This is a genomic window from Gemmatimonadota bacterium (assembly GCA_016704275.1).
In the GTDB taxonomy this organism is placed as follows: domain Bacteria; phylum Gemmatimonadota; class Gemmatimonadetes; order Gemmatimonadales; family GWC2-71-9; genus Palsa-1233.
Genome location: JADJAK010000011.1, coordinates 1 through 49,688, shown reverse-complemented (window position 1 = coordinate 49,688; position 49,688 = coordinate 1). Strand labels below are relative to the sequence as shown.

Annotated in this window: 45 protein-coding genes and 1 tRNA gene; 31 read left to right on the top strand and 15 right to left on the bottom strand. The window is 66.0% G+C overall.

Annotated features, from left to right (window positions below; translation table 11 throughout):
- Positions 1 to 29: 29 nt before the first annotated feature.
- The 18 genes from IPG05_16010 to IPG05_15925 all read left to right on the top strand — a co-directional run bounded on the left by IPG05_16010 (position 30) and on the right by IPG05_15925 (position 14,895).
- Positions 30 to 431, top strand: coding sequence for a hypothetical protein (locus IPG05_16010; GenBank protein ID MBK6496579.1), 402 nt, complete (start codon positions 30 to 32; stop codon positions 429 to 431).
- Positions 432 to 502: 71 nt separating this feature from the next.
- Positions 503 to 946, top strand: a complete 444-nt coding sequence (locus tag IPG05_16005) for a hypothetical protein (protein MBK6496578.1) — start codon at positions 503 to 505, stop codon at positions 944 to 946.
- A gap of 618 nt (positions 947 to 1,564) precedes the next feature.
- A complete protein-coding gene (locus IPG05_16000; GenBank protein ID MBK6496577.1) occupies positions 1,565 to 2,068 on the top strand; it encodes a hypothetical protein in 504 nt (167 codons plus the stop codon).
- A gap of 35 nt (positions 2,069 to 2,103) precedes the next feature.
- Complete coding sequence (locus tag IPG05_15995) at positions 2,104 to 2,811, top strand: hypothetical protein (protein MBK6496576.1); 708 nt, start codon at positions 2,104 to 2,106, stop codon at positions 2,809 to 2,811.
- Between the two features lie 94 nt (positions 2,812 to 2,905).
- The gene (locus IPG05_15990; GenBank protein ID MBK6496575.1) at positions 2,906 to 3,352 is read left to right on the top strand and encodes a hypothetical protein; all 447 of its coding nucleotides are present in this window, start codon (positions 2,906 to 2,908) and stop codon (positions 3,350 to 3,352) included.
- 12 nt (positions 3,353 to 3,364) lie between these two features.
- Positions 3,365 to 3,907 carry a hypothetical protein gene (locus IPG05_15985; protein ID MBK6496574.1) on the top strand — a complete coding sequence of 181 codons (543 nt, stop codon included), beginning with the start codon at positions 3,365 to 3,367 and terminating at the stop codon, positions 3,905 to 3,907.
- 778 nt (positions 3,908 to 4,685) lie between these two features.
- On the top strand, positions 4,686 to 5,084 hold the full coding sequence (locus IPG05_15980) for a Gmad2 immunoglobulin-like domain-containing protein (GenBank protein MBK6496573.1): 399 nt from the start codon (positions 4,686 to 4,688) through the stop codon (positions 5,082 to 5,084).
- Between the two features lie 73 nt (positions 5,085 to 5,157).
- Positions 5,158 to 6,159: a hypothetical protein gene (locus IPG05_15975; GenBank protein ID MBK6496572.1), complete on the top strand. Its 1,002-nt coding sequence runs from the start codon at positions 5,158 to 5,160 to the stop codon at positions 6,157 to 6,159.
- A gap of 44 nt (positions 6,160 to 6,203) precedes the next feature.
- A complete protein-coding gene (locus IPG05_15970) occupies positions 6,204 to 7,448 on the top strand; it encodes a hypothetical protein (GenBank protein MBK6496571.1) in 1,245 nt (414 codons plus the stop codon).
- 37 nt (positions 7,449 to 7,485) lie between these two features.
- Positions 7,486 to 8,025, top strand: a complete 540-nt coding sequence (locus IPG05_15965; protein ID MBK6496570.1) for a TonB family protein — start codon at positions 7,486 to 7,488, stop codon at positions 8,023 to 8,025.
- Between the two features lie 34 nt (positions 8,026 to 8,059).
- Positions 8,060 to 9,229 (top strand): hypothetical protein, encoded by a 1,170-nt coding sequence (locus tag IPG05_15960; protein ID MBK6496569.1) that lies wholly within the window; start codon positions 8,060 to 8,062, stop codon positions 9,227 to 9,229.
- A gap of 82 nt (positions 9,230 to 9,311) precedes the next feature.
- Positions 9,312 to 9,863: a GNAT family N-acetyltransferase gene (locus tag IPG05_15955; GenBank protein MBK6496568.1), complete on the top strand. Its 552-nt coding sequence runs from the start codon at positions 9,312 to 9,314 to the stop codon at positions 9,861 to 9,863.
- Between the two features lie 70 nt (positions 9,864 to 9,933).
- Positions 9,934 to 11,112 carry a hypothetical protein gene (locus IPG05_15950; protein MBK6496567.1) on the top strand — a complete coding sequence of 393 codons (1,179 nt, stop codon included), beginning with the start codon at positions 9,934 to 9,936 and terminating at the stop codon, positions 11,110 to 11,112.
- An 87-nt stretch (positions 11,113 to 11,199) separates the two neighbouring features.
- The gene (locus IPG05_15945) at positions 11,200 to 11,949 is read left to right on the top strand and encodes a hypothetical protein (protein MBK6496566.1); all 750 of its coding nucleotides are present in this window, start codon (positions 11,200 to 11,202) and stop codon (positions 11,947 to 11,949) included.
- Between the two features lie 143 nt (positions 11,950 to 12,092).
- Entirely contained in the window at positions 12,093 to 12,848 is a 756-nt protein-coding gene (locus IPG05_15940; protein MBK6496565.1) for a hypothetical protein, read from the top strand.
- Positions 12,849 to 12,921: 73 nt separating this feature from the next.
- Entirely contained in the window at positions 12,922 to 14,115 is a 1,194-nt protein-coding gene (locus tag IPG05_15935; protein ID MBK6496564.1) for a beta-lactamase family protein, read from the top strand.
- Between the two features lie 135 nt (positions 14,116 to 14,250).
- Positions 14,251 to 14,538: a nucleotidyltransferase family protein gene (locus IPG05_15930; GenBank protein MBK6496563.1), complete on the top strand. Its 288-nt coding sequence runs from the start codon at positions 14,251 to 14,253 to the stop codon at positions 14,536 to 14,538.
- Positions 14,539 to 14,589: 51 nt separating this feature from the next.
- Positions 14,590 to 14,895, top strand: a complete 306-nt coding sequence (locus IPG05_15925; protein ID MBK6496562.1) for a DUF86 domain-containing protein — start codon at positions 14,590 to 14,592, stop codon at positions 14,893 to 14,895.
- Positions 14,896 to 14,941: 46 nt separating this feature from the next.
- Here IPG05_15925 and IPG05_15920 read toward each other — a convergent pair whose 3' ends face one another.
- Positions 14,942 to 15,121 (bottom strand): hypothetical protein, encoded by a 180-nt coding sequence (locus IPG05_15920; protein MBK6496561.1) that lies wholly within the window; start codon positions 15,119 to 15,121, stop codon positions 14,942 to 14,944.
- Positions 15,118 to 15,924, bottom strand: coding sequence for a phosphotransferase (locus IPG05_15915; protein MBK6496560.1), 807 nt, complete (start codon positions 15,922 to 15,924; stop codon positions 15,118 to 15,120). The genes IPG05_15920 and IPG05_15915 overlap by 4 nt, the downstream gene beginning before the upstream one ends.
- Positions 15,925 to 16,104: 180 nt before the next feature.
- Here IPG05_15915 and IPG05_15910 point away from each other — a divergent pair, with 180 nt between their 5' ends.
- Together IPG05_15910 and IPG05_15905 are read left to right on the top strand one after the other, a co-directional pair.
- Entirely contained in the window at positions 16,105 to 17,805 is a 1,701-nt protein-coding gene (locus tag IPG05_15910) for a beta-lactamase family protein (GenBank protein ID MBK6496559.1), read from the top strand.
- A gap of 51 nt (positions 17,806 to 17,856) precedes the next feature.
- Entirely contained in the window at positions 17,857 to 19,701 is a 1,845-nt protein-coding gene (locus tag IPG05_15905) for a hypothetical protein (protein MBK6496558.1), read from the top strand.
- Positions 19,702 to 19,746: 45 nt separating this feature from the next.
- On the opposite strand, the gene IPG05_15900 is transcribed toward IPG05_15905, so the two are convergent.
- Positions 19,747 to 20,760, bottom strand: a complete 1,014-nt coding sequence (locus tag IPG05_15900; GenBank protein MBK6496557.1) for a hypothetical protein — start codon at positions 20,758 to 20,760, stop codon at positions 19,747 to 19,749.
- Between the two features lie 310 nt (positions 20,761 to 21,070).
- Here IPG05_15900 and IPG05_15895 point away from each other — a divergent pair, with 310 nt between their 5' ends.
- Positions 21,071 to 21,796: an SDR family oxidoreductase gene (locus IPG05_15895; protein MBK6496556.1), complete on the top strand. Its 726-nt coding sequence runs from the start codon at positions 21,071 to 21,073 to the stop codon at positions 21,794 to 21,796.
- Between the two features lie 57 nt (positions 21,797 to 21,853).
- Positions 21,854 to 21,927, top strand: a tRNA-Pro gene (locus IPG05_15890).
- Positions 21,928 to 21,996: 69 nt separating this feature from the next.
- Here IPG05_15890 and IPG05_15885 read toward each other — a convergent pair.
- Both IPG05_15885 and IPG05_15880 read right to left on the bottom strand, forming a co-directional pair.
- Entirely contained in the window at positions 21,997 to 22,761 is a 765-nt protein-coding gene (locus IPG05_15885; GenBank protein ID MBK6496555.1) for a hypothetical protein, read from the bottom strand.
- Between the two features lie 73 nt (positions 22,762 to 22,834).
- Positions 22,835 to 23,587: a hypothetical protein gene (locus tag IPG05_15880; protein ID MBK6496554.1), complete on the bottom strand. Its 753-nt coding sequence runs from the start codon at positions 23,585 to 23,587 to the stop codon at positions 22,835 to 22,837.
- A gap of 162 nt (positions 23,588 to 23,749) precedes the next feature.
- Between IPG05_15880 and mscL the strand changes: the two genes are divergently transcribed.
- The 4 genes from mscL (at position 23,750) to IPG05_15860 (ending at position 29,924) form a co-directional block, all read left to right on the top strand.
- Entirely contained in the window at positions 23,750 to 24,178 is a 429-nt protein-coding gene (gene mscL, locus IPG05_15875) for a large conductance mechanosensitive channel protein MscL (protein MBK6496553.1), read from the top strand.
- Between the two features lie 631 nt (positions 24,179 to 24,809).
- Positions 24,810 to 25,619, top strand: a complete 810-nt coding sequence (locus IPG05_15870) for an ERF family protein (GenBank protein ID MBK6496552.1) — start codon at positions 24,810 to 24,812, stop codon at positions 25,617 to 25,619.
- A gap of 1,438 nt (positions 25,620 to 27,057) precedes the next feature.
- Positions 27,058 to 27,543: a hypothetical protein gene (locus IPG05_15865; protein MBK6496551.1), complete on the top strand. Its 486-nt coding sequence runs from the start codon at positions 27,058 to 27,060 to the stop codon at positions 27,541 to 27,543.
- A 1,721-nt stretch (positions 27,544 to 29,264) separates the two neighbouring features.
- Positions 29,265 to 29,924: a hypothetical protein gene (locus tag IPG05_15860; protein MBK6496550.1), complete on the top strand. Its 660-nt coding sequence runs from the start codon at positions 29,265 to 29,267 to the stop codon at positions 29,922 to 29,924.
- 1,102 nt (positions 29,925 to 31,026) lie between these two features.
- On the opposite strand, the gene IPG05_15855 is transcribed toward IPG05_15860, so the two are convergent.
- From IPG05_15855 to IPG05_15835, 5 genes are all read right to left on the bottom strand, one after another.
- A complete protein-coding gene (locus IPG05_15855; GenBank protein MBK6496549.1) occupies positions 31,027 to 31,605 on the bottom strand; it encodes a hypothetical protein in 579 nt (192 codons plus the stop codon).
- Between the two features lie 92 nt (positions 31,606 to 31,697).
- On the bottom strand, positions 31,698 to 31,865 hold the full coding sequence (locus IPG05_15850; GenBank protein MBK6496548.1) for a hypothetical protein: 168 nt from the start codon (positions 31,863 to 31,865) through the stop codon (positions 31,698 to 31,700).
- 481 nt (positions 31,866 to 32,346) lie between these two features.
- Positions 32,347 to 32,502, bottom strand: coding sequence for a hypothetical protein (locus tag IPG05_15845; protein ID MBK6496547.1), 156 nt, complete (start codon positions 32,500 to 32,502; stop codon positions 32,347 to 32,349).
- A 70-nt stretch (positions 32,503 to 32,572) separates the two neighbouring features.
- Positions 32,573 to 33,040, bottom strand: a complete 468-nt coding sequence (locus tag IPG05_15840; protein ID MBK6496546.1) for a hypothetical protein — start codon at positions 33,038 to 33,040, stop codon at positions 32,573 to 32,575.
- Between the two features lie 44 nt (positions 33,041 to 33,084).
- Positions 33,085 to 33,333, bottom strand: coding sequence for a hypothetical protein (locus IPG05_15835; protein MBK6496545.1), 249 nt, complete (start codon positions 33,331 to 33,333; stop codon positions 33,085 to 33,087).
- Positions 33,334 to 33,471: 138 nt separating this feature from the next.
- On the opposite strand from IPG05_15835, the gene IPG05_15830 reads away from it, so the two are divergent.
- Positions 33,472 to 34,323, top strand: coding sequence for a hypothetical protein (locus IPG05_15830; GenBank protein MBK6496544.1), 852 nt, complete (start codon positions 33,472 to 33,474; stop codon positions 34,321 to 34,323).
- A gap of 541 nt (positions 34,324 to 34,864) precedes the next feature.
- On the opposite strand, the gene IPG05_15825 is transcribed toward IPG05_15830, so the two are convergent.
- Complete coding sequence (locus IPG05_15825) at positions 34,865 to 36,235, bottom strand: copper resistance protein CopC/CopD (GenBank protein MBK6496543.1); 1,371 nt, start codon at positions 36,233 to 36,235, stop codon at positions 34,865 to 34,867.
- A gap of 295 nt (positions 36,236 to 36,530) precedes the next feature.
- On the opposite strand from IPG05_15825, the gene IPG05_15820 reads away from it, so the two are divergent.
- Both IPG05_15820 and IPG05_15815 read left to right on the top strand, forming a co-directional pair.
- Positions 36,531 to 37,208 carry a response regulator transcription factor gene (locus IPG05_15820; GenBank protein MBK6496542.1) on the top strand — a complete coding sequence of 226 codons (678 nt, stop codon included), beginning with the start codon at positions 36,531 to 36,533 and terminating at the stop codon, positions 37,206 to 37,208.
- On the top strand, positions 37,144 to 38,628 hold the full coding sequence (locus tag IPG05_15815) for a HAMP domain-containing protein (protein ID MBK6496541.1): 1,485 nt from the start codon (positions 37,144 to 37,146) through the stop codon (positions 38,626 to 38,628). Before IPG05_15820 ends, IPG05_15815 begins: the two co-directional genes overlap by 65 nt.
- 473 nt (positions 38,629 to 39,101) lie before the next feature.
- Here the strand turns inward: IPG05_15815 and IPG05_15810 are convergent, their stop codons facing one another.
- The 4 genes from IPG05_15810 to IPG05_15795 form a co-directional block, all read right to left on the bottom strand.
- Complete coding sequence (locus tag IPG05_15810; GenBank protein MBK6496540.1) at positions 39,102 to 42,371, bottom strand: efflux RND transporter permease subunit; 3,270 nt, start codon at positions 42,369 to 42,371, stop codon at positions 39,102 to 39,104.
- 6 nt (positions 42,372 to 42,377) lie between these two features.
- Positions 42,378 to 43,820, bottom strand: a complete 1,443-nt coding sequence (locus IPG05_15805; protein MBK6496539.1) for an efflux RND transporter periplasmic adaptor subunit — start codon at positions 43,818 to 43,820, stop codon at positions 42,378 to 42,380.
- Complete coding sequence (locus IPG05_15800) at positions 43,821 to 45,146, bottom strand: TolC family protein (GenBank protein MBK6496538.1); 1,326 nt, start codon at positions 45,144 to 45,146, stop codon at positions 43,821 to 43,823.
- A 314-nt stretch (positions 45,147 to 45,460) separates the two neighbouring features.
- Positions 45,461 to 45,649, bottom strand: a complete 189-nt coding sequence (locus IPG05_15795; GenBank protein ID MBK6496537.1) for a hypothetical protein — start codon at positions 45,647 to 45,649, stop codon at positions 45,461 to 45,463.
- 9 nt (positions 45,650 to 45,658) lie between these two features.
- Between IPG05_15795 and IPG05_15790 the strand changes: the two genes are divergently transcribed.
- Both IPG05_15790 and IPG05_15785 read left to right on the top strand, forming a co-directional pair.
- Entirely contained in the window at positions 45,659 to 47,608 is a 1,950-nt protein-coding gene (locus IPG05_15790) for a copper-translocating P-type ATPase (protein MBK6496536.1), read from the top strand.
- Complete coding sequence (locus IPG05_15785; GenBank protein ID MBK6496535.1) at positions 47,605 to 48,630, top strand: type II glyceraldehyde-3-phosphate dehydrogenase; 1,026 nt, start codon at positions 47,605 to 47,607, stop codon at positions 48,628 to 48,630. The genes IPG05_15790 and IPG05_15785 overlap by 4 nt, the downstream gene beginning before the upstream one ends.
- Positions 48,631 to 49,688 lie beyond the last annotated feature (1,058 nt).

Genomic DNA, 49,688 nt, shown 5'->3' with positions numbered 1-49,688 from the left:
GGGATGGCAAGATCCAGGATGGTTGGGAAATGATCGGTGACGCCCGTGCAGATGGTGCGTTCTATTTCGGCTTCTCGACGACCGCTCGCGTTCCTACGAAGGGGAATGACTCGCTCATCGTGACCCTCAAGGCTCCGAAGGACCTGCGCGGACAGGGACCATTCAGCGAGGGCCTGCTGTCGGCTGGTGTCTGGCAGATGAGCGGAACCTATTCTGCGCTGTACGGCGGGAGGTGGAACCCGCTCGACTATTTCGTGCTGCTTGGCGACCCACCCGTCGCCTTCATGGAATGCTGGGCAGGTGTGTGGCCCATCACGATCACGAAACAGGCAGGCTGGAAGGGCACGCCGCAACCGGACAAGCTTGGCTTTCTCCAGAGGCTGACCAAAGAGCGGGGAACCAACGGTCGTCTCTGCCGCTCCCACATATAGCTCGCACCTTCGCACTGCGTAAACTGAAGCCGTCGGACGATCACCACGGAGGTCCATCGATGAAGGGAGTCATGCTGCTGCTCGCGCTCGTCGGGTTCGGCACCGGGGCGCCGATGAAGGCGCACACCTCCGTCCCGGCGTATGCCGCCCCTCGGATCATCGTGTTCTACGGAGGGGTCCTGAAAGAACCCGTCTACCTCACGGACTGGTGGGAGAACCTCGATTTCATGCTGGCGGTATCCGAACCTGCAGTCGGGCCCTTGGCCGTGCAGTCGGATAGCACGCCGCACATCGAGGTCGCGATGTACTGGAATGGACCGACCTGGGAACCGTACGTCAAAGACACGATGAAGCTTCGCACGCTCGATCCGAAAGATGCGCAGCGGAGCCGGCTCTATCTTGGTCGCGCGGACCGTCAGCCGTTCCTCGCCTATCAGGGTGCGCTGGTCGTGCGTGGCATTGCGGCCAAGGGAGTGAAGATCCTTGCGAAGTATCATGTGCCCATCACGTCGTGACGCACGGTGGCAGTTGGGCAGGCCCGGCTCCCCCCCCCCCCCCCCCCCGGCCCCCCGGCCCCCCCCCGGGCCCCCGCCCCCCCCCCCCCCCGCCCCCGCGCCGCCGGCCCCGCCCGCCCGGGCCCCCCCCCGCCCCGCGGCGGCGCCGCGCGCGCGGCCCCGCCGCGGCCGGCCGGGCGGCGATCCGGGCGCGGCCGGCATGGCAAGGGTTGAGCCCCCCCCCCCCGGCCCCCCGCCCACCCGCCCCCCCCCCCCCCCCCCCCCCCCCCCCCCCCCCCCCCGGCCCGGGCGGGGGGGGACCGCCCCCCGCGGGGGGGGCTAGCGACGTGATCAATGTCGGGGAGGGGACGTGCTCAACCAGCTGAGGTCGGGGCGGTGCTCACGGGGATGGCAGCGCGGGCCGGGGTGAACGTGGAGGGGGGGCGGGGTGCGGCCTGGTGACGCGCGAGGCGGCAGAATACAAAGGCGGCATAGGGAACAACGCTCGCGTGGGGCCGGGGGCGAGGCGGACGGACGCTAAGGGGCGAGCGAGCTGGTATCCAGATGGCGGCGACTGCCCGGCCTAGGCACTGGGACGACGTCTCACGCACCACCCTCCTCGGAGCTGCGGAGCCTGCAATGCGCGCATTTGGCCTGATGCTCACCCTCGCCTTCCTTGCCGCCCCGGCGCACGCACAACGGGCCGAGCCCACGCTTCAGCCTCAGATGCGGTCGACATCGTTCCTGGCCGGCTTCGGCAACTCCATGGGGTGGTTGGGGGTGCAAGGCGAGAAGTACCTCGGCAGTGGCCGAGTGTCTCTCTTCGGGGGCCTCGGGTACACACCATCGGTCCTTGAGGGCGATGCCACGGGCGTCACGGTCGCGGGCGGTGTGCGTGGCTATACCGCCGGTGTCCGGCACCGTGGCTTCCTCGAGCTCAGCGTCGCGCAGATCGAGGTCGAGCTGAGCTGCTTTGCACACTGTCGCCGTCCCTACGGACCGGGCCTCCAGGCCGGCTACCAGTATGTCGCCAACGGGGGCTTCACTGCGTCGCTCTCCGGTGGGGTGGGATATGCGCCGAACGGATCCGGCACCGCGGCAGCGCTGATGGGCCTCGGCTTCGGATACACGTGGCGTCGGTGAGCTGCCGCCCCATCGGCAAAGGCCAATCGACATGGGTGGCACTGTTCGTGGCGGGCGCGCTGCTGGCCTTGACCTCGCCAGCGGCCGCAAAGCAAGCCGACCGGCTTGGTGCCGTGCTGCTCCCGAAGCGAACCCTCGCGGGTGGCGTGACGACTTTCGTTCACGATCGGGCGGCGCTGGCTCGTGCAACTCCTTTCGTCCTCGACGCGGCTCCTGAAACGATCGTCGGTGGCCCGGATGCAGATCCGGCCTATGATCTCACCAGTCTGCTAGATGTGGCGCTGCTTTCAGGCGGACGCCTGGCGTGCTTCGTCCAGGGGCATCGGGTCCTGCTTTTCAATCGCGACGGCACGCCGTGGCGCACCATCGGTCGGCACGGTGCAGGCCCGGGTGAGTTCATGGGCGGCCGCGAAATGCTCGGACTGCGTGCGGACACCCTGCTGTTGCTGGACATGAACAATCGTCGCCTGAACTGGATCGTGCCGAGCGCTGGGGTAGTCCGTTCGGAGCCGGTGCAGGACCGCATCCCCGGCGTGTACGCCACGCCGGTCGGCGTATTGCCGGGCGGTCGCGTGATCCTGACCAATGCGGGGCAATATCGAGAGATGGGCGGCGCGCGCGAGGACTTCCGCTCCGTCGCATCCATCTTCCTGCTGCCGCCCCGCGGCGCTGCGACCACCATTGCTACCATGCCAGACCTGCTGCTTCGGCGAATGCGCAATTCCATCGAGCCGGGGCCCTGACCTCACCGACTTCATCCGCTTTGGGCCGAACGCCCGATCGACTGTCTGGGACACTCTGATCGCGAGCACGACCGGCACATCATATGAGCTTGTGTTGCGGAACAGCCGGGGAGTCGTCATTCAGAAGATCGTGCTGCCGGCCACGCCACGACGCCCGGTCACCGCGAAGATGCGGCAGGAGAATATCTCGGTGACCATGTCGGCGTGGTACAGTCAACCGCGCGACGTCACCTCACCCGACTCGGCGCGTGTCGAGGCATTCCTGCGGGCCGCTCCCTTCGCCGATTCGCTCCCTGTCACGGCGGAGCTCTTTGTGACGCCGGATCGCACGCTGTGGGTCCTCGATGGACATACGCCAGGGGAATCCAGCTGGAGCGCAACGGGCTTCCGGACCGACGGGGCGATCGTGGGCCGACTGCGAGCTGATCGGGGCGGGCTGCCCGTGGCGTTCGGGAATGACCGCGTGGTCCTGAAATCGACCGACAAGGACGGCGTCGTCAAGCTCGCTACCTACAGGTTTCGAATTGCCGGAAAGCAGTAGGGGAGGTCCCTCATGATACGGCGATTCGTGGTGAGCGTCTGTGCCACCATCGCAATACCGGGGAGTGTCCTGGCCGCTCAAGGAGCGGGCAGTCCCCCCACGTCGCAGGTCGGTGCCAACGAACTCCGCATCGTGCTCACGGCGGTCATTCGGCAGGTTGGGGAGGAGGTGGCGAACGGAGCATTGTCGACGACCGCTCGACCATGGGCCATTCAAGTGCCGGACACCTCGAATGCCCTGTGGCGAACGGTCCGGAGTGGGTTGTATGGTGCGCTGCATGGGCGTCCCGTGACGCCCGCGGATTCGTCTTACACCGCCTTGGAGCTCGGTCCGGTCACCGTCAGAGGCGATACGCTCACGGCGTCCCTCAGCATCACCGAGTTCCTCTATTGCCAGCCCAGTCCAAACCTGGTCATCGGCTCGCCGGGCCGGAGTGAAGGCACCAGCAGTTTCGTGAAGTTCACTTCGATCCGGGAAGGCCGATATTGGCTTCCGTCCAAGGTCGTCGACGCCTCGCTCGTCCACGGGGTCTGCATGTACAAGGGCAAGCCGTAGCGGTTGCCACCGCAGTACCCGACAGTCGTCGCACCCGAACCCGGCCCCCCCCCCAAAAAAAAACCCGCCCGGGGCCCCCCTGGGGGGGCGCCCGGGCGAAGAGGGGCACGGGGGTCCCCCCCCCCCCCCGGGGGGGGGCGGCGGCTTTGTTCCGGCCCCTTTTTTCCTTTCCTCTTTTTCTGGGTCTGGAGTCACCATGCGTAAAGGCCTCGTACTCCTTGCCCTCCTCGCCGCCATGCCGAATGCGCTGGCCCCACTATTTCGGCACAGGCCGCGGACTCGAGCTATCTGAGCCTCGTCCGGCGACTGGTGAGCGATTCGTTGCGAGGCGCAGGCCGCAGGGAAGGGGAACGGTTCTTCGCCAGCGATTCCGCCACGCGTGCGCTCCTGAAGGCGAGCGGCGTCATCGGCGCGAGCATGGAGCCGCCCCCTCCCGTGCTGAACTGTCCCGACATTCGCCTCACCGGCGCCGAAGCGTCGCCGGTCGGATACACGGTCGACGTGCGGGAGTCCCCCGGTGCCGATTCATCCCGGAAATGGGTAGAGGTCAGGGTGAGCTGCACCTACCCGCAACGCGCGCCGCTCGGCACACTGTGGGGGTTCGGCCAGTCGTGCGTGTGGGAGCTGCGGCGGACGCCCGGTGGATGGACGATCGTCGGGAGGGAGTCCTGCAGAATCACCTGAGCGCTCGGCACCAAACGCGCACGGGCCTCGGCAGGCCCCGCCACAGTAGGTGCCAGAGAGTCTTGCGGGCCCAAGTGCTGGAGATCTGTCTCTGATGAACAGAATACCCCTGCTCCTGGCGCTTCTCATTCTGGGTTGCAACCGCGAAGCCGCCCGCGAGCCCGCCGCGATACCGGACCTCATCGAGCTCCGGACGCCGCTGCCCAATGCGATTGTCCAGAGCCCCCTCACGCTTGAGGGCAGGGCCAGGGGGCCTTGGTTTTTCGAGGCGTCATTTCCCGTCTACCTCACCAATGCGGACGGGGACACCATCGCGGTGGTACCCGCACAGGCCGACGGGGAATGGATGACCAAAGCATTCGTGCCGTTCAAGGTCACCCTCACCTTCACACCGCCCGCTTCGCAAACGGGAACCCTGATCCTGGCCAAGGACAACCCGTCGGGCCTTCCTGAGCATGCGGCCGAACTCCGGGTTCCGATCCGGTTTCGCTGACCGTACCGACTCGAGGCGTCGCGGGAACGTGCGACGCTAGTCCATTTTCCATGACCTCCCGGAACTCCGCTGAATGCTCCCACTCCTCCTGACTCTCCTCGCTGCGTCGCCGCCCTCCTGCGGCACGCCCGACCGGCAGCGAGACGTCCGCCCGCACAACTACATCTTCTTCGGGCAGGAGCGCGAACGCATCGCCGACACCGCCTTCCTGGCGCATCCCAGCATCGTCGGCGCCCAACTCAAGTACACCTGGCGCGAACTCGAGCCCGCGCAGGGTCGCTATGACTTCCGCGCCATCCGCCGCGACCTCGCGTTCCTCAAACGCCACGACAAGCGGCTCTTCCTGCAACTGCAGGACGTCTCGTTCAGCAAGACGCCGGTGACCCCCGACTACCTCCGCACCGACCCCGCCTATCACGGCGGCGTCGCCGGGAAGTACGAGGCCGACGCCGACGGTCGGACAGAATTCGCCGGCTGGGTCGCCCGACGATGGGACCCCGCCGTGCGCGAGCGCTTCGCGCGCCTCCTCACGGCACTGGCCAAGGAGTTCGACGGTTCCGTCGAGGGGATCGTCATCCCCGAGACCGCCGTCGGCTTCGACGACCCTGCTCGGCAACCCTCCGGCTACTCCCCCGCGTCCTACGCTGCAGGCATCCTCGAAATGCTCTCGTCGGCGCGCGGTGCCTTCCAGAAATCCTGCGTCATCATCTACGCCAACTTCATGCCCGGTGACTCGCTCTCAAACGACGGTCGCGACTTCCTCCGAAGCGTGCACGCGCACGCGGCCACGATCGGCGCCGGAGTCGGCGGGCCGGACATCATGCCCTACCGCCCCTGGCAGCGGGCCAACAGCCTCGGCCTGATCGAGAAGCGCCCGCCAGGGGTGATCGCCGCGATGGCGGTGCAGGATGGCAACCTCGCCGACCGGAACCGCGACACCGGGCAACAGATCACCGTCCCCGAACTTTACGCCTACGCCTCGACACGCCTCCGCCTCAACTACATCTTCTGGGGCACCGAAGAGCCATACTTCACCTCGGCCGTCCTCCCGTTCCTTCGCAGTGTCAGCCAGTAGCCTCCAGCAGTCGCGCTCCGCCAACAGCCCCCTCGGGAGATCAGATGTCGCAGCCGGTGAGGTACCTGCTTCTCACGTTGGGGATCGTGGGCTGTTCGGACGGAGGCGGCGCGGGCCGAGTGGGTGCGGTCTCTCGCGACAGCGGCGACATCCGGATCGTCGAGAACGCCTTCGATAGTGGTACCGGCAGGATCACCGTCGACACCACCCCGGCCTTCCGGATTGGCAGCGGGGCCGACGCCGAGGCGCCACTCTTCGGGCATGTGACGGCGGTGCACGTCCTCGCGAGCGGCACGATCGCCATTCTCGACCTCACGGCGCCCAACCTGCTCTTTGTCGACACCACGGGGACGGTGCTGGGCCGGGCTGGCGGGAAGGGAAGCGGGCCTGGGGAATTCCCCGGAAGCCAAGGCGGAATGGTCCAGACTTTTGCCGGCCTCGGCGATTCGATCTATGCCGTGATCAATCGCGCCGACGTGGCCGTCTTCGTCCCGGGCCGTTTTGTCCGCGCGTTCAAGCTGACTGCGCTCCCGGACGGAGGCTTTCCGATGACGGTGGCGGTGGTCGGGTCGAGCCTCGTCGCCTCCAAGCGGCTGCCGCAATCGCAGCGCGCTCCAGGGATGTACCGCGACTCGGTCACGCTCCAACGCTATGCCCTCGACGGGACGCTCGGGGAAGCGCTCGACGGGGTGCCCAACGTGGAGACGCGGCAGCACCCGATGGGGTCGTACCCGGCGCCGTTCGGGAAGCGGCTCCAGGTGGCAAGCAAGCAGGGCTGGATGGTGACCGGATTCCCGGAGCACTTCGAGATCGCCTCGCGGAACCCAGAGGGTAGGGTCGCCAGGATTGTCCGGCTGTCGAAGCCGGACGTCCCGATGACCGCGGCGGTGGTGGATGGGCACAAGGCACGACTCTTCGACAACTTCGGTGGCAGCCCCGAAGAGCGGAGCGCCATGGAGGCTGACCTCTCCCTCGATCAGCTCCCGAAGACCCTGCCAGCGTACTCGGCCGTGAAGGTTGACGGGATGGGGCGTGTCTGGGTGCGAGAGTACATCGAGCTCGACGGCATGGGGCCGATGAACGCCGACATGGGGAAGGGCCCGCGCTGGCGCCCCGATGTTCCTGCCCGGTGGTATGTGTTCAGCAACGACGGCGAGTTCCTGGGGACCGTGCGGTTGCCGCTGGGCTTCGTGGTGCATGACATCGGCAAGGATCACATCGTCGGCGTCATCCGCGATGCGGACGATGTCGAGTATGTCGTGGGATATCCGTTTCGGGAGAAGCGGTAGCCCGCGGCCGCGCATGCCTCTCACTAAGGAGCTGCATATGTCTCGTCAAGCAATCGTATCGGCCCTGGTGTCGAGTGTCGTGCTGCTGACGCCTGGAACGGCGCCCGCTCAGGACTACCTCGGGGGAGACTGGGCGACGATCATCCGCAGCAGGCGGTGCCCGGTCGCAAAGGACTGCCCAGCGCGGGTTGGGCTCGTGTGGGACTCGACCAACGCGCTGCCAACCTATCCCCCGGCCTTCAGGGGTGCTGGGATAGGCGGCGACGCCGTGGTGTCCTTCGGGGTCGGTGCGGACGGGGCCGTCGACTCGAGCTCGGTCACGGTGGTGCGCGCGAGTAACACCGCCTTTAAGGCAACCGCGATCAGCGCGGTCCGCAGGTGGCGCTTCGGCTTCGAGACGGAGGGCCGCCCAGCAGCGGCGGGGCCTGTTCAGGTCCATTTCGTGTTCGCCCATCAGGGCGATTGCAAGGGGACTCCACGCGAGCGGTGGTCGGCCTGGGCTGCCCCGAACCAGGTCGTCATTGGCGCGTGTATGACCGTGATTCCCCGGAGCCAGCTGCGGCAACCGCCGAAGTAGTCTGGTGCTTCCACTCTCAGCGGTAACCACGGAGATGACTTTGACGTTTGCGCGGCATTCCAGCACCGGGCCTGCACGGCGAAAGGGAAGTCTCCTCCTCGCTGTATTCCTCGCCTTGCTCTCGCTCCCCGCCACCCTCCCGGCGCAATCCGGCGTGCCCACGCTCACCCTCGGCCCACAGCGCTTCACCACCGGTGACCTTGAGCTCGATCAGGTGCGTGGGGCCGGCGTGCTGCCCGATGGGCGGATCGCGATCGCCAATGCCGGCACGTCGAATGTGCTCATCGTGAATCGGCGCGGGACCGTCGACAAGCGCTTCGGTCGCCAGGGCGAAGGACCGGGTGACTTCGGCGGCCTCAACCGGATCGCCACCTTCGGAGACACCATCGTCACCTACGATGGGCTCCTGAGTCGGGTCACGCTCTGGCGAACCGCGGGGACCGTCATCCGCTCTTTCATCGCGGAAGCGCCTCCCGGCCAGAAGGGGCTGGTCCAGCTCGAGGCGATCGCCTCCCCATCGAGCTATCTCGCGACCGTCAGGGTCTACTCGGAGCAGCCGCGGAACGGCCTCTACCAGAATCTCTTCGCGCTCTTCGGGGTGCGTGGCACCGAGCGGGTCACCCTTGGGACGCACCCCTGGTCGCACAGCTACTTCTACGCCGAGACCGACGCGGAAGGCGGGCATGGCAGCGCCTCGTATGGCACACCCTTTCTCGGAGAGTCGCTGGTCGCCTCCGCTGCCGGAAAGACACTGCTCCTCGTGATTGGCGAATCACGCGTCACGATTCGCCGCGCCGACGGAACCCAGGGCGGCGTCGCACTCCCGATCGTGCCAATCTCCGGACGCGAGCGCGCCAAGGCATACGCCGATGCGATGATCGCCTCGGTCAAGGACCCTGATCCCGGCTGGGTGCGGAAGTTCCGGCTCATCTTCGGCGCGAACTTCCCCGTGGTCGAGCGTCAGGCCATCGCCCAGCGTGCGGTCACCGTCGGAGGTACCGTCTGGTTCCAGGAGTTTCGGAAGCCGAAGGACGCTGTGGCGACCTGGTGGATCGTCGACGCGCGGCGCGAGGCGCTCGTCGGGCGCCTCACCCTGGCGGCAACCTCGACCATACTCGGCGGCAATGACCAGCAGCTGCTGGTACTGCAGACCGATGCGGACGGCGTCCAGAGTGTCGTTGTGTTCGATAGGCCGAAGTATTGATGCTGGGGAGCCAGCGTTTCCGGCGGTCGGGGCTGGGGCCTCGGCGCAGACACGCACCCCGTCCTGACGCGAAGGAGCGATTGTGGTAGCGTTGATCCCACCCGAGACCTTCGACACCGAACGGCTCGTGCTGCGCCGCCCAGAGCTGCGCGATGCACCGGCCATGTTCGACGGTTGGGCTCAGGACATCGAGGCCCTGCGGTTCCTGTCGTGGCAGCCGCACGGAAGCGTGACCCAGGCCGAAGCGCACGTCGCCCGGTGCGAGGCCGCGTGGCTCGACGGGAGTGCCTTTATCCACTTCCTGGTGGAACGCGCCACCGATCGCGTGGTCGGTTCTCTGGCAAGCCGAGTGGATGAGCATGGGGTCAACTTTGGCTACGTGCTGCGGCGGGATGGCTGGGGGCGCGGGTTCATGGCCGAGGCACTCAGGCCGGTGTCGACGTGGTGGCTTGAGCAGGGCGGGGCGCATCGCACCTGGGCGACGTGCCATACGGCGAACGTGCAGTCCGTGAGGGTGCTCGAGAAGGCCGGCTTCACCCTTGAAGGCATTCTACGCCGTTGGGGCTCGAACCCGAACGTCTCTCCGGACCCTTGTGATCATTTCTGCTATAGCCGGGTCCGCGATGCCTCCTGACGACGGTTTCTGCGGTCGGAGCCCGACGCCAAAGCTGCGGACACCTGCGCACCTGCCGAGGAGCGATTCGATGAGAATGCCAGCCGCGTGCCTCACCATCCTGATGGCGATCGCCCTCTCGCCCGCTCCCGCCGCCGCGCAGTCCCCCGTGGTTCGCGCGGACGGGGCGGCCGCCTGGGGCGCGGGCGTGCGACTGGTGCCGGTCGGCTCATTAGGGACCATCGATGGCCCGCCGGAGTACGCGCTGGGGTCGGTGCGACGCCTCGTCGGCTCACCCAAGGGCGACTTCTACATTTTCGACGGGCAGGCAATCCAGATCCGCCACTACGGCGCCGACGGCAAGTTCATCGGCAACGTGGGCCGGAAGGGCAGTGGACCCGGCGAGTACCAACAACTGCTGGGACTCTCCCTCCTCGGCGATTCCCTTCTCGTCGCCTGGGACCCCGGCAACCGCCGGATCACCTACTTCGGCGCAGATGGGAAGGTGCGACGTTCGGTATCGGCCGCGACGGCGAGCACCGTGTTCGGCCCGGATGTCTTCGAGGTCGATCTGTCTGGTCGCGTGGTCATTCAATACGGCCTTGGGAAGGACACGGTCGCGTACGTCCGCATGCGACCGGACGGAACGCCCCTCGACACACTCCGCGGCAGCACGGCACTCGGCCCGGGCTTCGTGCTCGGCATGCCCGAGGGGTCGCGGTACACATTCATGAAGAGTCTGCTGGCGAAGCCGAGTCCCCTCGGCGGACTGTTGAGGGCATCGACCAGCGTCCTCGGATTCACCGCGGAGGTCGGCGGAAAGGAGCTGACGGTCGTGCGGCAGTCGCGTCCGATCGAGCTCGGCAAGGAAGAGCGGGCAGAATGGGAGAAGGTCGCGGAGACCTTCAACGGTCGCCCGAATGTGAAGCCCGAGGAACGCGTGAGCATTCCACGGACCAAGCCGGCCATCCGCGACCTCTTCGCCGATCGAGACGGTCGCGTGTGGCTCGACGCCTACGCGCCGGCGGAGCAGCGCCCGACGACCGCGACCGGCAAGGCGCGTCCCAAGATCACCTGGTTTGAGCGGGCGACGTTCGAGGTATTTGCAGTGACCGGCAAGTATCTGGGCCGAGTGGTGTTTCCCCCCAAGCATGAGCTGATTGCGGTCAGAGGCGATCGCGTCTGGACCTATACCTCCGGACCGGATGACGAGATTCAGATCGGGATCTTCAAGATGGTGCGCGCCTCGGGCGCGCCTCTGGGTAACTAGGCAGCGGGTACTGTGGTCGGGGCTGGCCGGCCCCTCCGCAGAAACGCACAACGCCAGCTGGCCACGACCGAGTGAGGAGCCGCGATAATGTTCTCTCGTCAGTTCCGGGCCCTGTTCAGGCTCGCCGCACTCTGGGCCGGCCCGTGGCTCCTGCTCGGGCTGCTCATGGGATGGCGTAGCTGGACGTCCCAGTCGGACCTGCCCGGATCGCGCGATCCGTTCTCGCTCGGCGGTTGGCTATTTCTCCACGCGCTCGTGTATGCGATGATCGGGGTGATCTCGGGCACCGTGGCCGGACTGGTCATCGCCCACTTCGAACGGGGTCAAGAGACCGGTTCGCTCTCTCCGCGTCGGGTCGCCGCCTGGGGCGCCCTAGGGGGGCTGGCACCGCTCGCCTTTCTCGGGGCCCTGGGGCTCGCGTTCGGGCTCCCCAATCCCTCGATCGTCCCGCTACTCGTCATCGGCCTCGCCAACTCGGCACTGACTGCCGGCGTCACCGCCTCGGCGCTCTCGGTGGCCAAGCGCGGAACCGATCGCGACGGTGCCACCCCCGATCCGCTGCAGCCCGTCCGCTCCAGCCTTCGCCAGATCGCGCTGGCCCAGAACCAGTACTTCGAGGACCATCAGACCTACGCCGCGAACCTGGACGCGCTCGTCGCGGCGACGGCATACCGACCCGCTGATGGGTACCATGCTGAAGTCGCGGGGGACCGTGAGGGATTCACGGCTACGATTCGCGTCACGACTTCGGCCGATCAGCCGGATCGCGCCACGATGTGGATCGGGGACCATGCGCGGAGCGCGTCGCGCGTCCCCGGCGTGATCTACTGCGAGTGAGGTCAGGGCATGGCGGCGCACCCCGGCCGGACCCTTGGTAGCTTCCGGAGTGGCATTGCCTCGCCTGGCGGTCGTTTGCCGCGGGGCATAGGGCGACTGGTGCACCTGCGCGCTCCGTTCTCTCCTCCGGCAAGGTGGTTCTGATGAGCTCGTTGCTCCCCCTGCTGTTGCTGCTGCCCTTTGTGCTGCTGCTTGGCGTGTATGCGGTGACCCGCCACCTCGCCGCGCGGCGAACAGCATGGCTTCGCGTCCAGGGGGGCTTTGCCGAGGGCTCGGTTTTGCCAGCCCAGATCACGCCGGCCATGCTCGACCGAGGTGTCAGGAACGCCCTGATCTGCACAGTGGCGATCATCGTCGTCGTCGGGCTTGGCTCATATGTGGTCGCCTCCGTCACTCACCGTTCGCTCTTCCAGGCGGCAGGGATCGTCGGCGCGGTCGGTTATGTCATCGTGCTGGCGGTGTTCTTCGGCCTCTGGCTCCGGGGCAGGGCACGTCGCGGGACGGTCATCCTCGATTGCGGGCCACACCCGATGCGCTGGCTCTGTCTGATGCTCGCCGTGCTGGTGCCGCTCATGAGTCTCATGACCATGCTGTCCAGCACGTCAGGACGCTCGATCTGGGCGTTCGGCGGCCCGGGGCTCATGCTCCTGCAGTCGCCCTTCATGGCGGTGGTGGGCTTCAGTCGCCTCCAGGTCACAGAATTGGGGCTCTGGCAGTACTACGGATTGTTGCCATGGGAGAAGATCAGCTCGGTGAGCTGGACGCCCGAGTCGACACTGCTCATTCAAGCGAAGGGGCGCTTCGTGTCGCTCTCCAAGGGCGCCCTGCCGGTGCCACCAGCCCACCGCGCCGCAATCGCCGACCTGCTCGCGCAGCACGGCGTCACGACGAGTGCCTAGCGATGCGCGCTGGGCTTCTTTCCGCCTAACCAGGCATCCGCCAATGTGGCAATGCATCACTGGCGGGGTGCTCGTGGCGATGACGTGCGCGTCGCCCGCAGTCGGCCAGGGAACGCCCGCGTCCGCTGCGGGGCGCTGCTTCGCGCGCGACTTTCAGACCGACGTCCGCAGCGCGATCGCCGGCTATGCCAAGGTCGCCGGGATCCCCGGCGTCAGCATCGGCGTGGTGGTGCGGGACGCACTCGTCTTTGCCGGCGGCGTCGGGTACGCCAACGTCGGCCGGCGCATTCCGGCGACGGCCGACACTCCCTACAACGTGGCGTCGGTGACGAAGCTCTTCACCGCGACGCTCGCGCTGCAGCTGGCCGCCGAGGGGCGGCTCGACCTTGATGCTCCGGTGGCGCGGTATCTCCCCGACTCGGTGCGCCTGCCGACCGACGCATCGGGGACGGCAATCACCGTGCGGCATCTGCTGACGCATACCGCCGGTCTCCCGAAGCAGCCACCGAATCGGCGCAATCAACCCGTCGCCGGCCCGATCGACCCCGGCGTCTGGGATGCCTACGAGGTGACCGACCTGTACCAGGCGCTGCCGATCACCAAGCTGCGCGCGCGGCCGGGCACCGCGATGAACTACTCCAACTACGGCTATGCGCTGCTCGGCCACGTCGTCGAACGCGTGGCCGGTGTGCCGTACGAGCGGCTGCTGCGAGCCCGGCTGCTCACGCCCCTCGGCATGACGTCCTCCGGGATCACCCTCACGGCCGCGCAGGCGCAACGGCTCGCGGCGTTCTACTGGGACGAGGATGACGCGCGGGTCGAGCAGTCGGTCCACGCGCGGTATGGCAGCGTCGCCGGCTTCATCGGGCTGACGTCCACGGTCCGCGATCTCGCGCCGTTCCTCATCGCGCATCTGGGCACGACCGCGGCGGGGCGCGCGGCCGTCGCCCCCGAGGTTGCACGCCGCATGCTCGAACCGCAGGTGCAGCTGGACAGCGCCAATGGCACCCATCGCGTCGACATGGCGCTCGGCTGGTTCCGGGAGGTCGCGCTGGCGTCGAGCAAGGCGACGCCGCTGCTGTGGCACTTCGGCAACGTCGATGGCCACGCCTCCGCCGTCTTCCTCCAGCCGGCGGCGGGCCTCGGCGTCATCGTACTGCAGAATCTCGGGGGAGATATGGCCGGCGTCGCGACCGAACAGATGGGCCGATGGCTGATGCAGCGCGCCGCCGCTGAAGTGGCACGTTGCCCGCCAGCGCCCCGCTGAGGCGACCCGCCGCCCTACCGCTTGAGCGCCCCAGCCTCCTTCACCAGCGCCAGCCCGAAGCCCTGTTGCCCCCAATCGGTAGGCTGCGAGGCCGGCACTACCCACCCGTTCGCCCCTGGCCCTAGATTCCTAGGTATGAGTCCCTCCCTCGAGACCCTCCGTCGCCAGGTCGAGGCGCCCATGCGCCAGCATGGCGTCGTCCACGCCGGCGTCTTCGGTTCCGTCGCCCGAGGCGACGCGCGGCCGGACAGCGACGTGGATTTCCTCGTCGAGTTTAAGCGTGGGCGGAGTCTGCTCGACCTGGTGGGATTGCAGGTCGAACTCCGTGAAGCCCTGGGGCGGGACGTCGATGTCGCGACGCGCAATTCGCTCCACCCTCGCCTGCGCGATCGGATCCTTCGTGAAGTCGTTCCCCTGCTGTGACGCGCGCCGTCCCGCTGCTCCTCGGGGAACTGCTCGACGCCACTACGCTCGTTGCGCTACACCGCGGACCTGACGTTTCAGGACTTCGCCGCCAATGTCGAGAAGCAGGACGCGGTCGTTCGCCGCCTTGCCGTGATTGGCGAGGCGGTCAAGGGATTGCCGGAAGATTTCCGAGCGCGGTATCCCGAGATCCCATGGCGGAGCATCGCTGGTGCTCGCGACGTCCTGGTGCACGAGTATTTCCGAGTGGACCTCGAACTCGCCTGGGAGATGGTGCAAACCGAACTGCCACGACTGGCCCGGCAGGTGCGCGCGATCATGGCAGCCGAAGGCTACGCGAGCGACGGGGCGCTCTGACCCGACCATGTTGTCGGTGAGCGGCCTTGGCTGCGGTGCCGCAACTCTACCTCGGCAGTCCAGCAGCCTCCTTCACCAACGCCAACCCGAACGTCCACTGACCCGCCACGCCCTGGATGTCGATCGTGCCCGCGCGTAGCTGCTGGTAGATCTCCCCCAGCGTGGGCGTCGCCTCGTCGGCCGGGATCTCAATGCCAACATGCCCCCGCGCACGCGCCGCGCTCATCGCCGCCACCCCGAGAGCGCGGCGGCACAACGTCGGTAGTAGTGGAACGCCTCGGGTAGCCCCACGGTCGGCGCGTCGTCGTGCGCAGCGACCAGCTGCTGACACGTCCCCTCGTCCATCCGGAAGAACATCGCGACCGTCGCGAGGTCGTAGAGCGGGTCATTCGGCGCGGCGGTGTCCCAGTCGAGTAGCAGCACGCGCGTGCCGTCGAAGACCAGGTTCGACGGGTTCACGTCGTTGTGGCTCATGACCAACGGGCCACCCTGCGCCACCGGCGGCTCGGCGCAGAGCGCAGTGACCACCTCATGCACAAAGCGGGGCAGCGTGGCGTCCGAGCTCAATGCGTTCCACATCGCCTGAAGCACCGGCCGCACCTCCGCTCTCCCCATGCCGGGCGGGGTGGGGAGGTGGGCCCGCTGCGCGAGCATCCGGCCGAGCGCGTCGATGGCCGCGCCTCGCGTGGCGGGATTCCCGAAGTAGGCCGGCCAAGAGCGATCGACCACCAGCGTGCTCAGTACGGCGCGTCGGGCTTCGTCGACATGAACCACCTCAGGCGCCAGCCCTGATGCGGCCGCCGCACGCTGCACCTCGAGCCGAGCCTGCCACGGCCCGAGCGGCTCGTCCGCCGAGGTGAGCTTCAGCACGAACGACTCACCCCCGGCGTCCACCCGATACACCGCCGCTCCCGACATCCCCTTGCCGATGCGCGTCAGCGTCGTGGCTGGGCCGCGCATGGTGCTTGGCAGTGCGAGCTGCCAGTCGGCGGGGGAGTCAGGGGGCGTCAATTCGGGGGGCAGAGCCACGGGGTGTTCCCTGGGCAGAGTGGCAGGCGTCCGGCGAGCGCGGAAAGATGCCACGCCGCGCGTTGGGCTGGAATGCTGGGGCAATGCTGCCACCCGGAGCGGCACGACGCTGGCGCACCCGGGACCCGCGGCGGTAAGCTTGGGAGGTCCGGCCCCCGCCCCCACTCCCCGAGCCTCCTCATGCACCTGCGTCCCATCCTGCGCGCGCACGCCCTCCTGTTCGGCCTCGCCGCGCTCCCGGCCGCCGCCCACGCCCAGCACATCATCGGCGAGCGCGACGCACGCGCCCTCCGTGCCGACAGCGTCTTCCGCCGCTTCGACCGCTCCGACGCCCCCGGCTGCGCCCTCGGCGTCTACCAGGACGGCGGGCTCCTCTACGCGCGCGGCTACGGCATGGCGAGCCTCGAGCACGGGATCGCGCTCTCACCCCGCTCGGTGCTCGACGTGGGGTCGATCTCCAAGCAGTTCACGGCGATGTCGATGCTGTTGCTGCAGCGGGACGGCAAGCTCTCGCTCGACGATCCGATCCGGAAGCTCTTTCCCGAGATGCCCGCGTACGCCGACGGCATCACCTGGCGCCGAGCGCTGAGCCAGACGAGCGGCCTGCGCGATCTCTGGACGCTCTGGGGCCAGACCGGCCGCACCTTCCGCGGCGACACCATCGACGCGCTGCAGGTGATCACTCGCTCGGCGGGGACCAACTACGCACCGGGGGATCGCTACCTCTACACCAACTCGGGATGGATCCTCGCGGCACAGGCGGTCTATCGCCTCACCGGCAAGTCGCTCGCGCAATTCGCCGAGTCGCGGATCTTCGCGCCGCTCGGGATGCGGGACACGCGCTACTTCGGCGACAATGCGATGGTGATCCCCGGCCTCGCGACCGCGTACTCGCCGCAGACCAGCGGTGGCTTCCGCGTGGCGCGCAACACCTACGATGGCGCCATCGTGGGGGCGGGCGGGGTGCACACCACCATCGAGGACTTCGGGCGCTGGCTCGACAACTACGACCGCCTCCTCGTCGGCGACGCGGCAATCGTGCGCACCATGACGACGCCGACCGCGCTCAGCAACGGCTCGCCCGCGCGCTCGAGCTTCACGCAGGCGTACGCCGTCGGCCTCAATGCCGGCACGTTCCGCGGGCTCCCCGTGGTCTCGCACGGCGGGAGCTGGGCCGGCTACCGCGGGCACTTCCTGCGCTTCCCCGAGCAGCGGTTCGCGGTCGCGACCTTCTGCAACGTCGCCAACGCCGGTGCCGACACGCTCGCGCGGCAGGTGGCGAGTGTCTACCTCGGCGACCGGATGGCGCCGGACACGGCGAGTGCCTGGGCGGCCGCACTCGACGCGGCGCCGGCGGCAACGGTCCCGGCCTCCGAGCGGCAGGCCATCACAGGGATCTGGCGCAACGTCGCGCGCGGGCAGGTGCAGCGCATCCGCGTGGCGGGGGACACGATCATCGCGGTGGGCAGTGAGCGGACCCGCGTGATTCCGCTCGGCGGCGGGCGCTTCCGGCTCGGGCGCGGGACCGAACTGCGGCTTGCACAGGGCGACGCGGCGAGACTCCTCTCCCGGTCGGCCTCCGACACGACGACGTATGAGCGCGTCGACTCGGTGGTGCTCACGGCGGCTCAGCTCGCCGAGTATGCCGGCGAGTACCGCAACGAGGAGATCGAGACGACGCACAGCTGGCGCGTGGAGAAGGGCGCGCTCGTGGTGTACACCGCGGGGCGGCGGCTCGGGACGGTCGATCCCACCTACCGCGACGGCTTCGTGCGCAGCGGGGCGGTGATCGACGTGACGCGTGACGCGCGCGGCCGCATCACGGGGTTCGTGCTGCAGTCAGGACGGGTGCGCGACCTGCGGTTTACGCGTGCGCGCTGACGACCGCATGCCGCCCAGGGCGCTCGGCACCTCTGCGCGCGTGAGCCACCGATGAAACCGCTGCTGACGTCGTGGCTGTCGTCCCTGGGTGTGGGAGCGGTGACGGCCATCGTCGGGGCCGCGTGCGGCGTATGGATCGCCACCCTCGCCGTCACGTGGCAGCCGACCCCGAACCGCGGGTCCGGCTCGGCCTACGCCGTGTATTACGCGGGTCTCTTTGCGGCCGCGGCCGGAGGGATCATCGGGCTGGTGGTGAGCCGGTGGTTGGCGCAGGCCGGTGATGTGCCAGTGGTCCGCGCGGCGCTGACGGCCACCGCGATTCATGTCGCACTCCTCGGAGTCATCGGCGGCGTGATGCGACTCATGTCGGACGTCCCGCCGACGTTTGAGGGTGAGAAGCTGTTGCTGGCGGTGGAACTCTCCTGGCCGGAAGCGGCGGCCCCACCGATTCCTTCCGGTGAGGCGCCGCCACACATGGCGCTCGCGATCGCCGGGGCATCGTCCGTGCTCGATTCGCGCCCGGGCATTCTCTTCGCCGAGGACGCGCGACGCGAGGGGGGACGGTACATCGTGCCGGGGGTGGTGGAGGTGTGGACCGAGCGGAAGGCACGCATTCTCAGCGTGAACACCGGGACGCTTGGCACCGATGTCGCGGAATTCCAGGTACCACTCCCCAGGCGCCCTGGCGCGGCCCAACGTGCGTGGAGCGAATGGCTGGCGGTCGACGGCGGGAGCCTGCAGTATCGGTTCCGCGTGGTCAAGCGGAACGAACCGGCGCGCACCCAGGTGGTCGGACCGTTCACCATCGGGACGCTGATATCGCAGATCGATGCGGGCTATTCGGAGAATGCCGGGATGTGGCTGACCGTGCAGGCGCACTTCGCGGTCACCCACAACGGCACAGCCGTGCGCGTGTCAGGGCCCGTGCATGAGCGCGACAACTTTGATGGCACCACCCCGCCGCCCGACTCGATCGAAACGTACGACACCATCGAAGCCGTTGCGATTGTGCCAGGGGCCACACCCGCGCTCGTGGTGCAGGTGAGCGCACCGCGTGTCAGCGGATACACGTACCTGCTGCGATCCACGGGGACGGCCGTCCGGTTCGTCTACCTGAGCCACCGTGATGTGGGCCAGCCGCTCGCGCATGCCGTGACGCCCCCCGACACGACCGCGACACCAAATGCCTCACCGCGGGTCGAAGGACTCGTGGACGAGCTCCTCTTCCGCACCCCAGGCCTGTACGTGGCCGCCAGTGCCGTGCTCGACACGCGCACACTCGAGGTGCATCGCGTGCCACTCGTGCGGCTCGTCTCCGATCTCGACAAGAAGGCGCCCCTCAGCCTCTCGCCCGACGAGCAGCGCTATGTGCGCATCACCAAGAGTGACACAGTGCCGGTGCTCCAGGAGATCACCATCGCCACCGGCGCCACGCGTGACGTCCCGCTGCAGTTCGCCGCGTCACCAACCGGCGACTTTGTCGATGTGGACGCCGCCTGGTTTGATCACTATTTCGCGTGGGAGGCGGATGCTGCCGGCCACCGCCGAGTGGTGCCGCGCCCCTCGGCCGCGGCCATGCCACACCGAGGCAAGCTGACGCAACGACCGGACTCCCGGCTGTACGCGATCGATGGGGTGAAGGAAGGACTCCACGACGCACTGGTCGCGTTTCTGGAAACGTCGCTGCAGGGAACCCGGGGCAAGCACATTCAGGAAGAGGGACACCGCTCCACCGAGGTCGTCATCGGGACCGATACCGTCACCGTGAGCTTCAGCAATGACCTGCTCTCGGTCTATGCACCGTCCGGCGCGAACACCCTGATCATCGTGAAGATTGCCCGGAAGTTCGACGAGGCGTTGGCGACGCGACGCTACGATCAGTACTTCGGGCCATGAACGCAGCGTGCTGACCAGCCTGGCACGCGAGGCGGAGGGCGCGGCCTAAGGCGCGAGTGGCTCGGGCTTGATGTACCGGCTGGGATCCTTGCCGATCGTCGCGAGGAGTTCGCGCACCACGACCTCGCGTTCCTCGAGGTCGTCGGTGTTGAAGCGCAGGAAGAAGGGGCGGTGGTCCCAATCGAAGGGCGAGGCGGCCTTCCCGAACAGGAAGTACACCATCCCGGCAAACTGACACGCGGTGGCACCATCGCGCTCCATCAGACCACGCAACAGCGTGTCGACGATCGGCGGCGGATGAAAGCTGGCGATATGGTCGAGCGCCTGCGACAGCCCGCCATACAGCGTCGCGCGTTCGAGTGCCTGGACCAGCACGGCGATCCGTTGTGACTCGGTGGCGGCGTCCGGCGCATACTCCAGGACGGCCATCTGGATGCGGGAATCTCCGCTGGCGAGTGCCCGTCTCAGCGAGGCCTGTGCGGTGGGCGTTCCGAGCGCGGCGAGCGCGGCAATGTCCCGCCAGTCTGCCTCCCGTCGGTCCTGCACCATTGCTTCAATCCGCTCCAGTTCCTTCGGGGTGGCCTGTGACAACAGCTCCAGGTCGTACCCGATCCCCTCCCGCCACTTCTCGTAGTCGATCTCCATGCTGGCTTGGAATCGACCCACGAGGGACTCCGGGTCCACCTCCTCCTCGGTCCGGTGCAGCGTCCGACCGTGCTGCCAATCGTCGGACTCCAGCTGCTTCCGAATGGCGTCCATGTCGGGAGCGGGCTCGGGAGGGCGCGGCGGCTCAACCACGAAGAAGTGCCGCTGGTGGTCCGTGAACTCCCCGGCGTAGCTGCTGCCATTGCGATCGTAGAAGGCGATCTCTCCGGTGCTGACTCTGCGCGCGTCGTCGACCGGCTGCGCCAGCATGAGGTAGGCGCCGCAGGGCGCGGCCGGAAAGCCGTGTCCCAGCGCCGCGATCGCATTCCCCGCCGCAAGCTCGGCGCTCACCAACGCGCGCAGCGGATCCGGGAAGCTGGCGAACTCCTCTTCCTCAGCGGGGGAGAGGGTCATGGCCGCAGAACACTCGTCACGACGAAGGCATCAAGCGATGATGGCAGGAGGCACGCATCCTGGGTGAGGTTGCTGGCGGCGGGCGGACCGACTCTGCGGCTCTGTGCGGGACAGACGCTATTATCGCCGCCGCCCTCCGGGAACGCCAGATGCCATTCTCCGGGGTGGGGCGAGACCTTGCAGCAGGTCACGACGGAGTGCGTGCCGAGGAGCCGAGGCGCCGTGTGATCGTTGCTCGCCTACGGACGGGGCGTAAGCTTGTGCTGCTGGGTGCAACGCGCCCCGGATCACTCGAACCCACGAAACGGCCATGACTCAGGATCTGCAGGGCAAGACCGCAGTGGTGACCGGTGGGAGCAAGGGGATCGGCTACGCGATTGCTGACGCACTTGCCGCGGCAGGGTGCAACGTGATGATCTCCGCGCGCCACGAGGCCGAGGTGCAAGACGCCGCGCGCACCCTCTCCGACCGCCACCCGGGGACCGTGGTGGGGATGGTGTGCGATGTCCGCAAGCACGAGGAGGTGCGGCAGATGATCGCCGCCGCCGTGGCGCGCTTCGGCGGGCTGCACATCCTGGTCAACAATGCGGGAGTCGGCAAGTTCGCCCCCATGGGCGAGCTGACCCCGGACGACTGGCATCAGGTGATCCAGACCAACCTGGACGGGGTCTTCTACTGCTGCCATGAGGCCATCCCGCACCTGCGCCAGCAGGACGACAGCTGGATCATCAACATCGCCTCCCTCGCCGGCAAGAACCCGTTCGCAGGCGGTGCCGCCTACAACGCGTCGAAGTTCGCGCTGGTGGGGTTCAGCGAAGCCTTGATGCTGGACGTGCGGCAGCACGGGATCCGGGTCAACTACATCATGCCGGGGAGCGTCGCCACGCACTTCAACGACCACACCCCGAATGCGCAGGACGCATGGAAGATCCAACCCGGGGACGTCGCGGAACTCGTGATGACCTTGGTGCGCTTTCCAACCCACGCGCTTCCCTCACGGATCGAGATCCGACCGACGAAGCCGCCTCGGAAGTGAACAGCCGCCGGTTCACGCCCGTTCCGAAATAGCAGACCGCGGTTAGTTTAGGTGCTACGGGGCGTAGCGCAGTCCGGTAGCGCGTCCGCTTTGGGAGCGGAAGGCCCCGGGTTCGAATCCCGGCGCCCCGATCTGTTGAACAGCCCCGCCACGAGATCCTCGTGGCGGGGCTGTTCGTCATCCGGACCTGCCGCGGGGCGCTAGCGAATCCGCGTCGGCGTCCCGTAGACGTCCGCCAACGACCCCACCCACGCCGGCAGCCGGTACGGTCCGGGGAGGAAGATCGCCGGGTCGATCTTCGCGTTGTTCTTGATCTCGTAGCGCTCCTCGACCTGCGTCGGCTGCCCGCCCAGCGTGATCAGCACGAAGCCCTCAATCCAGCCGCCGCCGAGCCTGGTGTACTTGGTGAACTGCGCCTCCATCGGACGCGAGGGATCGGCGCCGTTTGGCTCGATCAGCCGCATCACGATCATCCGCTCCTTCTCGAGCCAGAACTGCTTCGAGCGGAGGTCGCCCTGCTTCGCGCCGACCACGATGTACTTCACGCCCTTGACCGACTCTTCGTGCGTGATGTCGAGATTGAAGCCGAAGGCGCGCAGCCGCTTGATCGTCTCGGCCGGCGGCGCCACGTGGAGGTCGCCGGTGAGCACCAGAAACGAGTTGGGCCACCAGCTCCGGGTCTTCATCTGCTTGGCACCGTAGCTGTACAGCGAGTCGTTGCGATAGAGGATCGCGCGGCCGGTGATGTCCGGCGCGACGTCGATCCGCAGGAGCCCGGGCAGCTTCACGGCGTGGTACCAGGTCTCCTTCCGGCCGTCGGGGAGCACGGTCTTCTGGAGGTAGGTGAACGACGTGGGCCACTTGCCGGCGTACTTGGCATAGGCCGCCTTGACCACCGCTTCGCCAGGGGACACCCCGGGGCCGCCCACGGCGAGGGCCAGCAACAGGATGGGGGATGCGAACATCGACACTCCTCACGGGCTCGGACGGACAACGCCCCGGCACGGAAGTGACCGGGGCGCGAAATATAGACCGACTTCAGCTGCCCGGAGGGGGCGGGGGCGGGGCGGGCCACCGTTCCTGGCCGGCACCGACCCACGTCGGCGTCGTGGTGCGCGCCGGGTCGAAGAGCCCCGGCTCGTGCGTCACGCCGGTCTTCACGTCGGTGTACTCCTCCAGCTGCACCAGCTGCCCCTTCTGCCACACCTCGATCCGCCGCTCGACCCACGCCGACCCGTGCTTGACGTAGCCGCCGAAGCGGGCGTCCATGGTCGGGTCGATCAGCCGGACCAGGAGGAGGCGGTCCTTCTCGAGCCAGAACTGCGACGACGTCGTGTCGCCCGCCAGCGCGCCGACCACGATCACCGGCTTCCCCTCCCACGTCGACTCGTACGTCTTCGACAGGTCGAAGCCGAGGCTCTTCAGCTTGGCGACCGTCGTGTCGAGCGGGACGGCGTGCACGTCGTGCAGGAGGATCAGCATCGGGTGCTTCATCGCCCGCGCCGGCGCCTGCTTCCCGGCGGCGAAGCGATAGAGGGTGTCGTTGCGGAAGAGCATCCCCTGGCCGGCGCTGGCCGGCGCGATGTCGATGCGCAGCTTCCCCGGCACTTCCATCGCCTCGTACCAGGTCTGCACCCGGCCGTTGAGAAAGGTCGTCTTCTGCACGAAGGTCATCGTGGTGAACCACTTCCCGGCGTACTTGGCGTGCACGGCGCGCAGCACGTCGACGCCGTCGGTGGGCGGGGCGGTGAGCAGGGTCAGGGCGGCGAGCGCCGCGGCAGGAGTCAGCATGGCCAGCCTGGGTCGGGGTGGGTGGGGCACGGGAGTGAATCGCCGGGCAATCTACGATGCGGGCGGCGCCCGGGTTTCCTCAGGGGGAAAGGTGCACTATGATCCTTCCGATTCCCACGCCCAGTCGCCCCGACCCCACACCGATCGCCCCAGAGGCTCCGTATGTCCATGTCATCCGAGTTCAAGGAATTCGCCCTCAAGGGCAACGTGATGGATCTCGCCGTCGGCGTGATCATCGGCGGGGCCTTCGGCAAGATCGTGGACTCGGCGGTGAACGACCTGATCATGCCGCTGGTCGGGAAGGCCGTGGGCGGGCTCGACTTCAGCAACTTCTACGTTGCGCTCGGTGACGTCCCCGCCGGGACGGCGAACACCCTGGCCGCCGTCAAGGAAGCCGGCGTCCCCGTCTTCGCCTACGGCAACTTCCTCACGATCTCGCTGAACTTCATCATCCTGGCCTTCGTGATCTTCCAGATGATCAAGGTCATGAACCGGATGAAGCGGGAGCAGCCGGCCCCGGCGCCGGCGCCGGCCGTGACCCCCGAGGACATCGTCCTCCTCCGCGAGATCCGCGACGCCGTTCGCAAGTAGTGGCCGGGGCCGGGGAGGGGGCTACATTTCGGCGTCCCTCCCGGCGCCCGTAGCTCAGCTGGATAGAGCAGCAGCCTTCTAAGCCGTCGTGCGTAGGCGCCAGCCACGCTAAATGTGTTGTCCCACAAGGACTTAGCGCGAGGCCTTGACGCTGAGAGCCTTCTGACATGGCGGCTTAATGCGGCTTGTATCGTGAAATCGTGCGACCAGTTCATGCGACCAGCCCATCTGGTGGCTTGGCGGCATCCCCGGCCAATGCCATCTGGGAGTATCGGGCTGAGCTCGACCCGACTCCCACTGATGGCGCACCATGCCCGCCGGCCGACCGCAACGCCCTTGTACCGCCACCGAGACGAAATCACTCATCCGCATGAAGGGCAAAGGCCATGCGTATGCGGAAATCGGGAGTACCCTCGATCGCACCGTTGCCCCGCGGGCTCGACATCCCGGGGCCGGGGACGGCACCGCTTGCCGACGCCTCGCGACCAACCGTGTGCGCGCTGCCCTTGGCGCGAGCCCAGACAAACTCCCATCCGGCGGTATGCTGTGGCATCCCACTGAACCGGAGACTCGACATGACCAACCCGTTCAAGCGCGCCACCTGGACCGACCGGATGCCTGGAGGTAGGTCATGAGGCACAGCGAGACGCTCGACAAACTGGCGTTGGCTCTGGTGCAGGCGCGCGGGAAAATGCGGCCCATTCACAAGGACGCCTCGAATCCCCACTTCCGGAACAGCTACGCTTCGCTCGCCGCCATTAGCGAGGCCGCAACGCCTGCTCTGCTCGAGGAGGGTGTGATGGTGATCCAGTCCGGCGGCGCTGCGGACGAGGCGGGAACCGAGGTGCTCACTCGGCTGCAGCACGTCAGCGGAGAATGGATTGAGACCAGCGTGCGGATGCCGATGGACAAGGCCACTGCGCAGGGGGCCGGCTCCGCGCTCACCTACGGCCGGCGATATGGCCTGTCAGCGGCACTCGGCATCGTGGCGGACGACGACGACGACGGCAACGCAGCCAGCGCGCGTGGCGCCTGGCGCGAGCAGTCAAGTGCCCCGCGCTCAGCCATTCCGGCGCCTCGCTCCGGGTCATGCCCTGCGATCCCGTTCGGCAAGACCAAGGGGACGCCCCTCTCCGCGATGTCGGACGACGACCTCCAGAGCGCTTTGTCCTGGGCCCAGGCGAAGGGGTCGTTCACCGAGTTCCAGGCCCAAGCGGAGGCGGAGCTCACGCGTCGCCGCGGCGGGACTGGTGGCGTCGCGAGCGCCACTACGGCCGCGATCGATGAGGCGCTTGCTGCCTTGCCCGAGGCGAAGCAGACGCCCGCGCGCCGCCGGTGGATCCAGCGCCGAGACAAGGGGGTCTCAGACGCCGAGGCGCAGGGCATTCTGGCCTCGATCCGGAGCATGGCAACGGGCACTCCAACCCGGATGGCGGGGTAGGGGGGCCCACAGTTATTCAGCCCGTCTCGCCGGATGAGGGGTCGAGGCGGGCGGTGCATTTCGGCCCTCAGGTGCACTGAAAGCGCATCACCGAATGACGTGAATCGTCCTGCCAGGAGGGTGGCGGTTCGGGCTGAGATTTTGGGTTGATATGCGCCCGATGTCGTCGCTGATATGTGGTCGCGTGGCAGGGTAACAAGCGTAATTCCCTGAGGGTTCTATCCCCGTCTTGGAGGCTAATTCCGAATGCTCACTCGTCGCCATTTTCCGGCCATTCGTTGACGTGCCTTGGTGACAGTTGCGCGGGGTTTGGCGCGGAATCGGCACTCAGAAACGGCGGCATTCAGGTTGATTTGGTCCCTAGGGGCATTCGTACCCTATTTCCGACCCGCGCGGGCGCGCGGGTCGGCGTCCAGGCCTTGATCCATCACATTCGTCGCTATTCGAAGCCCCGCCGCAAAACCCCAACAGACTACCCTCACTTCTCGGAGATAGGCCTTCGGCGCAGTCTCGGCAAACCGACCAAAGCCATGAACGCGAAAAGGCCCTGTCTGGGCAAATGCCGACAAAGGTCGACTGGCAGATCCGGCCGATGTGCAGCGGAACTCACGTGCTAGGACAGCCGCCCCACCGAGCCAAGCGGGGCGAGCCATTGCTGGCCGTTTGACCGCTGTCACACCCAGGTGCCAGCTTTCCTGATTGCGGTCTCCATTGGCCATCGTCCGCCGGCCAACCCGCCACCCCTTCGACCGGCCCCGGGTACTCGTAGATTGGATGAGTACCCCGGTCGGGTCGCCAGCCATCAGCGCCTCCTAGCAACCCTAATCGAAGAGCCCGATGCCCCCTCGCCGCCATCCGTCCGTTCCCCTCCGCCTGCCTTACCGGGTGGGGGAGGCAGGGCTTCAATCCTTGGATGGGAACCCCCTCCCTGAGCTCCGGATCGGCGCGGTTGGCGAGCTGTTGAACTCCTCGGCGGATGTGGTGGACGATGAGCTGGTTTATCGGCTCGGGGCCCCATGCGGTCGCCATCGTTGACTGCGAAGGCTACTTGATGCCTCGTGGTACGTGCGAAACGACGCACCTCGATGCTTAGTCGCCGCTCACCATTCAGCCAGAGGGCATGATGGCCTATCTACTCGAACGGAAGTTGGTCGTCGGTGTTGCATCTAGCGCACTCTTCGATCTTACCGAATCCCACAATGAATCGCCCCATGTCTTCCGGAGACTCGGTTAGTTGAGCACCAGCGCCGGGCGGTCGGGCCTGGCTCGGCCGCGCTCTCGGGTGTCGGTCGAGGGCAAGGTCCAGAACGGAAGGGGGTGATGGGGTGGCGCGGAACAGTGGCGGGGCGTCGCGTCGGCCCTCAGATTCCCGGTAAGCGTTCAACTGCCGGTGTCGACTGTGGAATAGTTGTGCGATCCAACGAGGAGGCCGTGGAAGATGGACGCGTCGCCAGTGGTGACTTGGAAAATTCCGATCGAAGGCGACCCCTCAGATCTCGAAAATCTAGCGGTCGCGCTGGAGTCCCGTGAGGTGGGTGTGACGCGCTTTGAAGGGGGCTTTGCCCTTTCGCTATCCACTTCGATTGCCGGCCTCGACTACGCGCCGGTTCGGAGCCTTGCTGAAGAGCACCTCGCGGCGGTCAACGGCGTCGGCAAAATTCTCGACCCGGCCTTCCGCGCACTACGACTGACCGGACGGCTCCTCGGGGTCGACGCGGCCGGGCGGACCGTTCACACTGTGATGGCTTTGCAGGGAATCGAGATACGTGTCAGATTGGGAACGGCCATCATGTCCATCAACGGCATCCCGCAGGCGGACCCGAGGACAGTCACCGCGTCGGCGGTCCTCGACGGCGCCCTGACCTCGTCGCTCGCGTGGGACGCGCTCGCGGTGATCGGCCGCGACGAAACCGACATGGTCTGAGCTCTACTTTGCATACGAACTCGTCGAGTCCGGTACGAACGGGCGGGTCGCGGAAGTTTGCGGAGCTACCAAGGCGAAGCTCGAACTCTTCTGTCACACTGCCAACTCCTATCGAGCCATCGGACGCGAGAGCCGGCATGGAACCACAGACAGAAAGCCGCCTGCAACTCCAATGAGCCATCGAGTTGCCACTCGGCTTGTCCGGCGAGTGGTGGAGGCGTGGCTCAGGCATCTCGGCCGCAAGCCAGCTTGCTAACACGCGTGCGTTGGGGACTCAGCAAGCTGTGTCGCCCGACCCGTTTGCGCCATGCGGAGGTACACGCATGGCTCAAGGCAAGTGCGTGTGGAGCCTCGCTGTCAAAATGGGGGAATCAATGACCTTAGCAGTCATCATCGACACCAATATCTGGGTAGCCAATCCGCTACTGAACAGTCCGCTCGGATCGGCGTTTCTTTTTTGAGGTGGAGCGCCTCGGCGGTCGCGTGGTGCTGCCCGAAGTTGTAGAGCGCGAGGTTCACAAGCACACATTACGCCTGGTCGCTGAGGCGAGGGAGTCGATCGCTCGAGCTTACGGAATTGTGAGTGTGATTATGGGCGGGCGTGACGACTACCAGGTACCTACTGACGAGGAAGTCCAAGCGCGCGTCAGGACACGACTTGGCGAGCTCAACCATCTGATCGAGCGGGTCCCGCTGACGCTGGACCACAGCAGCCGCGCGTTGACTCTGCGTTCTGGAGGACCGGCTTCCCTCCGAAGAATCAACAGTTCAAGGACTCCCTCCTTTGGGAATGTGCGATCGACCAAGGGGTCACGACCGACTTGCACCTCGTGTCCTCCGACACCGCCTTTTTCGAGAATCGGAAGTATGACCAGGGAATGGCGAGCGAGTTGCGCGCGGAGTGCGCGGCAGCCGGCGCCACGATCCATCTGCATCAAAGCGTGGACGCCATGCTGCAAATGACGCGAGATGGTCAACCGCCCTTCGATGCCGCGGCGGTGGTCGAGGCTATTCAGAGTGTGGTGCTCGAGGGAGGCCAACAGCATCGCCGCGCGGAAGGGCATCCGCCTGTCGCATGTGGTAGGCCGCGACGTTGAAGCATATGTCACACAGCAGTACGGGCAACTGGCCGTCAAGTACCACTTCGTCTGCACGGCGAACCTCAATTCCCCTGAAGGCCCGACGGGCGTGTCAAAATGACTTGGTGAACCTGTCCGGCTCCAGCGACCTTCAAGGTCGCGGATCAATCCGCAACGGATGTGATGCTCAACGACCTCGAATTCCTCCGCAGTGGGGTGGAACCTGCCCCAGATCGCTCCAGAGCGGCGGGTCTTCGCCTCAGCGAGCATATTTCTCCGAGGAACAGTTTCCCACCAGTATCGGGCCCCGTTCCGGTCCAACTCCCCGTGACTGGACGGCCAGCAGCAGCTGGTGAACAACCAGATGATCCGGTCGGGGCCTGACGCCATCGCCCATCCCCCCTAGCCCAACGCTTGACGCGTTCGTCATGGCAGGGCCAGCCACGCACATGCTGAAGCAATTTTATGGCTTCAAGGGGCACTCTCGATGGATGATGGGTCGAGCCGACTGCGAGCCTTCGAGAGGCGATTCGGGCCCTTGCGATTGGGATCCGCCCGGTCACAATCGTGGAGCAGGGTAGCGGGAAGATCTCACCGACAGGTACCACCTTCATTCTGGCAGTCGGTCCACGGCGAATCCTGGTGACCGCAGAGCATGTCATTGTCGGGCCAGAGACGAAGTTGTTCGGTGTCTCCCCGCATGGCAGCACTGCCTGGCCGAATCGTCATTGGAGGCTGGTGGCCTTAGGTGATGGTGTTCCGCTTGCCGACATAGTCTGGGCTGCGGCAACGATCGGCGAGGACGCGGATGAGCCGACGGCAGCAGCCATTCCGCTCGAAGCGGTGCTGCCATTTTTCCGATTTGAGGAAGGTGCGTCCGTCGTCGCCGTGGGGTACCCCGCGTCGCGGGCGAAACTTCGTGATGCTCAGCAGACCCTGTCGTCCCAACTGATGTCGGTGGTATGCAATTGTTCTCCCAGCTCCGTGTACAAGGCCCTGCAGCTCGATCCTCGAGTGCATTTCGCCATGTCTTACGACCAGGCTTCCTGTGTGGGGTTGGACGGCGCGGGAGTTGTCGGGGCGAAACCGAAGGGAATGAGCGGCGGCCCAGCATTCCTCGCTACTTATGAGCCTGTGGGCGACGGTGCATACACCGCTGTGCCGCGCTTAGTTGGGATTATGACCGAGTACCGTGGACCGCCGGACAACGTCATAGTGGGCGTGAGGATTGAGCACTTTCTCGACGGGGTGGAATTCTGGGCCGACCGTGAGGGCGCTCTCTACTGCGCTGAGGCGGTCTGATCGGCGCGCCGCGGTGCGCGGGTCCTCCACATCCGGGGCGCCTGCCGTCAGCGGCGATCCTCCGCGTTAGGTGGAAGCCGCATATCAGGCTCAAACTGCGGCACCACCGTGGGATCGGTGCCGAGTCGCTCGCACCGCCACCGCCATTCCCGTGCGAAAAAGTCCGACCCTGGCGCATCGGCCCGTGGAAACGCCCCGCATCCAAAGGTCGGGCACCACCAATACGACACGCCGTCGTAGCCGCGGAGTCGCTGGATCCCCCAGATGTTGTCGGTGCGCCCGCAGGCCGGGCAGGTTGGGCGGGCTGTCGGGTCAGACATGATGCCTCCGTTGGGGTCGTCGTCTGTCCCACCATACCGCCACCGCTACACTCCTCAATCACTCATCGATCCGGGGCTGGCTTCAGGCGAGGTGCCCAAGGCCACGCCCACCCGACTGGCGGGTTATACGGTGTCCCCCAGTCGTCGCATCGTCCCAACCAGATGTCGAAAAGCTGCTGGCAGTGGTGCGGTTCAGGCGCGGGGTGCGCATCCACCTGTCGAAGCCTCGCGACAAATCGCGTGTGCACCGCCCAAGCGCTCCCGTCCGCATTCTCGTGACATTGCCCCTGCCATACCGCCGCGATAAAGGCGTTGTGTACGCGCCGAGTGCGATACCTGGACGCAGGGGTATCGAAGCCGTGCCGCACCACTTCGTGGGCCATCGCACGGAAAGCGGGCGACCAGTGCGCGGTCAGATCGAGGACGACCTCGCGCACCGTGCGGTTGTCCCACGTCGGCTCAAGCCTCGAACCACGCCAGGGCGAGACAGGAAGTGCGGGGCGAGGAGGCTGCTCTCTAATGATCGTCACCTTGTCGTAAAAGTCAGACCAATCCTCGTCCTTGTTGGGCGGCGTCCATTTTTCGTCAATCCAGCGCGTCATGGCCAGAACCGCCGTGCGCGGGCCCGGCGCGCGCACTCCGGACAACGCCAGGGACGCATAGGCCGGCGCGACCACGCCGCCACGGCCAGAGCGAGTAACCCCACTGCTGGCGCGAGCGGCAGGAGCGCGGCGCTGCCAATGGCGGCTATCAGTCCAAAAGCGAGTGATCTTCCCATGCGGTCAGGATACCGCGCGACGCTTCGGTCGCCGGGCCCTACCATTGTGATCAGCGACCCAACCTTCACGGCGCTCCCAAGCGTCCAACTCTGCCTCCTCCTCCAGCTCAGCGCGCCTGAATTCCACGGCCTCCGCTCTGTCTGCCCGCCACTGGTCAAACGCCTGCGACATGTATTCGCAGTAATCTGGCACGTCCAGCCAGGGGTCGTTGTTACTGGCAACGATCGCGTGCAGCTCCTCGACCGCCTGTGACATCAGCGTCGAGTCCAACTTCGCGCGGAACGTGACCGTCATTGCCGGCCAGGCCTCCCTCGGAACTTCACGCCGTCGATATTCCGCCTCGAACCACGCGAGGACGGCCTCGGCTTCAGCTCGGCGACGACGCGCGATCACGAAGGTGAAGCCCGGCTGACCATATCGTCCCTCAGCATCCACGCCGCACACGGTGGCGAAATGCAGCTGTTTGGGGAGCGGCTTCGGCCTCTCGCCCGCCCGATGGCCCACGATGAATTCTGCTCGCTGTTGGAACAGGCTTCGTGGGCGGCGGCGGGAACGGTTCGGGGGAGTGGGCGGGGTGGTCATCGAATCTCCGAGTGGGTGCGGACTTCGGCATCAGCCGAACTCCGCACCATACAGCATCTCGGGGGGCCCGCAGCAAGCGCTGCTGTGGGCGCTTAGCGTTCATCCTCCGGGTCGGTTGGGTCGACCAGGACCTCTCCGTCGTCGCTCAGGCGAAGTCGTGGCCAAAGATCGGCGGTCTCGCGGAGGATCAGCTCGAGTGTCGATACCGTCTCGCGGGCCTCGGTGCGACCAAGGTCGTCCTCGGCGAGCTTGTCGAGCACGCCCTGAGCGTACCACCGTATCGTGGCCTGCAGCAGTGCTTCGCTTGCGACGAGGGGGAGAGGCCCACGCACAACGCGGGCGGTGGCAAGTTGTACCGCGAGCGTAGCAGGTCCAGGCCACTCCACCGGGTTGCGCCCAAAGGCGGTCAGGGCCGCGCGAGCGTCGGCTCTCAAGGCCCACTCCAGCAGGCTCCGATCGCCAGGGCCCCGCGGCGCGGTGGGCAAGCGCACCTTCGCGATCGCCGCACGCTGTGCCGGCGTCAGATCAACATATTCGTCGCTAATCACGGTCCCCCCGATTTCGTCCGTGGTCGTCCCGCGCTACCAAGTTCAGCCTCAGGCGGCCTCACCTGGTGGATCTGTCACAGCCCATGGCGTTCATGAGTTGGTTCTTCTCGGTCCGTGCACCCCCCGATGAGGAGCACGCGTGCGGTGCGCCCGACGGCATGAAGCCGGGCCACGATCATCGCGGCGAGTGCCATCAGGTAATCACCGCCAGCAACGCCGGCAGCACAAAGCGCCTCGATAGCGTTCGATCCGCGATGCATTCCTCAAACAATGACGGCAGCCCCGCCTGGTCGTCCTCGGGGCTACCGTCCAGATCGTCGGGCTCATGGTGCTTCGGGCGTCGAGTCATGCGGCCACTATACCGCAGGCCGACGCCTGGGGTGCCCTCCCGCCACCACGGGAGCGCACGCCGCAAGCCGTTACCGTCGGCGGTGTGGGATCGTCACCTCCAGGGTGTCGTTGGTCATGGTGAGCCCGATGTTGGGGTCACCAGAAAGCGTGTGGACGGCACAGAGTGTGATCAACAGATCGAGTCGCTCTACGATAGCGTAGATGGACTCCGGGGTGATGGTGCCGACGCGACGCCACTCTGCGATCGCAACCAGGTAGGTGTACACGACCGCTACCGAGAGCTCGGCGACTGGGACGTCCACGTCGGCTGTGAGTGATAAGGTCGTTCCGATCATCTCCTGCAGTTCGGTGGGGCATTCGGAAACGAGCTCGTGTGTCGCGCCTTTGACTGCGCGGCCGAGGTGTCCGCATGCTCGCACGTCACGAATGATCTGCCGGATGCCGACGGGACTGAAGCAGGGATCGTCAGGCAACGGAAAGTGCTCGCGGAAGAGTTCGTGCAGTGCGGTGATGGTACGGAGCGGGGGAAGTGCCATGGGGTACGGCATGGTCGGCTCGGTGATTGGGGGATTAGAAGGGGTTAGGCGATGTCCTGGAGGTCAAGCATCAATTGCTCATGCCACGCGTCGAGGTGCTCGGCGTAGTCCTGATCCATCTGCCGGTCCACCTCGTCGCAGGCATCGATGCCGTCCAGGATGGCCATGATCTCCTCGCGCTCGGCTTGCTCTTCGGCCAGGTAGCGAAGGTCCTCTTCGGTGAGGTGAGCAAAAGGGAGGGAGTGCTGGACATAGGACGGTGCTGTGGGGACTGGCTGTGTCGAGGCATGCATGGCAGGCTCCTGAGATGCGGTGGACGACTATGGTCACCATGACACAGGAGAGGGGGGTGGGGCCAAGGGGTAGGCGGAAGGGGGCCTGGGCGTGCGGTATGGTGAGCTGCACCACTCACCCCGACGCAGGAGTGTCTCATGTTTGTTCGCTGTGCCGTCCTTGGTCTATTGCTCTTGTCCCTCGCCGCACCTCATGCAGTCGAAGCGCAATCGGATACGGCGCAGACCAACCGCGCCAAGCGTGAGTTGAAGCGCGCTGAGGTGCCGGATACGGTCGTAGTTGAGGTGTTGCCCGCCACGGAGAGGCTGGTTGTTGCCGTGGCCGCGTTCGATTTCACAGCCCTCTTCAATTCCAAGCGATACCAGGAGCGATCGGACCTCGGACGATTTGCTGCCGCCATCCAGCAGGGCGGCGCAACCAACCAGTCGCTCGACGCGGCGGAGCGTGAAGGGGCGACGCTGGGCAAGCAGATCGGCGAGCGCTTCCAAAACCTCCTCAGTGCCGCGCAGTCATTCCGCTTCCGGAATACGGACCCGAAGTTCCTCGAGACCCAGGCACGGCTGGGGCTCTCCACCGACCAAGGACCGTCGGTCGAGTTCATCATCACGGGCTCCCTGATGGAGCTCTCGAACGAAGACAAGGACATCGCCGCGGGATTCGGGAGCGTCGGCGGCGGACTGCTCGGCGCGTTCTCCAAGAACAAGTCCTATGCTGAGGTGGGCTGCACCGTGACCCACGTCTCGGGCGAGACCGTATTGCGCACAACGGGCCGCGGGCTGAGCAAGAAGGGCGGGGGTGGCGGGGTAGGGGGCTTTGCGAAAGGCTTCCTGGGAGTCGCCGGGACCAAGACCAACAACGAGCAGGAAGCGGCGTACACCGAAGCCGTCGAGCGCGCGGTCCAAAATTGTGTCGCGGATATCACGAAGGAGCGGGCGGTGCTGACGCGGTTCTTGAGTGAGAATGGATTCCGGGGCAGCAGCCCTCAGTAGCCCGGTGTCTCATCACGGGAGGTCCCGGCCCCAAGGCAGCTGATGCCTTGGGGTCGTTCCGTGGGCCAGATCCCTTCCCGAGGGCTACGCCCCGGAGGAGAGGGATTGGTCCCCTCGTCCCGTGACCACATCTCGAGAAGGAAGATGATGCTTGTCCGCCAGCGCTGGTGCCGGCGGCAGTTGCTATCTGGGCGGGCCGACTCCTCTGACTGGGCTCGGCGAGGCTTGACGCGGGGGCGTGGCGGGTGGCCGATTGGCAAGTGCCCTAGCTGTCAGATCGTTTGGCACGGCTTGTGGGGAGAGATGCATGCCTGCATTTGAAGCTTGGCGCGCGCCTGCCGCCGGTGAGCCTTGAGAAACTTGCAGGCCTGACGGACCCGGCTGAGCTGCTTCATGACCAGCCTCAGTTTGGAGAGGGAGCCTAGATCTACGCTCTCCACCAATGGCTGGGAACTCCAGGCGTGAGAGACCAAGTAGAACGCGCGCGGATTCCCGGGGAGCCGATCGAGCGATCGTGCTTCACGCCTGGTGATCAGCTCGCTCAGGGGCCGCTCGTGGGGAGCGGAGTCGGCAGGGCTACCAGAACGGCGGTGACGAAGAGCACGAGCATGGCGACCATCACTTCGGCGCTGGCAGAGCGAACGACCCGGACAGCACCGATCTGATCCCCAAGCGAGGGGAGCACGCGTCGCCAGTTGTAGGCACCGGTGGCGACAACCACCAAGAGAATGGCGAGCTTGAGCAACAACACCCGACCGTACGCTGTCGTCCAGAGTTGGTCGAGTTGGCCGGTGTGAATCCAGGTCGAGGCCACGCCGGTGAGTCCCGCCAACGCGGCGCATCCGAGCGCCACGGGGGAGTAGGCTGTCACCAACTCAGCGGCCAGCGCGCCGTGGTCCTCCATCGGTCCCAGGGCGGCGGTGATGGAGACGATCAACATCACAGCCAGCGTGCCGAGCCAGCCCGCAGCACCAATGATGTGCAGTCCATCGGAAAGGACGGCCAGCGGGATCCACCGCTCAGCGGCAATGGCGTGTCCCGAAAGCGCTGGGGTAAACGCCAGCAAGAGGCCCACGACGCGGATGGGCATCCACCGCCCGGTCGTCTGGGCCCGCCTGAACAGGATCACGGCCGCCACGCCGAGGATCACTTGCGCCGCCCAGGCCCATCCCCACGTGGTGTGCACGATCAACCCACCGATCATGTCTGCCTGAAATGCCTGTCCCGGTGTGTGCATCGCCACCGACTGCGCGGCCAGGCGCAGCGGCAACGTGACCAGGAGCAGGACGGCAGCGACGTGCCCGACGGTGGCGCAGAGCGCGGTCAGCCCCGCTCGCGGGGCGATGCCGAGACGGCTCCAGTGCAGCTCGACGCGTCGGAGGACAGCCATCTGAAATACCGCAGCGCCAACGATGCCGGTGAGCGCGATGTACATCAACCAACGCACTCCGACAAAGAGCGGGTCGGACACGTCAAATGGTGGCCCAGCCGTTGCCGTCGGCTGATGGACTTCGTGCGGAGTGTCGGGCGGCGCCACACTGCCGGCGTCGCCTTCCGCGCGGAGCTGTTCGGGAATGTTCACCACGAAGCGGAACTCACCACGCACCACGTGCGCATCCGCGCCCGCCACTTGCCATCGTACCAGGTATGATCCGTTCCCGAGGCGGCGGTCGAGCGTGGCCACGATGGTGCCCTGTGAATCCGGGATGGTGGCGAGTGGATCCAATGCCACCGTTGTCCCCCTGGCGTCGATCAACTGGATCTTGGAGAAGCGCAATTCAACCGGCTCACTAAAGCTGAGCCGAAGCAGTCTCGGCGGAATGGTCAACGTCTCGGCCGCGGCGGGTATTGATCGCCGGAGGACCGGATGCGCACCCGCCACGTCGGCTTGGGTGAGAAGTAGCAATCCCACGCCTAGCGCGATCCGGGTGAGCATTCGACTGGTTCTTGATCTTGGGGTGCGCGGCCTCCGTCGGCCTGTGGCCGCGAGCCACTCACTCTGCTCATCGGTCACCAATCGTCGCATCACCGCCTCCCGCTGCTAAATTTGACCTGATCGGCCCATTCCCCCGTGCTTGATGATACCGGGCCAACGATTACGGGACCTTCGAGCCGAGGTTAAGGTTTCTTGGATTCGTTCAAGTCCTCGGCCCGTCGATGGGGGATTCCCCCCCCCATCGCGGCCGCCCAACTTCTCGGGAGCCGGCATGCGCATCTTGGTCGTCGAGGATGACTCGCAAACGGCCCGCTTTCTCAAGCAAGGCTTGGAAGAGGAGGGCCATGCCGTCGATGTGGCTACTGATGGTGAAGAGGGTTCACACCTCTGCCACATCTACTTGTATGATCTGATCCTGTTGGACATCCAGATCCCGAAACGGACGGGACTCGAGCTCTCGGCCGATCTCCGGCGCGAGGGAATTGACACGCCAATTCTGATGCTGACGGGGCGCGATTCGACACCGGACGTGGTGCGCGGTCTCAACGCCGGCGCCGATGACTATTTGACGAAACCGTTCGACTTCGATGAGCTGTTGGCGAGGGTCGCCGCCCTCACGCGGCGACGGAGTGGGTCTGTCAGTGGCGTCCTGCATTTCGGCAACCTGCAGGTTGATCGGCTCAACCGCCAAGTGCGGGTCGGGCACCGCCGTGTCGAGCTCTCGCCACGGGAGTTCCGGCTGCTCGAGCACTTCATGTTGCACCCCGAACAGGTGGTGACACGGGTCCAACTGCTTCAGCAGGTGTGGGATATGTCGTTTGACCCCGAGACAAACATGATCGATGCCCATATCTCGAACCTGCGTAAGAAACTCGAACGGTACGGTGACCCGCGGCTCCTCCAAACGATCAGGGGCGCTGGCTATGCGCTGCGGCTGGGAGATGAATAGGGTGCGTTCGTTCCGCCTCGCCCTGGCGCTTCGCGTCGCCCTCGGGGCGCTTGCCATTCTGGCCACAGCTGGTCTGGTCAGTATCCTCGCATTGCGGACCATTCTGTATCAACAGCTCGACGATACCCTCCTGCATCTTGCTGAGGTGGAAGCGCGGGCCGGGGCGGCCACCAGCGGACCCGCGTTCCAGTTCCATGAGGGAGTCCTGCTCGCCGCCCGCGTGGGCCCGCCGGCGGAACTGATCCGGTACGCACAACTCTGGGATTTCAGCGGACAGCCGGTGGTGCGGAGCGGTAACCTGACGGCAAACCTCACCCTCCCCCCGTCGGCGCTGACAGAGGCGCGTGCCGGCCGCGTGGCGAGGGTGACGCACCGCTGGCAGGGGCGCGCGCTCCGCAGTGTGGTGTATCCGATGGAATTGGTCGGGGCGGCGCATCAGGTCCACGTACTGCAGGTCGCGGCACCGACCGGCCCGCTTCGGCAGACATTGGTGCGATTCGCGTTGTTCCTGGTCCTTCTCACCCTGGTCGGCACGGTCGGGGGATACGCGTTGGGTCGAAACTTGGCGGCGGTCGCCCTCCGGCCGACCGGAGAAATCACCGCGCAAGCCGAGGCCATCTCGGAGGGCACCTTGTCGGAGCGGATTACCGCTCACGCCGACGTCGACGAATTCGCCAGCCTGGTCACCGTGCTGAACGGCATGCTGGACCGACTGGACCGTGCCTTTCAGGTGCAACGTCAATTCACTGCTGACGCGAGCCACGAGTTGCGTGCCCCACTCACCGTGCTCAAGGGTGACATCGATGTGACCCTGAAGCGGGACCGCACCGTCGAGGAATACCGAGCGACGCTCATCCGTTGTCGCGAGGAGGTCGAGCGGTTGACACGACTTGCGGGCGATCTCCTCCTCCTCGCGCGTGCGGATTCTAGTGTGCCGCTGGAGCATTTGGAGGACGTGGATTGTCGGGCACTCCTCGATCGGGTCCGTGTGCGGTTCGAATCGATTGCGGCGGCCCGCGGGATTCGTTTTGTGGTCCACGCGGATGACGGACGGATATCGGGGGATGAGCGGATGCTCGACCGGGTCGTGAGCAACTTGGTTGACAACGCGATGAAATACTGCCGGGCGGGCGGGGAAGTATCCCTTGAATTGAAGTTGCAGGATGAGATGACCCTCACCGTGCGTGACGATGGCCATGGCATTTCCCCGGACCAACTGCCACACCTGTTCGTGCGGTTCTTTCGTGGTGATCCCGCTCGGCGACGCAGCGATGGGACCGGGCTTGGCCTCGCGATCGCCCAAGCCGGTGCGGAAGCCCATGGGGGCAAGCTCGAATTCCTTGGCAATGCACCCGGTGCCGTGTTTCGCCTGTCGCTGCCGCTTGATGGCACCCCAATCGCACACACCAGCCACGCGTGAGGGCTTGGTGTCATGAGCAGGGCCGGTGCGACACGCACGGCGAAACCGAGCGGAACCGTCGAAGGAAGGGGTCTCGCCGGTCCGATCGATTTGTCGCGCCTGCCGCTCAGGCCATTGCTTCGCAGGCCTGCGCACATGCCCGGCATACTTCTGCGCACCGTTGCATGGTTGCATCCTCGCCGAATGCTGCACACGAGTCGGCGCACGTGTTGCAACGCTCGGCGCACTCACGGCACACGGCACCGACGGACGGCGACATCTCCTGCATCGCCGTCGTGCACTTCGCGCAGCTCTTGATACACTCTTTCAGCGTTTGGATGTGCTCTGCGGCGGCGTGCGCACCGCCCTGGTCCAGGCAATACGTGGATGATCAGCCGAAGAGATGACCGCGGCTTCCATGATGGTCCGGAAGCCGGTGGGCATGCAGAGCAATCGAACTGGTGGCCTTGAAGTCGGCCGCGTGGGACATCCCGTCAATCCGTCCGTTCGTTCGAAGTCGCCGCCCGCACCTCCCGTTCCTTCCACAGCGAGTAGACGGCCGGAATCACGATCAGCGTCAACACCGTGCTGCTGATCATGCCCCCGACCATGGGGGCCGCAATGCGTTTCATCACACTGGCACCGGCCCCGGAACCCCAGAGTATGGGGAGCAATCCCGCCATGATCGCGGTGACGGTCATCATCTTGGGGCGCACGCGCTCCACCGCACCCTCCATGACCGCCTCGTAGAGATCGCGAAGCGACGGCCGGTGTCCGGTGGCCGTGCGCGCTGCCCACGCGTGATCAAGGTAGATCAGCATCACCACCCCGGTCTCGGCGGCAACGCCGGCGAGTGCGATGAAGCCGATCGCCACGGCGACCGACCAGTTATACCCGAGGAGCCAGATGAACCAGATGCCGCCGACCAGCGCGAACGGCAGCGAGAGCATGACGATCAGCGATTCTGGTACGCTCTTGAAGTTGAAATAGAGGAGCAAGAAGATGATCGCCAAGGTGGCGGGGATGACCACTTTCATCCGTTCCTTGGCGCGCTGCATGTATTCGTACTGGCCACTCCAGACAAGAGAGTAGCCTGGAGGGAGCGACACGGCGCGTTGCACCTGTTGCTGCGCCTCCGCGACGTAACTGCCGATGTCCCGCCCGACTACGTCCACGAACACCCACGCCGTCGGCTGGGCGCCCTCCGTGCGAACCACCATGGGACCCGCCACCTGCCGGATCGTGGCGATCTGCCCGAGCGGGACGAACGCTCCCTCACCAGCCGTGGCGCCGGGTGCCCCCATTCCGGTCGGCATGCCGACATCAGGGCTGGCGTCGCTGCCGATGCCATGGGCGACGGGAATCAGGACGGAGGCGAGCCGCTCGGGGTTGTCGCGCAGCTCGAGGGGATACCGGATGCGCACGCCGTAGCGCTCGCGGCCCTCCACGGTCTGGGTGATCGTCATGCCGCCGACGGCGGTAGCGATGACGGTCTGCACGTCACCGACGTTCAAGCCGTGCCGCGCCGCCTTCGCCCGATCGATGTCGATGTCGAGGTAGTAGCCGGAAACCGCCCGCTCCGCGAACGCGCTTCGCGTTCCCGGCACCATCCGCACCACCTGCTCGACCTCCTTGCCCAGCCGCTCGAGCTCAGCCAGGTCAGGGCCGAAGAGCTTGATCCCGACAGGGGTCCGGATGCCCGTGGCGAGCATGTCGATACGTCCCTTGATCGGCATCGTCCAGGCATTGGTGATTCCGGGAAGCCGTACCGCCGAATCCATGGCGGCCACCAGGGCGTCGTAGGTCATCCCCTCTCGCCATTCCGATTCCGGCTTCAAGGTGATCGTGGTTTCCACCATATCGAGCCCCGCCGGATCGGTCGCGGTATTCGCCCTTCCTGCCTTGCCCCAGACGTGATCCACTTCCGGGAAACTCTTCAGGATGCCGTCCTGGACACGGAGAATCTCGCGCGCTCGCGCGACACTGACCCCCGGCAGGGTCGTCGGCATGAAGAGGATGGTCCCCTCATCGAGTCGCGGCATGAACTCGCTCCCGATCTGGGACCACGGGATGGCAGTCAGGATCAGCCCCACCAACGCCGCACCGATGACCGGCCACCGTTGCCGCAACACGAAGGTGATGACTGGTCGGTACAGGGCAATGAGCAGGCGATTGACCGGATTCGCCCGCTCTCGGTAGATCTTGCCCCGGATGAAGATTCCCATGGCCACCGGCACAAGGGTCACCGACAGCAGGCTCGCCGCGGCCATCGCGAACGTCTTGGTGAAGGCCAGGGGCTTGAACAGCCGGCCTTCCTGTCCTTCCAGCACAAACACCGGGACGAAGGAGACGGTAATGATCAACAGCGAGAAGAACAGCGCAGGCCCGACCTCCTTGGACGATTCTCGAACTACCTGCCAACGCTCCGCCGTGGTCAAGATCGACGTGTCGAGTGATTTGCCAGCCGCTGGGTGTCCCAGGGCAACGTGCCGCGCATCCACGGCGCGTTCGAGGTGCTTGTGCATGTTCTCGATCATGACAATCGCCGCATCGATCATTGCGCCAATGGCGATCGCGATTCCCCCCAATGACATGATGTCAGCGCCAACCCCGACCCATCGCATCGCGATGAACGCGATGAGGATCCCGAGTGGCAGGGTGATGATGGCCACCAGCGCTGACCTGGCATGAAGCAGAAAGACGATGCACACCAAGGCGACGACGAGGCTCTCCTCAAGCAACTTGCCACGGAGATTGTCGATGGCCCGTTGGATCAGGTCGCTCCGGTCGTAGACCGGCGTCAGTACAACGCCAGCGGGGAGGCCCTGCTGGACCTCCGTAATCTTGGCCTTGACGCGTGCGATGGTGGCGAGGGCATTCTGGCCAAACCGCATGACCACGATGCCGCCCACCGCGTCGCCCCGCCCGTCAAGCTCCGCGACCCCTCGTCGGACCGCTGGACCGACGCTCACGCGACCGAGTTCGGCCACTCGGACCGGTATCCCGCTCTGAGTCGCACCCACCACAACATTCTCGATATCGTCGATCGACTTGAGGTACCCGAGTCCCCGCACCATGTACTCGCGCTCGGAGAGCTCGACGACCATCGCCCCGATGTCGGCATTGGCGTTCTGAATTGCCGACATGACCGCCGTGATCGGGATCCGAAACCCCAGCAGCTTCGCGGGGTCGAGATCGATCTGGTACTGCTTCTCGAACCCCCCCAGGGTCGCAACTTCGGAGACGCCCGGGACGGCCGTGAGGGCATACCGGAGGTACCAGTCCTGGATACTCCGCAGCTCCGCCAGGCTCTTTTGTCCGGTGGTGTCTTCGAGCGCGTACTGGAACACCCAGCCAAGACCGGTGGCATCGGGCCCGAGGGTCGGTGTCACATTCGCCGGCAGCTTCCCCTGGATACCGTTGAGGTACTCCAGAACCCGTGAACGCGCCCAATAGAGATCGGTACCGTCTTCGAAGATGATGTAGACAAACGAGATGCCGAAGAACGAGTAGCCCCGGACCGTGCGGGACCCAGGCACCTTGAGCATCTCGGCCGCGATCGGGTAGGTGACCTGATCCTCCACGATGCGTGGCGCCTGATCATTGTACTCGGCTTGCACGATGACCTGCACGTCGCTCAGGTCGGGCAGTGCCTCCAGCGGTGTCTGTTTGACCGCCCAGATGCCGCCGGCGATGGCGGCGAGCGTGAACAGGGAAACCAGCAGCAGGTTCGCGGTCGACCAGTCAATGATGCGCTTGAGCACGGCCGGTCAGCTCCCCTCGGGCATCTTGTGCCCGGTGTGCTCGTTCTCCGCTGCCTTCGCCTTCGTCGAGTCCTTGGTTGGCGCTGGCGTTGGTGCGACCCGGCGCGGCGACGGCTTCGCCACCGGGGGGACCTTGGGCGCCGTCATGTCCATCCCCGGCATGCTGGATCCGGGATCGGCGGCGGGCGGTGGTGCGGCGGGCGCTGCCGGCGCGGTGACATCCATTCCCGGCATGTTGCCCATGCCGCCGAGCAGTGAGCCGAGATTGGATTCTGCGTCCACCAGAAAGGTGGCGGAACTCACCACCGTATCACCCACCACCAGACCCGCGAGAATCTCGAGTCGGTCGTCGGTCGCCTGGCCGAGGCTGACCTCCCGGGGCACCAGCATGCCGTCCGGCATCTTGACGAACACGAGGTTCCGTTTGCCGGTCGAGAGAATCGCCGAGCGGGGGACGCTCAGCACCGGCTCGGAGGCCGCCGCAAAACTGAAGGTCGAATACATCCCCGGCTTGAGGAGGAGGCCCGGGTTCGCGAGGGTGACGCGAACGCGAGCGGTCCTGGTTTCAGGATTGATGGTGGGATAGATGTACGAGATCCGGCCGGTTCGGATGTCACCGGGGAGGGCCTGAAATTCGGCGACAACTTGCCCACCGAGCCGCACCGAGGGCAGATCCCGCTCGTACACTTCGCCGTCCAGCCACACGATGCTCAGGTCGGCAATGCGATACACCGCCTCCCCGGCCATGAGGCGCTGCCCGGCAAGCACGGACTTCTCGATGACCACGCCGCTCACCGGGGATCGGAACGTCACCGTTTTGCGGATCTCGCCCGATTCCTCGATCTGACGGATCTGGTCCGGCGGGATCTCCCAGTACAAGAGTCGGCGCCGGGCGGATTGGAGCAGATCATCGGAGCTCTGGACGGCCTCCGAGGTGCCGGTGGACAGATCGCGATTGAGCCGTCGGGCGAGGAGCAGCTCCTGCTGGGCGGCAACCACCATCGGCGAATACAGGTCGAACAGCGGCTCTCCCACACGGACCGCCTGCCCGGTGAAATTGACATGCAGTTGGTCGACCCAGCCATCCACGCGGGCGGTGACCGACTTGAGCATGGTCTCGTCGTATGTCACGATGCCCACCGTCCGCACGACGCGGTCCAGCGGTCCGAGGATGACCGGGGCGTAGGTGACGCCGATCCGTCGGGCTGCTTCCGTGGAGAGCATCACGGCACGCGCACTATCGGAGGTCGGGGTCGCGGCGTGATTGTGGGCGGCCGATTCGGCGGGGGACGCTGATGGCCGACTGAAGTACCAGGTGACAATCGCGGCGATCGCGAGTACGCCGACGAAGCCCATGACAGCGACGGGACGCGAGAGGCGACGGCGATTGCCGGTCTGGAACGGCGAAGACTCGGGGGCCGGATTCAGGGGATCGTGCTGCGTCGTCATCTATCGTTCTCCCGGCGCGCCGGCCGAATTGGACACCGTGGGGTCGAACAGCGGCCTTCCAAGGAGCATCTCGAGCTCTGCGAGCGCAGCACCCTCCTCGGCCTCCAACTGGAAGACCTGTTGACGGTAGCGATTGACGGTCATCTGGGCATCGAGGAGCATCGGTAGATCCACATCCCCGACCCGGTACGCGGAGAGCGTGGAAGAGACGGTGGCGAGCGCCTGGGGCATGCTGGTCCATTGATACACGGCCCGGAGGTCTCGGCTCCTCCGAATCGACGCGAGGAGTTCCCCGAGACGGCCCCTCGTGTCGGCGCGCATCGCGGCGAGTTCCGCCTCCGCAGCAAGCCGCATCGCGCTGGCCTCATCGCGCATCTTGAACTGTCGCCGTCCCGCCCAGATCGGGACCGAGAAGCCAGCCATGAGGCTGATCATCCGTTCGGTACCCATGGCCATCGGTCGCTGGCCGTAGATGACGCCAAGTTGGAGGTCTGGCCAGATCTCCCGGCGTGCTCGTTGCTGCGCGGCACGGGCAGCTTCGACCTCGAGTGCGCCGGCCGCGAGCATCGGCCGGCCGTCAAGGGCCATCCGCTCGAGGGAGTCGGCAACCGCCAAGTCTGCCGGAAAAGCTGGCAGGATGGGCGATGGTACCGGGGTGTTGGATGGTTGATCAAGCAGGGCGTTCAACCGGGCGGCGGCGGCTCCACGCATGGCCCGCATCCGCGCAATCTCCTCGGTCATGCGGTCGACTTCAATTTGCGCGCGCAACACGTCCGCCTGACGCCCTTCGCCCACAGAATACATTGTCCGTGCCGTCGTGCCGATGTCACGGAGCAGCGCCTGGGTGGCCACCGCCACTTCGATGCTGCGGTCCACCTGATAGAGCTCGTAGAAGGCCATGGCGCCCCGAGCGCGAAGTTCCCAAGTCAGTTCGGCGGCGCGGCTCGCCGCTGCCCCCGCCTGCGCCGCCGCCACGCGACCCGCCAGCCCGAGTTGACCGGCGATCGGGAGCATCTGCATCACCTGCACTTGATTCATGCCGAGCGGATCCTGCAGGCCGAAACCAGGAAGATTCCGGTTCATCAAGCCGAACTGGACTTGCGGATCTTGCAGCGTCCGGGCCGGGTCGACGCGCGCCGCGGCGGCGGCGGCCATCTGGCGTGCCGCCTCGAGGCGAGGATTCTGTCTGTCGAGGATCGTGAAGACGTCGGCGAGGGAGAGACCGCGCGTTGCGCTGCTGGTCGGTGTCTGCGCCGCCACCGCCGGCGCGAGCAGCCAGAGCCCGATGATCCACAACGCTCGTCCCCACCGCGGTAGTTGCTGCACTCACTGCCTCCTCGCGTTCATGGACTTGTCGGCCGAGGGCCAGGCGACGAACTCCGGCGAGAAACCTATTAGGCACGATGGGTGGCGGCCATGAAGGACAGATTAAGGAGCGTTGAGTTTGTCGGGCGCGTATGCGCGAAGAAAGTCGCTCTCTGGGACTAATTGCTTTGGGGGAGAACACGGCCCGGAGGAGTGTGCCACACTCGGCGATGCTGGCAGGGCATCAACATTTCTTAACCTTCTCGTCATGGCCTCTTTCGAATCGGCTCCTATCCTTGAGTGATCAGCGCACGCCGTACCATGACCATGAGTCGTCAGGTTTGCCATTGTTTGACATCGGATGATTCACGCAGCGCGCGACCCACTGGAGGATCGCTCACATGACGGACGCAGGCCAGGAACACAGCCATCACACTATGCAGGCGAGCGCTTCCCCCGACGTGGACGCCGCCCATGAGAAGGCCGATCCGCCACACGGAAGTCATGACCAGCACGCCGGCCATCGTCCGGAAATGTTCCGCGATCGGTTCTGGCTCTCGCTCGCTCTCACCGTGCCGGTCGTCGTCTGGTCGCGACACGTCGAGGAGCTGCTGGGATATGTGGCACCGGTCTTCACCGGCTCGGCGTGGATTCCAGCGGTACTGGGCACGGTGGTGTTTCTCTACGGCGGGTTGGTTTTCCTGAATGGGGCACGGCGGGAGCTGGCGGCGCGTCTGCCGGGAATGATGACGCTGATTGCCCTCGCCATCACGGTGGCATTTGTCTTTTCCTGGGTCGTCCAGCTCGGCGTGATCACGGCCGATGCCCTCTGGTGGGAACTCGCCACCCTGGTCACCATCATGCTGCTCGGTCACTGGATCGAGATGCGCTCGATTCTCCAAGCCCAGGGTGCGCTCCAGGAGCTCGCCAAGCTGCTGCCGGACAGTGCCACTCGGCTCACTGGCGAAGTTGAAACAGTGGTACCCGTCAGTGCGCTCCAGAACGGAGATGTGCTCCTGATTCGCCCCGGTGAGCGAGTGCCTGCGGATGGAATCGTGCGGAAAGGGGAGAGCGATCTCAACGAATCCATGATCACCGGCGAATCGAATCCGGTTCGGAAGCAGGAGGGGGACCCCGTCATCGCAGCGACCATCAACGGACAGGGGTCGCTGCGCATCGAAGTCACCGGGACGGGCGACAAGACCAAGCTGTCGGGCATCATGCGCCTCGTGGCCGACGCCCAGAAGTCCAAGTCCAGGGCGCAGCACCTGGCCGATCGCGCGGCGCAAATCCTGACCGGAGTGGCCATCCTCTCCGGCATCGCCACGCTCGTTGTCTGGCAGTCGCTGGGCGCAAGCATCGACTTCACGATGGTTCGCGTCGTGACCGTACTGGTGATTGCGTGCCCCCACGCGCTCGGGCTGGCCGTGCCCCTGGTCGTCGCCATCTCGACGACGATGGGCGCCCGGAACGGTCTCCTGGTGCGTGATCGACGCGGTTTGGAAGAGGCCAGAAACCTGAACACGGTGATTTTCGACAAGACGGGAACCCTCACCCTGGGTGAGTTTCGCGTCGTGGACTTGGCGGTCGCTGACGCGGGGACCGAGGACGCCATGTTGCAGATCGCGGCGAGCGTGGAAACGGAATCCGAACATCCCATTGCCCGAGGCATCGTCAAGACGGCGGTTGACCGGAAGCTCGACGTCACGATCGCCAACGGTTTCCGCGCACTCCCCGGCAAGGGCGTCGCCGCTTTGGTCGGCGGGGCCGAGTATCACCTCGGCGGCCCGGCACTTCTCGCGACCGAGAACGCGCAGGTGTCAGCTCCACTGCAGCAAGCCGCGGACGCCGCGGCCAGCCGCGGTCAGGCCGCCATCTATCTGATCAAGGATGGCAGGGCGATGGCGGTGTTCGCGGTGGCCGACGCGATCCGAGAAGAGAGTCGTGAGGCGATCAGGGCCCTGCACGAGCGTGGCATCGAGGTCGCAATGCTGACGGGCGACGCGCAGGCGGTGGCCGACGCCGTGGCCGCCGAATTGGGGATCGACACGGTCTTCGCCCAGGTCCTCCCGGGCGACAAGGCCGCCAAGGTGAAGGAACTGCAGGCCCAGGGGAAAAAGGTGGCCATGGTGGGCGACGGGGTGAACGATGCGCCAGCGCTTGCGACGGCGGACATCGGGATTGCGATCGGTGCGGGTACGGATGTGGCGGTGGAGGCCGGGCACATCGTGTTGGTGCGTTCGGATCCCAGGGACATTCCGCGGATCATTACGCTGTCACGAGCGACCTACCGGAAAATGCTGCAAAACCTCTGGTGGGCGGCAGGCTACAACATCGTCGCCATTCCGCTGGCGGCCGGAGTCCTCTCCGCGTGGGGCATCCTCCTCACACCGGCGCTGGGTGCGGTGCTGATGTCGGCGAGCACGGTGGTCGTGGCCGTCAATGCGCAGCTGCTGAAGCGGGTGAAGCTGGAGGCACCGTGATCAGAGTTGCCGTCAATGGATATGGCGTGATCGGTCGCCGCGTGGCGGACGCAGTGGTGCTGCAAGCCGACATGGAGCTGGTGGGGGTCGCCGATGTGGCGACCGATTGGCGTGGTCGCATCGCGGCCCGCCGGGGTTTCCCACTGTTTGCGGCCACGACCACTGCGCACACCGAGATGATCGCCCGCGGATTTGAACCCCGCGGCGATCTCGATGCCCTGCTCGACGTGGCCGACATCGTCGTGGATTGCACGCCGAAAGGTGTGGATGCCGGCAACAAGCCTCGGTATGAGCAGGCAGGAATCCGAGCCATCTTTCAGGGTGGTTCAGCGCATGAGCTCGCAGGTCACAGCTTCGTGGCGAGCGCCAACTACAGTTCCGCACTCGATCGCCGAATGACCCGCGTGGTGTCGTGCAACACCACGGCCACGGTGCGCACGTTGTTCGCGCTGCAGCAGGCAGGGCTTCTCCGACGCGCGCGAGGTGTGCTGGTGCGGAGAGCCACCGATCCTTGGGAGAGCCATCGGGGAGGCATCCTGAATACGATGGTTCCGGAGCCGGACATTCCGAGCCACCAAGGGCCCGACGCGAAGACCGTGATCCCAGGGCTCGACGTCATCACGATGGCATCGAAATCCCCGCAGAATGTCGCCCACCTGCACCATTGGATGGTTGATCTCACTCGCATTGCGAGTCGGGATGAAGTGCTCGCCGCGTTTCGAGCGGTCCCGCGGATCGCCTTCGTCCGGGTTGATGATGGGGTCGAGGCGCTCAATGTCACCGCCGAGATCATGAAGGAAATCGGACGGCCACGGGGTGACATGTGGGAGGTGGCAATCTGGGAAGACATCCTGGCGGTGGAGGGTCAGGAACTCCTCTATGCGTATCAAGTGGATAATCAGGCCATCGTGGTCCCCGAGACCATCGATGCAATCCGTGCCCTCATGGGGACGGAGCGGGACGCCAGTCGGTCCATCCGGATGACGAATGAGGCCCTGGGCGTCTGCCAGGAGTTCCCATGAGCAACTGCGGCGTGGCAAGTGGGTGGCCGGGCTTCTGCGACCAGGCGTGCGACCGCCGGACCTGACAACGGACAATTTCGATAACCCCCGGGATGGAGCGGCCACCAATCATGATAAACACTAAGGTCTTGGCTTGGTCTTTGGGTGTGTTCGGGGCCGTGATATTCATCACGTGCGTGCTCTATGGTTTGATTGCACCCGAATCGCTGCACATGGGCCGCGCCCTCGGCGTCCTCTTGCCGGGGTTCACCTGGCTCACGCCGTCCGGACTGCTTATTGGGCTGGTCGAGGCGTTCCTCTACGGGGCATACGCTGGCCTCGTGTTCGCCCCGATCCACAACGCATTGGCGCGCCGGTGGGGAGGCGTCGGGCTACCTGCAGAAAACCAATAAGGTGTTCCCCGCAAAGCAACGGGCGATCAGGTTGCGGACGCAGCGTCATGCTCGCGTCGCCCCCGTTATCCAGCAGAGCTTCGTCGCCAGCGATCGGACCTAAGGCGCGCGGCGCGTGTGGCGCGATGTGTTCGCAGCGGGTCATCCCGTGGGAACTATCGCGAGCATGAAGAGGACAGCCCCGAGCCGTTGCGGCGCGGGTAGCCGCCGACGCGCTAGCCCGTGTGTCATGAGTGATACTCCGGTCCAGCGTGCATCTCGGATGTCGAACATGACGTGCCACCCCGTAAGCTGATCCAGATATTGTGATCGGGTCGCCCGCTTGGCATCATCCGCCCCCGATTCGACGTCTTTGCGGCGCTCATGGATGGCCCTCGGCGACGGGATTGCACCCGGCGCGTGCTCACGCTAGCTCTCCTTTCATATGAATAGCTGTTCAACTGACTCGATCTTGCTGCCTCGCATGATGCGCCCCTGTGAGCACGTGGTGGCGCACTTCAACCGACTCGCGCTCTGGAGGCGCATTTTGCCTGGTGCGATCAGGGGGCCTGCCCCTCCGTCGTCGCGCCCTGTGGGCAGCCCACGGTGCGTCGGCTCTGCTCCTCCTCTTCGCGCCCATGGCGGCACGAGCGCAGCGCACGGGTACCGACTCGTTGCTCGGCGTAC

What these genes read in the sequence shown, in the direction of transcription:
- IPG05_15910 (MBK6496559.1), top strand. Translation starts at nt 16,105, where the DNA reads ATGCACCTGCGTCCCATCCTGCGCGCGCACGCCCTCCTGTTCGGCCTC.
- IPG05_15830 (MBK6496544.1), top strand. Translation starts at nt 33,472, where the DNA reads ATGTTTGTTCGCTGTGCCGTCCTTGGTCTATTGCTCTTGTCCCTCGCC.
- mscL (MBK6496553.1), top strand. Translation starts at nt 23,750, where the DNA reads ATGTCCATGTCATCCGAGTTCAAGGAATTCGCCCTCAAGGGCAACGTG.
- IPG05_15930 (MBK6496563.1), top strand. Translation starts at nt 14,251, where the DNA reads ATGAGTCCCTCCCTCGAGACCCTCCGTCGCCAGGTCGAGGCGCCCATG.
- IPG05_15805 (MBK6496539.1), bottom strand. Translation starts at nt 43,820, where the DNA reads ATGACGACGCAGCACGATCCCCTGAATCCGGCCCCCGAGTCTTCGCCG.
- IPG05_15945 (MBK6496566.1), top strand. Translation starts at nt 11,200, where the DNA reads ATGTTCTCTCGTCAGTTCCGGGCCCTGTTCAGGCTCGCCGCACTCTGG.
- IPG05_15965 (MBK6496570.1), top strand. Translation starts at nt 7,486, where the DNA reads ATGTCTCGTCAAGCAATCGTATCGGCCCTGGTGTCGAGTGTCGTGCTG.
- IPG05_15885 (MBK6496555.1), bottom strand. Translation starts at nt 22,761, where the DNA reads ATGTTCGCATCCCCCATCCTGTTGCTGGCCCTCGCCGTGGGCGGCCCC.
- IPG05_16010 (MBK6496579.1), top strand. Translation starts at nt 30, where the DNA reads ATGATCGGTGACGCCCGTGCAGATGGTGCGTTCTATTTCGGCTTCTCG.
- IPG05_15980 (MBK6496573.1), top strand. Translation starts at nt 4,686, where the DNA reads ATGAACAGAATACCCCTGCTCCTGGCGCTTCTCATTCTGGGTTGCAAC.
- IPG05_15950 (MBK6496567.1), top strand. Translation starts at nt 9,934, where the DNA reads ATGAGAATGCCAGCCGCGTGCCTCACCATCCTGATGGCGATCGCCCTC.
- IPG05_15790 (MBK6496536.1), top strand. Translation starts at nt 45,659, where the DNA reads ATGTTCCGCGATCGGTTCTGGCTCTCGCTCGCTCTCACCGTGCCGGTC.
- IPG05_15820 (MBK6496542.1), top strand. Translation starts at nt 36,531, where the DNA reads ATGCGCATCTTGGTCGTCGAGGATGACTCGCAAACGGCCCGCTTTCTC.
- IPG05_15845 (MBK6496547.1), bottom strand. Translation starts at nt 32,502, where the DNA reads ATGACTCGACGCCCGAAGCACCATGAGCCCGACGATCTGGACGGTAGC.
- IPG05_15870 (MBK6496552.1), top strand. Translation starts at nt 24,810, where the DNA reads ATGAGGCACAGCGAGACGCTCGACAAACTGGCGTTGGCTCTGGTGCAG.
- IPG05_15905 (MBK6496558.1), top strand. Translation starts at nt 17,857, where the DNA reads ATGAAACCGCTGCTGACGTCGTGGCTGTCGTCCCTGGGTGTGGGAGCG.
- IPG05_15975 (MBK6496572.1), top strand. Translation starts at nt 5,158, where the DNA reads ATGCTCCCACTCCTCCTGACTCTCCTCGCTGCGTCGCCGCCCTCCTGC.
- IPG05_16005 (MBK6496578.1), top strand. Translation starts at nt 503, where the DNA reads ATGCTGCTGCTCGCGCTCGTCGGGTTCGGCACCGGGGCGCCGATGAAG.
- IPG05_15960 (MBK6496569.1), top strand. Translation starts at nt 8,060, where the DNA reads ATGACTTTGACGTTTGCGCGGCATTCCAGCACCGGGCCTGCACGGCGA.
- IPG05_15940 (MBK6496565.1), top strand. Translation starts at nt 12,093, where the DNA reads ATGAGCTCGTTGCTCCCCCTGCTGTTGCTGCTGCCCTTTGTGCTGCTG.
- IPG05_15985 (MBK6496574.1), top strand. Translation starts at nt 3,365, where the DNA reads ATGATACGGCGATTCGTGGTGAGCGTCTGTGCCACCATCGCAATACCG.
- IPG05_15855 (MBK6496549.1), bottom strand. Translation starts at nt 31,605, where the DNA reads ATGACCACCCCGCCCACTCCCCCGAACCGTTCCCGCCGCCGCCCACGA.
- IPG05_15920 (MBK6496561.1), bottom strand. Translation starts at nt 15,121, where the DNA reads ATGAGCGCGGCGCGTGCGCGGGGGCATGTTGGCATTGAGATCCCGGCC.
- IPG05_15880 (MBK6496554.1), bottom strand. Translation starts at nt 23,587, where the DNA reads ATGCTGACTCCTGCCGCGGCGCTCGCCGCCCTGACCCTGCTCACCGCC.
- IPG05_15795 (MBK6496537.1), bottom strand. Translation starts at nt 45,649, where the DNA reads ATGGCCGGCGTGCTGGTCATGACTTCCGTGTGGCGGATCGGCCTTCTC.
- IPG05_15865 (MBK6496551.1), top strand. Translation starts at nt 27,058, where the DNA reads ATGGACGCGTCGCCAGTGGTGACTTGGAAAATTCCGATCGAAGGCGAC.
- IPG05_15895 (MBK6496556.1), top strand. Translation starts at nt 21,071, where the DNA reads ATGACTCAGGATCTGCAGGGCAAGACCGCAGTGGTGACCGGTGGGAGC.
- IPG05_16000 (MBK6496577.1), top strand. Translation starts at nt 1,565, where the DNA reads ATGCGCGCATTTGGCCTGATGCTCACCCTCGCCTTCCTTGCCGCCCCG.
- IPG05_15900 (MBK6496557.1), bottom strand. Translation starts at nt 20,760, where the DNA reads ATGACCCTCTCCCCCGCTGAGGAAGAGGAGTTCGCCAGCTTCCCGGAT.
- IPG05_15840 (MBK6496546.1), bottom strand. Translation starts at nt 33,040, where the DNA reads ATGGCACTTCCCCCGCTCCGTACCATCACCGCACTGCACGAACTCTTC.
- IPG05_15835 (MBK6496545.1), bottom strand. Translation starts at nt 33,333, where the DNA reads ATGCATGCCTCGACACAGCCAGTCCCCACAGCACCGTCCTATGTCCAG.
- IPG05_15970 (MBK6496571.1), top strand. Translation starts at nt 6,204, where the DNA reads ATGTCGCAGCCGGTGAGGTACCTGCTTCTCACGTTGGGGATCGTGGGC.